At 55.1% G+C, this 57,671-nt stretch carries 48 protein-coding genes (2 of these 48 cut by a window edge); 20 read left to right on the plus strand and 28 right to left on the minus strand.

Annotation, left to right across the window (positions count from 1 at the left end; all coding sequences use genetic code 11):
* Together lptG and lptF are read right to left on the minus strand one after the other, a co-directional pair.
* Positions 1-467 carry the 5' portion of an LPS export ABC transporter permease LptG gene (lptG, locus tag ACQG2G_RS19800; RefSeq protein ID WP_013098949.1) on the minus strand. Its footprint begins 616 nt before the window's first position, so the window shows 467 of its 1,083 coding nt (coding positions 1-467); it begins with the start codon at positions 465-467; its stop codon lies off the left edge, out of view.
* A complete protein-coding gene (gene lptF, locus ACQG2G_RS19805) occupies positions 467-1,567 on the minus strand; it encodes an LPS export ABC transporter permease LptF (protein WP_029883394.1) in 1,101 nt (366 codons plus the stop codon). Before lptF ends, lptG begins: the two co-directional genes overlap by 1 nt.
* Before the next feature lie 266 nt (positions 1,568-1,833).
* Between lptF and pepA the strand changes: the two genes are divergently transcribed.
* The 5 genes from pepA to ahr all read left to right on the plus strand — a co-directional run bounded on the left by pepA (position 1,834) and on the right by ahr (position 8,460).
* Positions 1,834-3,345 carry a leucyl aminopeptidase gene (gene pepA / locus ACQG2G_RS19810; protein ID WP_061771690.1) on the plus strand — a complete coding sequence of 504 codons (1,512 nt, stop codon included), beginning with the start codon at positions 1,834-1,836 and terminating at the stop codon, positions 3,343-3,345.
* A gap of 86 nt (positions 3,346-3,431) precedes the next feature.
* Positions 3,432-3,875, plus strand: coding sequence for a DNA polymerase III subunit chi (gene holC / locus ACQG2G_RS19815; protein WP_008502815.1), 444 nt, complete (start codon positions 3,432-3,434; stop codon positions 3,873-3,875).
* Positions 3,875-6,730: a valine--tRNA ligase gene (locus ACQG2G_RS19820; RefSeq protein WP_094084874.1), complete on the plus strand. Its 2,856-nt coding sequence runs from the start codon at positions 3,875-3,877 to the stop codon at positions 6,728-6,730. Before holC ends, ACQG2G_RS19820 begins: the two co-directional genes overlap by 1 nt.
* A 123-nt stretch (positions 6,731-6,853) precedes the next feature.
* On the plus strand, positions 6,854-7,357 hold the full coding sequence (locus ACQG2G_RS19825; protein ID WP_023619941.1) for a GNAT family N-acetyltransferase: 504 nt from the start codon (positions 6,854-6,856) through the stop codon (positions 7,355-7,357).
* 83 nt (positions 7,358-7,440) lie between these two features.
* Positions 7,441-8,460 (plus strand): NADPH-dependent aldehyde reductase Ahr, encoded by a 1,020-nt coding sequence (ahr, locus tag ACQG2G_RS19830; RefSeq protein WP_013098954.1) that lies wholly within the window; start codon positions 7,441-7,443, stop codon positions 8,458-8,460.
* Positions 8,461-8,508: 48 nt separating this feature from the next.
* On the opposite strand, the gene ACQG2G_RS19835 is transcribed toward ahr, so the two are convergent.
* Both ACQG2G_RS19835 and ACQG2G_RS19840 read right to left on the minus strand, forming a co-directional pair.
* Positions 8,509-9,684, minus strand: coding sequence for an IS4 family transposase (locus ACQG2G_RS19835; protein WP_038418736.1), 1,176 nt, complete (start codon positions 9,682-9,684; stop codon positions 8,509-8,511).
* A 122-nt stretch (positions 9,685-9,806) separates the two neighbouring features.
* Positions 9,807-11,453, minus strand: coding sequence for a dihydroxyacetone kinase subunit DhaK (locus ACQG2G_RS19840; RefSeq protein WP_061772663.1), 1,647 nt, complete (start codon positions 11,451-11,453; stop codon positions 9,807-9,809).
* A 137-nt stretch (positions 11,454-11,590) separates the two neighbouring features.
* On the opposite strand from ACQG2G_RS19840, the gene ACQG2G_RS19845 reads away from it, so the two are divergent.
* Positions 11,591-13,093 carry a helicase HerA-like C-terminal domain-containing protein gene (locus ACQG2G_RS19845; protein ID WP_061772664.1) on the plus strand — a complete coding sequence of 501 codons (1,503 nt, stop codon included), beginning with the start codon at positions 11,591-11,593 and terminating at the stop codon, positions 13,091-13,093.
* Here the strand turns inward: ACQG2G_RS19845 and ACQG2G_RS19850 are convergent.
* The gene (locus ACQG2G_RS19850; protein ID WP_097533874.1) at positions 13,073-14,014 is read right to left on the minus strand and encodes a TIGR01212 family radical SAM protein; all 942 of its coding nucleotides are present in this window, start codon (positions 14,012-14,014) and stop codon (positions 13,073-13,075) included. The genes ACQG2G_RS19845 and ACQG2G_RS19850 overlap by 21 nt on opposite strands.
* A gap of 681 nt (positions 14,015-14,695) precedes the next feature.
* Between ACQG2G_RS19850 and gltB the strand changes: the two genes are divergently transcribed.
* The gene (gene gltB / locus ACQG2G_RS19855; RefSeq protein ID WP_248078681.1) at positions 14,696-19,156 is read left to right on the plus strand and encodes a glutamate synthase large subunit; all 4,461 of its coding nucleotides are present in this window, start codon (positions 14,696-14,698) and stop codon (positions 19,154-19,156) included.
* Positions 19,157-19,165: 9 nt separating this feature from the next.
* Positions 19,166-20,584 carry a glutamate synthase subunit GltD gene (gene gltD / locus ACQG2G_RS19860; RefSeq protein ID WP_013098959.1) on the plus strand — a complete coding sequence of 473 codons (1,419 nt, stop codon included), beginning with the start codon at positions 19,166-19,168 and terminating at the stop codon, positions 20,582-20,584.
* Positions 20,585-20,614: 30 nt separating this feature from the next.
* On the opposite strand, the gene ACQG2G_RS19865 is transcribed toward gltD, so the two are convergent.
* The 9 genes from ACQG2G_RS19865 to zapE all read right to left on the minus strand — a co-directional run bounded on the left by ACQG2G_RS19865 (position 20,615) and on the right by zapE (position 29,207).
* Positions 20,615-21,166 (minus strand): membrane protein, encoded by a 552-nt coding sequence (locus ACQG2G_RS19865; protein ID WP_013098960.1) that lies wholly within the window; start codon positions 21,164-21,166, stop codon positions 20,615-20,617.
* The gene (locus ACQG2G_RS19870; RefSeq protein ID WP_248078678.1) at positions 21,163-23,589 is read right to left on the minus strand and encodes a fimbrial biogenesis outer membrane usher protein; all 2,427 of its coding nucleotides are present in this window, start codon (positions 23,587-23,589) and stop codon (positions 21,163-21,165) included. Before ACQG2G_RS19870 ends, ACQG2G_RS19865 begins: the two co-directional genes overlap by 4 nt.
* Before the next feature lie 6 nt (positions 23,590-23,595).
* A complete protein-coding gene (locus ACQG2G_RS19875; protein WP_058679450.1) occupies positions 23,596-24,303 on the minus strand; it encodes a fimbria/pilus chaperone family protein in 708 nt (235 codons plus the stop codon).
* A 110-nt stretch (positions 24,304-24,413) separates the two neighbouring features.
* Positions 24,414-25,085, minus strand: coding sequence for a DUF1120 domain-containing protein (locus ACQG2G_RS19880; protein WP_023619954.1), 672 nt, complete (start codon positions 25,083-25,085; stop codon positions 24,414-24,416).
* 421 nt (positions 25,086-25,506) lie between these two features.
* On the minus strand, positions 25,507-26,004 hold the full coding sequence (sspB, locus tag ACQG2G_RS19885; RefSeq protein WP_013098964.1) for a ClpXP protease specificity-enhancing factor: 498 nt from the start codon (positions 26,002-26,004) through the stop codon (positions 25,507-25,509).
* Between the two features lie 5 nt (positions 26,005-26,009).
* Positions 26,010-26,648 carry a stringent starvation protein SspA gene (gene sspA, locus ACQG2G_RS19890; RefSeq protein ID WP_013098965.1) on the minus strand — a complete coding sequence of 213 codons (639 nt, stop codon included), beginning with the start codon at positions 26,646-26,648 and terminating at the stop codon, positions 26,010-26,012.
* Positions 26,649-26,956: 308 nt separating this feature from the next.
* The gene (rpsI, locus tag ACQG2G_RS19895; RefSeq protein WP_000829818.1) at positions 26,957-27,349 is read right to left on the minus strand and encodes a 30S ribosomal protein S9; all 393 of its coding nucleotides are present in this window, start codon (positions 27,347-27,349) and stop codon (positions 26,957-26,959) included.
* Between the two features lie 15 nt (positions 27,350-27,364).
* Complete coding sequence (gene rplM / locus ACQG2G_RS19900) at positions 27,365-27,793, minus strand: 50S ribosomal protein L13 (RefSeq protein ID WP_013098967.1); 429 nt, start codon at positions 27,791-27,793, stop codon at positions 27,365-27,367.
* Between the two features lie 289 nt (positions 27,794-28,082).
* Positions 28,083-29,207, minus strand: coding sequence for a cell division protein ZapE (gene zapE, locus ACQG2G_RS19905; RefSeq protein ID WP_020687372.1), 1,125 nt, complete (start codon positions 29,205-29,207; stop codon positions 28,083-28,085).
* Between the two features lie 189 nt (positions 29,208-29,396).
* On the opposite strand from zapE, the gene zapG reads away from it, so the two are divergent.
* From zapG to degS, 3 genes are all read left to right on the plus strand, one after another.
* A complete protein-coding gene (gene zapG / locus ACQG2G_RS19910; protein WP_008502832.1) occupies positions 29,397-29,795 on the plus strand; it encodes a Z-ring associated protein ZapG in 399 nt (132 codons plus the stop codon).
* A gap of 172 nt (positions 29,796-29,967) precedes the next feature.
* Positions 29,968-31,335, plus strand: a complete 1,368-nt coding sequence (gene degQ, locus ACQG2G_RS19915) for a serine endoprotease DegQ (RefSeq protein ID WP_061771675.1) — start codon at positions 29,968-29,970, stop codon at positions 31,333-31,335.
* Between the two features lie 93 nt (positions 31,336-31,428).
* Entirely contained in the window at positions 31,429-32,496 is a 1,068-nt protein-coding gene (gene degS, locus ACQG2G_RS19920) for an outer membrane-stress sensor serine endopeptidase DegS (protein WP_013098970.1), read from the plus strand.
* A 50-nt stretch (positions 32,497-32,546) separates the two neighbouring features.
* On the opposite strand, the gene mdh is transcribed toward degS, so the two are convergent.
* Positions 32,547-33,485 carry a malate dehydrogenase gene (mdh, locus tag ACQG2G_RS19925; protein ID WP_020687375.1) on the minus strand — a complete coding sequence of 313 codons (939 nt, stop codon included), beginning with the start codon at positions 33,483-33,485 and terminating at the stop codon, positions 32,547-32,549.
* Positions 33,486-33,882: 397 nt separating this feature from the next.
* On the opposite strand from mdh, the gene argR reads away from it, so the two are divergent.
* The 3 genes from argR (at position 33,883) to yhcN (ACQG2G_RS19940) (ending at position 35,368) form a co-directional block, all read left to right on the plus strand.
* Positions 33,883-34,353: a transcriptional regulator ArgR gene (gene argR, locus ACQG2G_RS19930; RefSeq protein WP_013098972.1), complete on the plus strand. Its 471-nt coding sequence runs from the start codon at positions 33,883-33,885 to the stop codon at positions 34,351-34,353.
* A 375-nt stretch (positions 34,354-34,728) separates the two neighbouring features.
* Positions 34,729-34,992, plus strand: coding sequence for a peroxide/acid stress response protein YhcN (yhcN, locus tag ACQG2G_RS19935; protein WP_013098973.1), 264 nt, complete (start codon positions 34,729-34,731; stop codon positions 34,990-34,992).
* Positions 34,993-35,101: 109 nt separating this feature from the next.
* Entirely contained in the window at positions 35,102-35,368 is a 267-nt protein-coding gene (gene yhcN / locus ACQG2G_RS19940) for a peroxide/acid stress response protein YhcN (protein WP_013098974.1), read from the plus strand.
* A gap of 67 nt (positions 35,369-35,435) precedes the next feature.
* Here the strand turns inward: yhcN (ACQG2G_RS19940) and ACQG2G_RS19945 are convergent, their stop codons facing one another.
* From ACQG2G_RS19945 to aaeX, 5 genes are all read right to left on the minus strand, one after another.
* Positions 35,436-35,708 (minus strand): barstar family protein, encoded by a 273-nt coding sequence (locus ACQG2G_RS19945; RefSeq protein WP_013098975.1) that lies wholly within the window; start codon positions 35,706-35,708, stop codon positions 35,436-35,438.
* 45 nt (positions 35,709-35,753) lie between these two features.
* Entirely contained in the window at positions 35,754-37,208 is a 1,455-nt protein-coding gene (locus ACQG2G_RS19950) for an NAD-dependent succinate-semialdehyde dehydrogenase (protein ID WP_023620890.1), read from the minus strand.
* 88 nt (positions 37,209-37,296) lie between these two features.
* Complete coding sequence (gene aaeB / locus ACQG2G_RS19955) at positions 37,297-39,264, minus strand: p-hydroxybenzoic acid efflux pump subunit AaeB (protein ID WP_013098977.1); 1,968 nt, start codon at positions 39,262-39,264, stop codon at positions 37,297-37,299.
* 5 nt (positions 39,265-39,269) lie between these two features.
* Positions 39,270-40,202 carry a p-hydroxybenzoic acid efflux pump subunit AaeA gene (gene aaeA / locus ACQG2G_RS19960; RefSeq protein WP_013098978.1) on the minus strand — a complete coding sequence of 311 codons (933 nt, stop codon included), beginning with the start codon at positions 40,200-40,202 and terminating at the stop codon, positions 39,270-39,272.
* 7 nt (positions 40,203-40,209) lie between these two features.
* Positions 40,210-40,413: a p-hydroxybenzoic acid efflux pump operon protein AaeX gene (gene aaeX, locus ACQG2G_RS19965; RefSeq protein ID WP_003860416.1), complete on the minus strand. Its 204-nt coding sequence runs from the start codon at positions 40,411-40,413 to the stop codon at positions 40,210-40,212.
* A gap of 178 nt (positions 40,414-40,591) precedes the next feature.
* On the opposite strand from aaeX, the gene aaeR reads away from it, so the two are divergent.
* Entirely contained in the window at positions 40,592-41,518 is a 927-nt protein-coding gene (aaeR, locus tag ACQG2G_RS19970) for an HTH-type transcriptional activator AaeR (protein WP_013098979.1), read from the plus strand.
* A 49-nt stretch (positions 41,519-41,567) separates the two neighbouring features.
* Here aaeR and tldD read toward each other — a convergent pair whose 3' ends face one another.
* The 8 genes from tldD to csrD all read right to left on the minus strand — a co-directional run bounded on the left by tldD (position 41,568) and on the right by csrD (position 53,822).
* Positions 41,568-43,013, minus strand: a complete 1,446-nt coding sequence (tldD, locus tag ACQG2G_RS19975; protein ID WP_020687383.1) for a metalloprotease TldD — start codon at positions 43,011-43,013, stop codon at positions 41,568-41,570.
* Between the two features lie 84 nt (positions 43,014-43,097).
* Positions 43,098-46,898: an AsmA2 domain-containing protein YhdP gene (yhdP, locus tag ACQG2G_RS19980; protein WP_061772772.1), complete on the minus strand. Its 3,801-nt coding sequence runs from the start codon at positions 46,896-46,898 to the stop codon at positions 43,098-43,100.
* 41 nt (positions 46,899-46,939) lie between these two features.
* The gene (rng, locus tag ACQG2G_RS19985; protein ID WP_014833490.1) at positions 46,940-48,409 is read right to left on the minus strand and encodes a ribonuclease G; all 1,470 of its coding nucleotides are present in this window, start codon (positions 48,407-48,409) and stop codon (positions 46,940-46,942) included.
* Positions 48,399-48,992, minus strand: a complete 594-nt coding sequence (locus ACQG2G_RS19990; RefSeq protein ID WP_038420713.1) for a Maf family protein — start codon at positions 48,990-48,992, stop codon at positions 48,399-48,401. Before ACQG2G_RS19990 ends, rng begins: the two co-directional genes overlap by 11 nt.
* A gap of 9 nt (positions 48,993-49,001) precedes the next feature.
* Complete coding sequence (gene mreD, locus ACQG2G_RS19995; RefSeq protein WP_013098985.1) at positions 49,002-49,490, minus strand: rod shape-determining protein MreD; 489 nt, start codon at positions 49,488-49,490, stop codon at positions 49,002-49,004.
* Positions 49,490-50,494: a rod shape-determining protein MreC gene (gene mreC / locus ACQG2G_RS20000; protein WP_013098986.1), complete on the minus strand. Its 1,005-nt coding sequence runs from the start codon at positions 50,492-50,494 to the stop codon at positions 49,490-49,492. Before mreC ends, mreD begins: the two co-directional genes overlap by 1 nt.
* A gap of 61 nt (positions 50,495-50,555) precedes the next feature.
* Positions 50,556-51,599: a rod shape-determining protein MreB gene (gene mreB / locus ACQG2G_RS20005; RefSeq protein ID WP_000913396.1), complete on the minus strand. Its 1,044-nt coding sequence runs from the start codon at positions 51,597-51,599 to the stop codon at positions 50,556-50,558.
* 282 nt (positions 51,600-51,881) lie between these two features.
* Positions 51,882-53,822: an RNase E specificity factor CsrD gene (csrD, locus tag ACQG2G_RS20010; RefSeq protein WP_013098987.1), complete on the minus strand. Its 1,941-nt coding sequence runs from the start codon at positions 53,820-53,822 to the stop codon at positions 51,882-51,884.
* A gap of 181 nt (positions 53,823-54,003) precedes the next feature.
* On the opposite strand from csrD, the gene ACQG2G_RS20015 reads away from it, so the two are divergent.
* The 5 genes from ACQG2G_RS20015 to accB all read left to right on the plus strand — a co-directional run.
* Positions 54,004-54,978, plus strand: coding sequence for an MDR family oxidoreductase (locus ACQG2G_RS20015; protein ID WP_347482109.1), 975 nt, complete (start codon positions 54,004-54,006; stop codon positions 54,976-54,978).
* A gap of 77 nt (positions 54,979-55,055) precedes the next feature.
* A complete protein-coding gene (gene msrP / locus ACQG2G_RS20020; protein ID WP_013098989.1) occupies positions 55,056-56,057 on the plus strand; it encodes a protein-methionine-sulfoxide reductase catalytic subunit MsrP in 1,002 nt (333 codons plus the stop codon).
* On the plus strand, positions 56,058-56,657 hold the full coding sequence (gene msrQ / locus ACQG2G_RS20025; protein ID WP_013098990.1) for a protein-methionine-sulfoxide reductase heme-binding subunit MsrQ: 600 nt from the start codon (positions 56,058-56,060) through the stop codon (positions 56,655-56,657). It begins immediately after the preceding gene.
* A 233-nt stretch (positions 56,658-56,890) separates the two neighbouring features.
* The gene (gene aroQ / locus ACQG2G_RS20030) at positions 56,891-57,343 is read left to right on the plus strand and encodes a type II 3-dehydroquinate dehydratase (protein ID WP_013098991.1); all 453 of its coding nucleotides are present in this window, start codon (positions 56,891-56,893) and stop codon (positions 57,341-57,343) included.
* 21 nt (positions 57,344-57,364) lie between these two features.
* Positions 57,365-57,671 carry the 5' portion of an acetyl-CoA carboxylase biotin carboxyl carrier protein gene (gene accB, locus ACQG2G_RS20035; protein WP_013098992.1) on the plus strand. The gene runs 158 nt beyond the window's last position, so only the first 307 of its 465 coding nucleotides appear in the window; it begins with the start codon at positions 57,365-57,367; its stop codon lies off the right edge, out of view.

Here is a 57,671-nt window from a genome sequence, read left to right on the forward strand (position 1 = left end):
TCTTTCGCCCATAACCCTTGCTGTGTAGAGAGCAGTGAACCGCCGTACATCGCCTGGGCACGATAGTTACGCGCCATCTGTTCGCCCTGCGGTGCCACCCACTCGCCAATCGCCATGGTCAGCAGCACCAGTGGGATCGCGGTTTTCATGACCGACAGCGCCACCTGCAAACGGGTAAAGCCCGATGCCTGCATCACAACCAGTTCGCTGCGCTGTGCCAGCATCCCCAGCCCCAGCAGCGCGCCCAGCAGGGCTGCCATCGGGAAGAAGATCTGCACATCTTTTGGCACGCTGAGCAGGGTATACATCCCTGCACCCAGCGCGTCGTAGCTCCCTTGCCCGGCTTTTTTCAGCTGATCGACAAATTTAATAATGCCGGAGAGCGACACCAGCATGAACAACGTCATCATGATGGTGGTAAAAATGGTTTTACCGATATAGCGATCAAGAACGCCAAACGCCTGCATTAGATGGCTCCTTTACGCGAAAATCGGGCACGTATGCGGCGCACTGGCACCGTATCCCACAGGTTTAATCCCAGCGCCAGTAAGATGTACAGGCTGTTGACGAACCACGTCCAGACCATCGGGTCCAGCTTACCCTTCGCGCCGTTAGAACGAATCGAGGTTTGCAGCAGGAAGTAGATCAGGTACAGCAGCATCGCCGGCAGCATTGAGAGCACGCGCCCCTGACGCGGGTTCACCACGCTCAGCGGCACGACAATCAATGCCATCATAAACACGGTGAAGACGAGCGTAATACGCCAGTGGAACTCCGCACGCGCTCTGTCGGTATCGGTGTTCCACAGCGTACGCATATCCATTTGCTCGGTATCCGTTGGATCGAGCGCCACCGCCTGATGACCAATAATGGCCTGATAGTTCTGGAAATCCGTAATACGGAAGTCACGAAGCATCGCGGTGCCTTCAAAGCGGGTGCCTTTATTCAGCGTCACGACCTGGGAACCATCTTTGCGCTGCGCAAGCTGACCGGAGTCTGCCACCACCACCGATGGACGGGCGTTTCCTTTGGTTCGCAGCTGCGCCAGGAAGACGTCGTTGAATTTACTGCCGTCGACGCTCTCAATAAACAGCACTGAGTTTCCGTCGGTCGCCTGCTGGAACTGCCCCTGCGCTAATGCCGCCATACCGGGGTTCGCTTTTGCTTCAGCCAGCACTTCATCCTGATGACGAGAGGACATTGGGCCCGCCCACATCACATTCACCGCGGCGACGATACCCGTGAACAGCGCCAGTATCATGGCGGCTTTCACCAGAACAGCTTTGCTCAAGCCACAGGCATGCATCACCGTGATTTCACTCTCGGTATAAAGCTTACCGAGCGTCATGAGCAGACCGAGGAAAAGACTTAGCGGCAGAATAAGCTGCGCCATTTCCGGGATCCCTAAACCAAGCAGGGAAAGCACCAGATTCGTTGGAATTTCGCCGTCAACGGCCGCACCGAGGATCTTGACCAGCTTCTGACAGAAAAAAATCAGCAGCAGGATGAAGAGGATCGCCAGTTGGCTTTTGAGCGTCTCCCGCACCAGATATCTTATGATTATCACTTTAAATACGCCCGTAAAAACCCGTCTCTTTGCTGGAAAATCGCTTGTTTCATGGCTTAAACGTCATTTATTCTCTTGAGTCGTCGAAATCATCGCTAAGATTAAAACACCCGGCGGATTCACGCTTCAGGACTTTTTCTGACGTGTCGAAACCGTAATAACGTAAGATTAACACGAAGTCACCACAACAGCGGACTTGAGTTACGAAAGGTTTCAATTCTATCCGTAGCAGCCGCTGTTGTCTTTAAGATTCAGGAGCGTAGTGCATGGAGTTCAGTGTAAAAAGCGGTAGCCCGGAGAAACAGCGGAGTGCCTGCATCGTTGTGGGCGTCTTTGAACCACGCCGACTCTCCCCAATCGCCGAGCAACTCGATAAAATCAGTGACGGCTACATTAGCGCCCTGCTGCGCCGTGGCGAACTGGAAGGCAAACCTGGGCAGACGCTGTTGCTGCACCATGTTCCGAACGTGCTGTCCGAACGTATTCTGCTAATTGGCTGCGGCAAAGAACGCGAGCTGGATGAACGTCAGTATAAGCAGGTGATTCAGAAAACAATTAATACGCTGAATGATACCGGCTCTATGGAAGCCGTTTGCTTCCTGACTGAACTGCACGTCAAAAGCCGTAACACCTACTGGAAAGTGCGTCAGGCTGTCGAAACCGCAAAAGAGAGTCTGTACAGCTTCGATCAGCTCAAGACCAATAAAAGCGAGCCGCGTCGTCCGTTACGTAAAATGGTCTTTAACGTGCCAACCCGTCGCGAACTCACCAGCGGCGAGCGCGCTATCCAGCATGGTCTGGCGATTGCCGCCGGGATTAAAGCCGCAAAAGATTTAGGCAACATGCCGCCTAATATCTGTAACGCCGCCTATCTGGCCTCTCAGGCGCGCCAGCTGGCTGACTCCTATAGCAAGAATGTCATCACCCGCGTTATCGGCGAACAGCAGATGAAAGAGCTGGGTATGCACTCTTACCTGGCGGTGGGCAACGGCTCGCAGAACGAATCCCTGATGTCGGTTATCGAATACAAGGGCAATCCGTCAGAAGACGCGCGTCCAATTGTGCTGGTTGGTAAAGGCCTGACCTTCGATTCCGGTGGTATCTCCATCAAGCCTTCTGAAGGCATGGATGAGATGAAGTACGACATGTGTGGTGCAGCGGCGGTGTATGGCGTGATGCGTATGGTGGCTGAACTTCAGTTACCGATTAACGTTATCGGCGTGCTGGCGGGCTGCGAAAACATGCCGGGTGGACGCGCTTATCGTCCGGGTGATGTCCTGACCACCATGTCCGGCCAGACCGTTGAGGTGCTGAACACCGATGCCGAGGGCCGTCTGGTGCTGTGCGACGTATTAACCTACGTTGAACGCTTCGAACCTGACGTGGTGATCGACGTGGCCACCCTGACCGGTGCCTGCGTGATCGCGCTGGGCCACCACATCACCGGCCTGATGTCGAACCACAATCCGCTGGCGCACGAACTTATCGGCGCGTCCGAACAAGCCGGCGACCGCGCATGGCGTCTGCCATTGGGTGACGAATACCAGGAACAGCTGGAGTCTAACTTTGCGGACATGGCAAACATCGGCGGCCGTCCTGGTGGTGCCATCACCGCGGGCTGCTTCCTGGCACGCTTCACCCGCAAGTACAACTGGGCGCACCTGGATATTGCCGGCACCGCATGGCGCTCCGGAAAAGCCAAAGGCGCGACCGGTCGTCCGGTTGCGTTGCTGTCGCAGTTCCTGCTCAATCGCGCCGGATTTAATGGCGACGAGTAAGTCAAAACGGCAGTAAATCGTAGGCCGGGTAAGGCGAAGCCGCCACCCGGCTTAAGCATTTAAAGTGAGCACAAGAAGCCCCATATATGAAGAATGCAACGTTCTACCTTCTGGACAATGACACCCATCAGGATGGCCTCAGCGCCGTAGAACAGCTGGTGTGTGAAATTGCCGCAGAACGTTGGCGCGCAGGTAAACGGGTTCTGATTGCCTGTGAAGATGAACAGCAGGCGATTCGTCTTGACGAAGCGCTGTGGGCGCGCCCGCCGGAGAGTTTTGTACCGCATAACCTGTCTGGCGAAGGGCCGCGCGGCGGCGCACCGGTCGAGATAGCCTGGCCGCAAAAGCGCAACAGCAGCGCGCGCGATATTCTGATTAGCCTGCGGATAGATTTTGCAGATTTTGCCACCGCTTTCACAGAAGTGGTAGACTTTGTCCCTTACGAAGAATCCTTGAAACAACTGGCGCGCGAACGCTACAAAGCGTACCGCCTGGCTGGTTTTAACCTGAATACGGCAACCTGGAAATAATGGAAAAGACATATAACCCACGCGATATCGAACAGCCGCTTTACGAGCACTGGGAACAGCAGGGCTATTTCAAGCCTAACGGCGATGAAAGCAAAGAGTCCTTCTGCATCATGATCCCGCCGCCGAACGTCACCGGCAGTTTGCATATGGGTCATGCCTTCCAGCAGACCATCATGGATACCATGATCCGCTACCAGCGCATGCAGGGCAAAAACACCCTGTGGCAGGCGGGGACTGACCACGCGGGTATCGCGACCCAGATGGTGGTTGAGCGTAAGATTGCCGCTGAAGAGGGTAAAACCCGTCACGATTACGGTCGCGACGCCTTTATCGACAAAATCTGGCAGTGGAAAGCAGAATCTGGCGGCACCATTACCCGTCAGATGCGCCGTCTCGGTAACTCCGTAGACTGGGAGCGCGAGCGTTTCACCATGGACGAAGGCCTTTCCAACGCCGTAAAAGAAGTGTTCGTCCGTCTGTACAAAGAAGACCTGATTTACCGTGGCAAACGCCTGGTTAACTGGGACCCGAAACTGCGCACCGCGATCTCTGACCTGGAAGTGGAAAACCGCGAGTCTAAAGGCTCCATGTGGCACATCCGCTATCCGCTGGCAGACGGCGCGAAAACCGCAGACGGTAAAGATTACTTAGTGGTGGCGACCACCCGTCCGGAAACCCTGCTGGGCGATACCGGCGTGGCCGTTAACCCGGAAGATCCGCGTTATAAAGATCTGATTGGCAAATTCGTGGTGCTGCCGCTGGTGAACCGCCGCATTCCGATTGTGGGCGACGAACACGCCGACATGGAAAAAGGCACCGGCTGCGTGAAAATCACCCCGGCGCATGACTTCAACGACTACGAAGTGGGTCGTCGTCACGCCCTGCCGATGATCAACATTCTGACCTTCGACGGTGACATCCGTGAAAGCGCAGAAGTGTATGACACCAAAGGCAACGAATCCGACGTTTACTCAAGCGACATTCCGGCGGAGTTCCAGAAGCTGGAACGCTTTGCCGCGCGTAAAGCGATTGTGGCTGCCGTTGACGCACTCGGCCTGCTGGAAGAGATTAAACCTCACGATCTGACCGTGCCGTACGGCGACCGTGGTGGCGTGGTTATCGAGCCAATGCTGACCGACCAGTGGTATGTGCGTGCCGACGTGCTGGCAAAACCGGCTGTTGAAGCGGTTGAAAACGGCAGCATTCAGTTCGTGCCGAAGCAGTACGAAAACATGTACTTCTCCTGGATGCGCGATATTCAGGACTGGTGTATCTCCCGTCAGCTGTGGTGGGGTCACCGTATCCCGGCATGGTACGACAACGAAGGCAACGTATACGTTGGCCGCAGCGAAGATGAAGTGCGTCAGGAAAACAACCTGAGCGCGGATGTCGCCCTGCGTCAGGACGAAGACGTGCTGGATACCTGGTTCTCCTCCGCGCTGTGGACCTTCTCCACCCTCGGCTGGCCAGAGAACACCGACGCGCTGCGTCAGTTCCACCCAACCAGCGTGATGGTATCTGGCTTCGATATCATCTTCTTCTGGATTGCCCGCATGATCATGATGACCATGCACTTCATTAAAGATGAAAACGGCAAGCCGCAGGTTCCGTTCCATACCGTCTATATGACCGGTCTTATCCGTGACGATGAAGGCCAGAAGATGTCCAAATCCAAGGGCAACGTCATTGACCCGCTGGATATGGTGGACGGGATCTCCCTGGAAGAGCTGCTGGAAAAACGCACCGGCAACATGATGCAGCCACAGCTGGCAGAGAAGATCCGCAAGCGCACCGAGAAGCAGTTCCCGAACGGGATTGAATCTCACGGTACTGACGCCCTGCGTTTCACTCTGGCGGCGTTGGCCTCCACCGGTCGCGACATCAACTGGGACATGAAGCGTCTGGAAGGTTACCGTAACTTCTGTAACAAACTGTGGAACGCCAGCCGCTTCGTGCTGATGAACACCGAAGATCAAGATTGCGGCTTCAACGGCGGCGAGATGATCCTCTCTCTGGCCGACCGCTGGATCCTGGCGGAATTCAACCAGACGGTGAAAGCGTTCCGCGAGGCGCTGGACAGCTACCGCTTCGACATCGCGGCGGGCATTCTGTACGAATTCACCTGGAACCAGTTCTGTGACTGGTACCTGGAGCTGGCGAAGCCGGTCATGAACGGCGGAACGGAGGCAGAACTGCGCGGCACGCGTAACACGCTGATCACTGTGCTGGAAGGCCTGCTGCGTCTGGCGCACCCGATCATTCCATTTATCACCGAAACCATCTGGCAGCGTGTGAAAGCGATCGCGGGCATCAACGCCGACACCATCATGCTGCAGCCGTTCCCGGAATTTGATGCCGCTAAAGTGGATGAAGCTGCCTCAGCGGATACCGAGTGGCTGAAGCAGGCGATCGTTGCTGTACGTAACATCCGTGCAGAAATGAACATCGCCCCGGGCAAACCGCTGGAGCTGCTCCTGCGCGGTTGCAGCGAGGCGGCTGTTCGTCGTGTCACCGAGAACAATACCTTCCTGAAAACCATGGCGCGTCTGGAAAGCATCACCGTGCTGCCAGCCGATGACAAAGGTCCGGTCTCCGTGACGAAAATCATCGACGGCGCTGAGCTGCTGATCCCAATGGCGGGTCTCGTCGACAAAGACGCTGAGCTGGCACGTCTGGCGAAAGAAGTGGCGAAAGTCGACGTGGAAATTGGCAAAATCGAAAGCAAACTGGCGAACGAAGGCTTTGTCGCCCGCGCGCCGGAAGCGGTCATCGCCAAAGAGCGTGAACGCTTGGTTGCTTTCGCCGATGCGAAGACCAAGCTGATTGAGCAGCAGGCGGTGATTGCGGCCCTGTAATGCTTTTACCCCTTACGCTTCAGGGCGTAAGGGGTATTCTTCCTGAAAACTCCTCGCTTGCACTCCCCTTTCTGCGGTGCTATTAACAGCAATTGTGTGTCAATTTTTGTAATGAGTAATGCTATGAGCGTGATTACCCCCGTCGCGACGACGATGCGTCGGATCGCTGTGCAGGACAACCCGGCTATCGCCGCCGTTATCCGTACGGTTTCTGCCGAATATGGCCTGACGGCTGATAAAGGCTACACGGTTGCTGATCCAAATCTGGACGAGCTGTTCCAGCTTTACAGCCAGCCGGGCCACGCCTACTGGGTTATTGAGCAGAATGGCCAGGTGGTGGGCGGCGGCGGCGTTGCTCCGCTCAGCTGCAGCGAGCCGGATATCTGCGAGCTGCAGAAAATGTATTTCCTGCCATCTGTTCGCGGACAAGGCCTGGCGAAGAAACTGGCGCTGGTCGCACTCGACTATGCCCGCAATCAGGGTTTTACACGTTGTTACCTCGAAACAACCGCCTTCCTCAAAGAGGCCATCGGCCTGTATGAACATCTGGGCTTTGAGCATATTGATGCACCGCTGGGCTGCACCGGCCACGTCGATTGCGAAGTCAGGATGCTGAAAACGTTGTAAATACTTTTGCTGCCCTCTTCTGTTAAGCGGTGGTTAACTGAATGCTCTACACTCTCAGTTCACACCATAACGGGGGAAACACGATGTCGAAGATAAAAAGCTACGCCGCACCGCAGGCGGGTGCAGAACTTGAACTGTACGAGTACGATGCGGGCGAACTAAAAGCAGAAGACGTCGAAGTACAGGTTGATTACTGCGGGATCTGCCACTCGGATCTCTCCATGATCGACAACGAATGGGGCTTTTCAAGCTATCCACTGGTCGCCGGACACGAAGTGATTGGCCGCGTCGTAGCGCTCGGCAGCGCTGCGCAGGACAAAGGCCTGAAAGTGGGCCAGCGCGTGGGTATTGGCTGGACGGCACGCAGCTGCGGTCATTGCGACGCCTGTATCAGCGGCAACCAGATCAACTGCCTTGAAGGCGCCGTTCCAACCATCCTCAACAAGGGCGGTTTTGCCGATAAACTGCGCGCCGACTGGCAGTGGGTCATTCCGCTGCCGGACAGCATTGATATCGAATCCGCAGGCCCGCTGCTGTGCGGCGGCATTACCGTCTTTAAACCGCTGCTGATGCACCATATCACCGCCACCAGCCGTGTGGGTGTGATTGGTATCGGGGGGCTCGGTCATATTGCCATCAAACTGCTGCACGCGATGGGCTGCGAAGTGACGGCATTCAGTTCTAACCCGGCGAAAGAGCAAGAAGTGCTGGCGATGGGAGCGGATAAAGTGGTGAACAGCCGCGATCCAGACGCGCTGAAAGCACTGGCGGGTCAATTCGATCTGATCATCAACACCGTTAATGTCGATCTCGACTGGCAACCGTACTTTGAAGCACTGGCCTACGGCGGTAACTTCCATACGGTGGGTGCCGTGCTGAAGCCGCTGCCGGTTCCGGCGTTTACCCTGATCGGCGGGGATCGCAGCGTGTCCGGCTCTGCAACCGGCACGCCGTTCGAGTTGCGCAAACTGATGAAGTTCGCCGGGCGCACGAAAGTATCGCCAACCACCGAACTCTATCCGATGTCGAAAATCAACGAAGCGATCCAGCACGTGCGTGACGGCAAAGCCCGTTACCGTGTGGTGTTGAAAGCAGATTTTTAATGTGACACACCCCTCTCCCACCGGGCTGAGGGATCCCCAGTAATATGGTCATGCCACCATGACCATATTACTGTACTCTTTTCCCAGCTTTTTCATCTCGTTAACTATATTCAGCCGTCTTACTTTCCCGGGCTCATGCCGGATGACTTCTTCCGCCAGACTCAGGTATGACAGAACCCGTCTGTGCCTGATGCTGCTTGCCTGATAGTGCCAGTGTAAACACTGCCTTTCTGCCCTGTAACCTGCCAGCCACATCACCAGGCTTGCCATTGCCGCGACCATATTCAGCACTTCCAGTCGCCCTTTTCCCTGACTCCGGCTCAGCCTCAGACCGAACCCGAAGCGTGGACTTTTGTCGTCCCGGAAGTTTTGTTCTATCTGCATTCTGCGGCTGTACAGGGCCATTATCTGGTGCGGCTCCAGTCCCTCTGCATTACTGAACAGCAGCCAGGGCTCCCGCGCGCTACTGCGGTGTTCCCGCTGTGTTTTCGGCATCCCCCCTTTTCCCTGACGCCCTGCGTCAGGGCGCTTATGCAGATAGAACCGGCCGTAACAGGGCGTTCGTGGTTTACGGGACAGGACACCGTAACCCACGCAGACCGGTTGTCCGGTAGCCTCAAGCTCACTGATTTTCATCCACTTTTTATCTCCATCCAGCCGGAAGCTGATGCAGCCCCTGACCCTGCCGGTGAAGCTCCAGCCCAGCTGGCTGACATGCCGGAACCAGTCTGTCCGGAAGCCTGCATCCGTAATGATGGTGACGGCTTTATCTTTCGGGATGGCATCATGCAGGCGGTCAAGGAAGCGGCACTGTACATCGCTGTTCTGCGCCAGCTCTGCGGGGACAACCTCACTCATAAGCGGCAGTGAGCGACCATTACAGACCAGGCTTGCCCGCAGAAGATACCAGTTCCTGTCATGCCAGCCTGTCCAGTCGACAGCAATCACACAGAAGGGCATCAGGGAGGTGATGGTATGTGTGAGCAGGTGCTGAATACGGGGAATATCCCGGTGAAGGGCGGTATTACCCAGGGCACGGTCAACACGTTTAATTTTATTTTTGACGTGCGCTCTGCCGGGAAGAGTGCGACCAAGGCTGGTCAGGGTCAGATCCGCACCGTGCGTGAGGGCAACGGCCATGGAAACAAGGACATTAATCCGGAAGCTGTGAACGTCCGGTAAAGACGCGGAGAAAAATTTCTGGCAGACTGTCTGTAAAGGCACGATGAGGTCTCTTCTGATTTGTTAGCGCAACCAGTAGATCACACTTCATCGTGCTTTTCATTTTTCTGGGGAACCCTCAGCCCACCGGGAGAGGTCGCAAACACTAAAAACGGTAACGGTTGTTACCGTTTTGCTTCTACCATGGCCTTAAACACCTCTGCCACCGCGACCGCTCCCGGATCCATTACCCCATCCAGATTCTCTTTATTCACATATGACGAACGTCCCGCGCCCGCTTTGCCCATTCTGGCCGTTGCCTCTGCGCCCTGCTGTGCCGCCTGCGCCGCCGCCTGAAGATCGTTTTTCTGCAACGTCTCCAGCGCCGGCTGTAGCGCATCAATCAGCGTGCGATCGCCGAGATCGGCCCCGCCATACTGCTTCATTTGTGCCAGCCCGCTCAGCAATGCATCCGCAAGCGATTGTCCGTCATGCAGCTTTTGTCCGGCTGCCGTGAAAAAGATCGACATTAATACGCCACTCGATCCGCCCATCACCGTTGCCAGCCGCTCGCCCACCAGCAGAAGTAATGTCGACACGTCGTCAAGAGGAAGGTTATTCTCCTCCAGACGCTGCGCAATCTCCCGCGCCCCTTGCGCAAAGGTAGATCCGGTATCACCATCCCCCACTTTCGCATCCAGCGCGTTCAGACGGTTTTCCAGCTGAATCAACGTCTTTGTCACCACAGAGACATATTCGCCCACCTGCGGATTTGCGGACGGGGTAAACTCCACGCGGTCATGGATCGCGCTATGCTCCTGGGTACGCAGCGGGGCAAACGCCACCGGCTTCTGCCAGCCCAGCGTCTCAACCTCTTCATGAAGGGCTTTTTCGAACAGATCGTTTAGCTTCAGCAGCGTCAGCGAAAAGCCCTTCATATCCAGGGCGCTCACCAGCGGTGCCGGGCCAATCAGGTACGCCAGGTTATCTTTCAGTGCCGAGTGGGCCAGCTCTTTGGTGAGCAGAGCCATCTCAAGCGCTGATACGCCCCCCAGGTTATTGATCAACACTGCGAAGCGCCCGTCACCCGCCTTCGCCTTGAGCGGCGTCACCAGCGTGTCGATAATCGCTTTACTGTTCTGCGTATCCACGACGGAAGCCCCCGGCTCACCATGAATGCCCAGACCCAGCTCGACATGACCTTGCTTAATGCGCCCTTCTTCCTCGTCGCTTCCCGGCAGATTACACGTTTGCATCGCAACGCCCAGGCTCCAGAGGTTATCGCAGGCCTGTTGCGCAATATCACGCACTTCACTCAGCGATTTTCCGTGCTCTGCGGCATAACCCGCGATCTTATGAACCAGCGCCGTACCGGCAATGCCGCGCGGCTGTTTGTTGTCCGGCAGCGCAATATCGTCTGCCACAATGACCATCTCCACCTTCAGGCCGTAGCGTTTCGCCTTTTCTGCCGCCAGACCAAAATTCAGGCGGTCACCGGTGTAGTTTTTAACGATCAGCAGGCAGCCACGGTCACCCGTCACCGCCACAATGGCATTCAGCACCGCATCCACGCTCGGCGAGGCGAACAGATCGCCGCACACTGCTGCCGTCAACATACCTTTGCCGACAAACCCGGCGTGTGCAGGCTCGTGGCCGGAACCGCCACCAGAGATCACCGCCACGCGGCTCTTGTCCCAGTCGCTGCGGGCCACAATGCGAATGGCAGGATCAACATCAAGCTTGACGAGGTTACCGTGCGGAGCAGAAATCAGAATGCCTTCAATAGCATCGTTGACCAGTTGTTTGCGATTATTAAAAAAGAATCTGGACATACATTCTCAACTTGTTGTGAACCGTATGCAAAAGCATAGTCCGCGCTGGGTAATACGCCGCAAAGTAAGGAATTTTTAACGCCATTTTGCCGTCAGGTTGCCTATACTCCACCCAGGACTAAGAGAGGATGAGTATCATGAGTACACCATTGTTAATTGCCAGGACGCTGGAGAAAGAGCTGTTTTTACTGCCTGCGATGGCGAACCGTCACGGCCTGATCACCGGCGCCACCGGGACGGGGAAAACCGTTACCCTGCAGAAGCTGGCCGAATCGCTCTCTGAGGTTGGCGTGCCGGTCTTTATGGCCGATGTAAAAGGTGATTTAACCGGTGTGGCTCAGGAGGGGGCCCCCTCAGAAAAACTCCTTGAGCGTCTGAAAAATATCGGCGTCAATGACTGGACGCCGCACAACAACCCGGTAGTTGTCTGGGATATCTTTGGTGAGAAAGGTCATCCGGTACGTGCCACCGTCTCCGATCTTGGCCCGCTGCTGCTGGCCCGTCTTCTGAATCTCAACGATGTCCAGTCCGGGGTGTTGAACATCATCTTCCGTATTGCCGACGATCAGGGGCTGCTGCTGCTCGATTTCAAAGATCTGCGCGCCATTACCCAATACATCGGCGATAACGCTAAATCCTTCCAGAACCAGTACGGCAACATCAGCAGTGCCTCCGTGGGGGCCATTCAGCGCGGGTTACTGACGCTGGAGCAACAGGGTGCAGAGCATTTCTTCGGCGAGCCGATGCTGGATATCAAAGACTGGATGCGCACTGACAGCAACGGCAAAGGCATCATCAACATTCTGAGCTCAGAGAAGCTCTATCAGATGCCGAAACTCTACGCCGCCAGCCTGCTGTGGATGCTCTCTGAACTTTACGAACAGCTGCCGGAGGCGGGCGACCTTGAGAAGCCGAAGCTGGTGTTCTTCTTCGACGAAGCGCACCTGCTGTTCAACGATGCGCCGCAGGTGCTGCTCGACAAGATCGAGCAGGTTATCCGGCTGATCCGCTCCAAAGGCGTCGGCGTGTGGTTTGTTTCGCAAAACCCGTCGGATATCCCCGATAACGTGCTGGGGCAGCTCGGTAATCGCGTCCAGCACGCCCTGCGCGCCTTTACGCCAAAAGATCAGAAAGCCGTCAAAGCTGCCGCACAAACCATGCGCGCGAACCCGGCCTTTGATACCGAAGCGGCGATTCAGGCGCTGGGTACCGGTGAGGCGCTGATCTCCTTCCTGGATGCCAAAGGCAGCCCGTCCATTGTGGAACGCGCCATGGTGATTGCCCCTTGCTCGCGAATGGGGCCGGTAACGGACGATGAGCGCAACGGACTGATTAACCACTCCCCGGTTTACGGGAAATACGAAGATGAAGTGGATCGCGAATCTGCCTTCGAGATGCTGCAAAAAGGGGTACAGGCCACCACCGACTCGCAGGACGCCCCACCCGCCAAGGGGCAGTCAGTCGCGGTGGATGACGGCATTCTGGGTGGGCTGAAAGACATTTTGTTTGGCAGTACCGGGCCGCGCGGCGGCAAGCGCGATGGCGTTGTACAGACGATGGCGAAAAGCGCCGCGCGGCAGGTCACGAATCAGATAGTGCGCGGCATGCTGGGGAGTCTGTTAGGCGGTCGCCGCCGGTAGCGGAGCGACCCACGGCCGTCCCAGCGCCGAGCCCTGCACACCGTGCTCATGCAGATAGCGGTCAATCTCCACCATCCCCGTCCAGCGGTTCTCACACCATAGCGGTGCCAGAAGCGTTGGACGGCGGGCGCTGGCGGAGATACGATGATAGACAATCTCGGGCGGCGTATGACGGATCATCTCCCCTGCCGTTACCGTATACTCGTCGAGTGCGATGCCGTTTAACCGCCCGGCTTGCCAGGCTTTGGCCATAATGCTGCCCTGCACAATATGCAGCGGGTGCAGCTTGATCCCGTCCACGCCTGTCTCAACGACTTTTTCCAGCGTCTCCAGGCCATGCTGAAGCCCTTCTCCCGGCAGGCCGACAATCAGATGCGTGCAGACTTTCAGGCCACGTTCGCGGGCCAGGCGGGTGGTGCGCTGATAGCAGGCAAAATCATGGCCGCGATTAATACGGTGCAGGGTTTTGTCATGCGCGCTCTGCAGGCCTAGTTCCAGCCAGATCTCATAGCCCTGCTCTTTATACTCGCTGAGTAAATCCAGCACCGCGTCGGGCACGCAGTCCGGACGCGTACCGACACACAGCCCGACAATGTTCGCCTGAGCGACCGCCTGTTGATACATCGAACGCAGCACCTGCACTTCCGCCCATGTGCTGGTGTAGGCCTGGAAATAGGCCAGATACTGCTTTGCCCGGTTCACAAGACGGGCCTGATGCGCGAGCTGTTCCGCGATAGATTTATGCTGCTGCGCCTCGTCCGCAAAGGAGGCCACGTTACAGAAGGTGCAGCCGCCGCGCCCGAGCGTACCATCGCGATTCGGGCAGCTAAAACCGCCATGCAGCGTCAGCTTGTGAACCTTTTGCCCGTAGCGCTGCAAAAGATCCCCACCAAACATATTGACTAATTTCTGTAACTGCATAATCTGATAGACCGTCCCGAAGAAAGGGGACAAGCCTGCCATTTTTAGCCACCATCGGCGATGACCTGGATCAATCGCCCTGGCTGGCCTTTATCTATTTGAATAACTACTCAAGATTACTGCAATTTCATTCACCCCAAATGTGATTACTTTTCCTTATGTTCTGATTGTTTTTTTTATTTATAACGCCAGCACTGAAAAACAGTGACTTTATGCGGGTTTAAACCGCACAGCAGTTTATTATCCTGCCATAAAACCGCTATTCAGCATGCTGCATCAATAATACCGCTTTCATATAGTGAGTCAGATCACACTCCGCTGCGACTTCGCAGGGCGCTTAGTGGTTGTAAAAATAGTTAAATATCTTTTAAATACAATGCATTATCTTCTCTATAGCACATTTTTGTATAAATAAGATTGCCATTTGACCTGTGTACCAATTCCCGATAAGTTGGAAATCCGCTGGAAGCTTTCTGGATGAGCGGCCTGCTCATCATATTTATGCAGTAATTGAGATTCCCTCTGAAGCAAGTCCTCAAACTTGTTTACCTGCGCGAAAGGATGAAAAGAGGGCGAATGCGAGGTCCGCGTATGAAACGCAAACCCCGTCGCCATGCTCTTTCTGTGCCTGTGCGCCACGGTTCAGTGGGAAGCCCGACGAGCCTGGGGAGGTTCACTGATATGTTGTACGATAAATCCCTTGAGAAGGATAACTGTGGTTTCGGCCTGATCGCCCACATAGAAGGCGAACCTAGCCACAAGGTAGTGCGTACTGCTATTCACGCACTGGCCCGTATGCAGCACCGTGGTGCCATCCTTGCCGATGGTAAAACCGGCGACGGTTGCGGCCTGCTGCTGCAAAAACCGGATCGTTTCTTCCGTATCGTGGCGGAAGAGCGCGGCTGGCGTTTAGCCAAAAACTACGCTGTCGGTATGCTGTTCCTGAATCAGGATCCTGAAAAAGCTGCCGCCTCACGCCGCATCGTTGAAGAAGAACTTCAGCGTGAAACCCTGTCTATTGTCGGCTGGCGCGATGTGCCAACCAACGAAGGGGTGCTCGGTGAAATCGCCCTCTCCTCGCTGCCTCGTATTGAACAGATTTTTGTTAATGCGCCTGCGGGCTGGCGTCCACGTGATATGGAACGCCGTCTGTTTATCGCCCGCCGCCGCATTGAAAAACGTCTCCAGGACGATAAAGAGTTCTACGTCTGTAGCCTCTCGAACCTAGTGAACATCTATAAAGGTCTGTGTATGCCGGCTGACCTGCCGCGCTTCTACCTGGACCTGGCGGACCTGCGTCTGGAATCGGCCATTTGCCTGTTCCACCAGCGCTTCTCCACCAACACCGTTCCACGCTGGCCACTGGCACAGCCGTTCCGCTATCTGGCGCACAACGGCGAGATCAACACCATCACCGGTAACCGCCAGTGGGCGCGCGCCCGTACCTATAAGTTCCAGACCCCACTGATCCCGGACCTGCATGATGCTGCGCCGTTCGTTAACGAAACCGGCTCTGACTCCAGCTCCATGGATAACATGCTGGAACTGCTGCTGGCAGGCGGCATGGATATCGTGCGTGCCATGCGTCTGCTCGTGCCACCGGCCTGGCAGAACAACCCGGACATGGATCCGGAGCTGCGCGCATTCTTTGACTTTAACTCCATGCATATGGAGCCATGGGATGGCCCGGCGGGCATCGTCATGTCCGACGGTCGTTTCGCCGCCTGTAACCTGGACCGTAACGGTCTGCGTCCGGCGCGCTACGTCATCACCAAAGACAAGCTCATCACCTGCGCCTCAGAAGTCGGTATCTGGGATTACCAGCCTGACGAAGTGGTTGAGAAAGGCCGCGTAGGGCCGGGCGAGCTGATGGTTATCGATACCCGCGGTGGGCGTATTCTGCACTCCGCCGAAACCGATAACGATCTGAAGAGCCGCCATCCCTATAAAGAGTGGATGGAGAAAAACGTGCGCCGTCTGGTGCCGTTCGAAGATCTGCCGGACGAAGAAGTGGGCAGCCGCGAGCTGGACGACGATACGCTGGCAAGCTTCCAGAAACAGTTTAACTACAGTGCGGAAGAGCTGGATTCCGTCATCCGCGTGCTTGGTGAAAACGGCCAGGAGGCTGTCGGCTCCATGGGTGACGATACCCCGTTTGCCGTGCTCTCCAGCCAGCCGCGTGTAATTTATGACTACTTCCGTCAACAGTTTGCACAGGTGACCAACCCGCCAATCGACCCGCTGCGTGAAGCCCACGTCATGTCATTGGCAACAAGCATTGGTCGCGAGATGAACGTCTTCTGCGAGGCAGAAGGCCAGGCTCACCGCCTGACCTTTAAATCTCCGATCCTGCTTTACTCCGATTTCAAACAGCTCACCACGCTGAAAGAGGATCACTACCGTGCAGACACGCTCGATATTACCTTCGACGTGACCGAAGCGACCCTCGAAGAGACGGTGAACGCGCTGTGTGACAAAGCGGAACAGATGGTGCGTAACGGCACCGTTCTGCTGGTGCTGTCTGACCGTAATATCGCGAAGAACCGCCTGCCGGTGCCTGCGCCAATGGCGGTGGGGGCTATCCAGACGCGTCTGGTCGATAAGAGCCTGCGCTGCGACGCCAACATCATTGTTGAAACCGCAAGCGCGCGCGATCCGCACCACTTTGCTGTGCTGTTAGGCTTTGGTGCGACGGCGATCTATCCATACCTGGCCTACGAAACGCTGGCTCGTCTGGTGGACACCCGCGCGATCGACAAAGATTACCGTACCGTGATGCTGAACTACCGTAACGGCATCAACAAAGGCCTTTACAAGATCATGTCCAAAATGGGCATCTCGACCATCGCCTCTTACCGCTGCTCGAAGCTGTTTGAAGCGGTTGGCCTGCATAACGACGTGGCAAACCTCTGCTTCCAGGGCGTGGTCAGCCGCATCGGTGGAGCCGGTTTTGCCGACTTCCAGCAGGATCTGGTGAACCTTTCTAAGCGCGCCTGGCTGGCACGTAAGCCGCTGGAGCAGGGTGGTCTGCTGAAGTACGTTCACGGTGGTGAGTATCACGCCTACAACCCGGACGTGGTGCGCACGCTGCAGCAGGCCGTCCAGAGCGGCGAGTACAGCGATTATCAGCAGTATGCTGAGCTGGTGAACAACCGCCCGGCAGCCACGCTGCGCGATCTGCTGGCGCTGAACCCAGGTGATGAAGCGGTCAGCATCGACGACGTAGAGCCTGCGTCTGAGCTGTTTAAACGCTTCGACACCGCTGCTATGTCCATCGGCGCATTAAGCCCGGAAGCCCACGAGGCGCTGGCCGAAGCGATGAACAGCATCGGCGGTAACTCTAACTCCGGTGAAGGCGGTGAAGATCCTGCCCGCTACGGCACCAATAAAGTGTCCCGTATCAAGCAGGTGGCATCCGGTCGCTTTGGCGTAACGCCAGCGTACCTGGTCAACGCCGACGTCATTCAGATTAAAGTCGCTCAGGGGGCAAAACCGGGCGAAGGCGGTCAGTTACCGGGTGATAAAGTCACCCCGTACATCGCCAAACTGCGTTACTCGGTACCGGGCGTGACGCTGATCTCCCCGCCGCCGCACCACGATATCTACTCTATCGAGGATCTGGCGCAGCTGATTTTCGACCTGAAACAGGTCAACCCGAAAGCGATGATTTCCGTGAAGCTGGTTTCCGAACCGGGCGTCGGCACCATCGCGACCGGTGTGGCGAAAGCCTATGCGGATCTCATAACCATCGCCGGTTATGACGGTGGTACTGGTGCAAGCCCGCTCTCTTCCGTGAAATACGCGGGTTGTCCGTGGGAGCTGGGCCTGGTGGAAACCCAACAGGCGCTGGTGGCAAACGGTCTGCGTCATAAGATCCGTCTGCAGGTGGACGGCGGTCTGAAAACCGGCCTCGACATCATCAAAGCGGCGATTCTGGGTGCGGAAAGCTTCGGCTTTGGTACCGGCCCGATGGTTGCGCTGGGCTGTAAATACCTGCGTATTTGCCACCTGAACAACTGTGCGACCGGCGTTGCAACCCAGGACGAGAAGCTGCGTAAGAACCACTATCACGGCCTGCCGTTCAAAGTGACGAACTACTTTGACTTCATCGCCCGTGAAACCCGCGAGCTGATGGCGCAGCTGGGTGTAAAACGTCTGGTGGATCTGATTGGCCGTACGGACCTGCTGAAAGAGCTGGACGGTTTCACTGCCAAACAGCAGAAACTGGATCTGGGCAAGCTGCTGGAAACGGCCGAGCCGCATCCAGGTAAGGCGGTCTACTGCAGCGAGAACAACCCGCCGTTCGACAATGGCGTGCTGAACGCGCAGCTGCTGCAGCAGGCGAAGCCATATGTGGATGAGAAGCAGAGTAAAACGTTCTGGTTTGATATCCGCAACACCGACCGCTCTGTGGGCGCGTCGCTCTCTGGTTACATCGCGCAAAAGCACGGCGATCAGGGGCTGGCAGCGGATCCGATCACCGCGCACTTCAGCGGTACGGCGGGTCAGAGCTTCGGCGTGTGGAATGCCGGCGGCGTTGAGCTGTACCTGACCGGCGATGCTAACGACTACGTCGGTAAAGGCATGGCGGGTGGTCTGCTGGCGGTGCGTCCTCCGGTGGGCTCTGCCTTCCGCAGTCACGAAGCCAGCATCATCGGTAACACCTGCCTGTACGGCGCGACCGGTGGCCGTCTGTTTGCCGCGGGCCGTGCGGGTGAGCGTTTTGCGGTGCGTAACTCCGGTGCTATCACCGTGGTGGAAGGCATTGGCGATAACGGCTGTGAATACATGACGGGCGGGATTGTTTGCGTGCTGGGGAAAACCGGCGTGAACTTTGGCGCAGGCATGACGGGCGGTTTTGCATACGTCCTGGATGAAGATGGTGAGTTCCGCAAACGCGTGAACCCGGAGCTGGTGGAAGTGCTGGACGTTGATACGCTGGCGATCCACGAAGAACACCTGCGCGGTTTGATTACCGAACACGTGCAGCATACCGGTTCTTCGCGCGGCGAAGAGATCCTGGCGAACTGGCCGGCGTTCTCTGCGAAATTCGCGCTGGTTAAACCGAAGTCCAGCGATGTTAAAGCCCTGTTGGGTCACCGTAGTCGTAGCGCAGCAGAGCTGCGTGTGCAGGCGCAGTAAGGAATTCAGATGAGCCAGAACGTATACCAGTTTATCGACCTGCAGCGTGTTGATCCGCCAAAGAAACCGCTGAAGATCCGTAAAATTGAATTTGTTGAAATCTATGAGCCATTTTCAGAAGGCCAGGCCAAAGCACAGGCAGACCGCTGCCTGTCCTGCGGTAACCCTTACTGTGAGTGGAAATGTCCGGTCCATAACTACATCCCTAACTGGCTGAAGCTGGCCAACGAAGGGCGTATCTTTGAAGCCGCCGAGCTTTCTCACCAGACCAACACCCTGCCAGAAGTGTGCGGCCGCGTGTGTCCGCAGGACCGTCTGTGTGAAGGCTCCTGTACGCTGAACGACGAGTTTGGCGCGGTGACCATCGGTAACATTGAGCGCTACATCAACGATAAAGCGTTTGAGATGGGCTGGCGTCCGGATATGACTGGCGTGAAGCAAACCGACAAGCGCGTGGCGATCATCGGCGCGGGTCCGGCGGGCCTGGCCTGTGCGGATGTCCTGACCCGTAACGGCGTGAAGGCGGTGGTCTTTGACCGTCATCCGGAGATCGGCGGCCTGCTGACCTTCGGTATCCCGGCCTTCAAGCTGGAGAAAGAGGTTATGACCCGTCGCCGTGAAATCTTCACCGGCATGGGCATTGAGTTCAAACTGAATGTAGAAGTGGGCCGCGACGTGCAGCTCGACGATCTGCTGAAGGATTACGACGCCGTGTTCCTGGGCGTGGGTACCTATCAGTCCATGCGTGGCGGACTCGAGAACGAAGACGCGCCAGGCGTGTACGACGCGCTGCCGTTCCTGATTGCCAACACCAAGCAGATCATGGGATATGGCGAAACGGCTGACGAGCCTTACGTCAGCATGGAAGGCAAACGCGTGGTGGTGCTGGGCGGTGGTGACACCGCGATGGACTGCGTGCGTACCTCCATTCGTCAGAACGCGGCGCACGTAATCTGTGCTTACCGTCGTGACGAAGAGAACATGCCGGGCTCAAAACGCGAAGTGAAAAACGCGCGTGAAGAGGGCGTGGAGTTCCAGTTCAACATCCAGCCTCTGGGTATTGAAGTGAATGCCAATGGTAAAGTGAGCGGCGTGAAGATGGCGCGCACCGAGATGGGTGCCCCGGATGCCAAAGGCCGTCGTCGCGCGGAGATCGTGGCTGGTTCTGAGCACGTGATCCCGGCTGACGCGGTCGTCATGGCGTTCGGTTTCCGTCCTCACAGCATGGAATGGCTGGCGAAGCACAGCGTTGAGCTGGATTCGCAGGGTCGTATTATCGCGCCAGAAGGCAGCGACAATGCGTTCCAGACCAGCAACCCGAAAATCTTCGCCGGTGGTGATATCGTTCGTGGTTCTGACCTGGTGGTGACGGCAATTGCCGAAGGCCGTAAGGCGGCAGACGGTATACTGAACTATCTGGAAGTGTAAAAAATGGCCCGGCGATTGCCGGGCCAACTTTTATTTTTTAAGCAGTTGCCAGGTTAAATCGGTCTCCAGCGCGGTTTGATCCGAAATATGGTTAAACGCGCTGTCATTGAGCACCGGGAAAATGGTGACGGTAAAGTTCATCTGCTGGCCGCTGGGTACCCTGCCGTTTTCAACCGCCACGACAGCCTCGTTATTGCGGATATAGAGCGATGACCCATTATCAGTATCCGGCGTAAAATTCACCTGATCCGTTGTTTTCCCTACGTTGTAGCTTTTACCATCCAGCGTCAGGTTGCTGACCTTTATCGCCACACCACCGTTCTGACCAAACTGAAAACGCCCTTTCTGACCAGAAGCCCCCTGTAACAGCGTCGCCATCTGCTGTTTTTCCGGGCAATAGACGCTGACATTTATGTCTTTTTCCGGCATTTTGTTCCAGCTCTGCTGGCTGGTGACAATGCTGTCACGCCGCATCTGGTGATAATCCACAACCGGCTGAGAGAGCGTTAGCTGACAATCGTCAGCATAAGAAAGGCACGGTAAAGCAAGCAGCAATAGCGCAGCCAGACGCTGAATGTTCATCGACATACTCCGTTAACTTCTTCGTAAAACGCGTCTTCGTCGTGCTTTTCAGGAAGCGTAAAATCAAGTTTGCACAGACGGTTATTGTCATCATCAACGGCATAAAGCGCGCTAATCTGATCGGCATCGTTCAGGAAGACATGTCCGTCATCAACCACCGTCACCACGTAGTTATTTTTATCATCCACCACCGACAGACCTTTCGTTAGCGGCTTCCCGTCGGCCTGCTTAATACGTAACATCACGCGGCGGCTGTTCAATACTTTGAAGCTCACTTCGCTTACCGAGCCATGTGCAGCAGCAATATATTTGGTCCCGTTCGCCAGGGTCATGCTCTGCGGTAGCTTGTTCGCATCCACTTCGATACGTGAGTTACGCCATTCAGTCAGGCCGGGAATGACAGCCTGGCCCCAGCGGTCGGTCCAGACGGTGCCCTGCGGCGTGGTGATCTCAACGCCCGCTTTCGGTTCGCTGAGTCTGGCGATGGCAAACGTGTCCTTGATGGAATACGGCGAGAAGGTCACACCGTCTTTGTGCATCGCAATACCGCCAGACAGGGTCGCATTGTAGTTACGCTGATGATCGCCGCTGGTACCGCCCCCGACACTAAGCTGGGTGTAGTGAAGATTAGTGTTGATGTTGCCGTTGAAGCTGTTTTCCTGTGATTCGTCATCACGATCGGCAGAAATATAGTAGTTGGTGTTCTCCCCCAGCGAGCCACTGTTCGCCAGACCATAGCTGGTGCTGTCGCCCTGCTTACGCATATACGAACTCAGGCTCTGCGAGCCGCCTAACGGAATGCTGAGGTTGATATAGAGCAGATCGTCGTCCTGGTCGTCACCCGTGCTGCCCACTGCGCTTTGCCAGTTCACGTTGATTGAAGCGTATTTGAAGGTTTTCCCCCACGACAGAAGCAAGTAGCGGGAATCTTCGCCGTCTCCTGCGGCCTGGTTGTAGCTCAGGCCCGCGCTAAATGCCCCGGCCAATTCTGTGGACCACCGTACGTTGGCTGAATAACTGTTGTCATAGCCCTGATAATCGTCATCCATGGCATCTGCGAGTTCTCGATAATCACCGCTGTAATGCGCCACGCTGGCAGACAGGCCGACATTCTCAGTCAACGAGTAATCGCTCTGGAGTTCGTTTTTGATACCGTTATCACTGTCGCCAAATTGCGCGTTGCTGGCGGCCATACTGGTAGAGACGTTCCAGCCATCGGTAACCATAAATTCTGTGCGCGCCCCCGCGGCCTGGTAATCTTCGGCCACCACGCCGGAGGCAAGCAGGTTCATCCAGGGGAAGATTCGCCAGCCATCGGATACGTTGAACACCAGCGGATCGCTGTAATCACTGTCTATACCACGCACCTGGCCCGCCGAAACGGTCAGGCCGTTTGGTTTTGAAAGATTTCGGGCTTTTACGGATGCGGCGGGAACAATGTAGCGGTTGGTCGAACCGTCGGACTCCACAACGGTGACGTCAAGATCGACGTTGTTACGGACCATCGGGACGTCATCCAGCGTGAACGGGCCCGCCGGGACTAACGTGTTGAAAATGAGTCTTCCGTTTTGACGCACTTCAACGCGCGCCTGCGAGGTTCGGGCAATACCGGATACGCTCACCCCCGAGCTGTCTTTCTGCAGACCGCTGGTCGGCATTAACTGCACACCGGTAATCGGGACGCCGCTTAACACATCTGACATGGCGTTAATTTCCCCCACCTGCATGGTCAGGCGTTGAGGAACAAACACATGCTCTGCGTAGGTATAAATACTCTCTGCGTTTCGGTTGCCGTCGTCATCCGTCAGGATATAGCGGCTGCGTAGCGACCAATCCATCGCGTTGAAGCCCGCCTCCAGGCTTGCCTGTGAGTAACGGTTACTGCTGCTGTCACTTCCGCTGTATTCGTTTTTGGTGCTGAAGAGCGAGTAGTTAAGCATCCCTGCCGTGCCGCCATGCTGGAAATTTTTGACATCAGCGCTCAGGCTGTTAAGTGCTTCCGCTGGCAGATAAAGCTCGACCGCTTCCTGGTTTGGCAAGGGATTGATCACCGCCTGAGCGTAATCGCTACGCAGATCATGGCAGGTCTCATTCGCCTTTATGGGCACCGGCATGAGACCTGCAAATTCCAGGAAGTCGTTATCAACGCACATCGTTCCGTCTTCACTGAAGCGTACGGCCGCTGTTCCGCGATCGTTACCGTTCACTTTGACAGAAACGGAATGCGTCCCCGGTAAAAAGCGCGGCGCTTGTGCAAAATAGCGGTTTAGATCGGCCCCAAGACCACGTGATTTCAGAATATCAGTATCAAACGTCACCTCCCTCGCGTGGAGGGAGGGAGCATCAAGCAACATCAGAGGTATTGCGCTATAAATCACAGCGCGCACAAAAAGTGCAAGTTGGCTTTTTTTACGCACCGCCATAATCCTTTATTTTTTATTGAGATCCGAGATAAAGCTGGGCACTTCGACCCCATAACGGCTGGCCGGGAAAAACTTCACTTTCGTGTTTCCACTGACGGATTTGCCCATAGAAACCGTCATGGTTTCACCGGGTAAAATGTAGGTTTTGGCAAGCGATCCGCTGATGCCTGAAGGCTGCAGCACCACGTTCTGTGCCAGACGCACAACATATTTGCTTGGGTTTTTTACCGTGACAGACGTGCCTGACGCGGTCCATTCGAGGAATTTCCACGCATCGGTTACCACGGCCAGCTTCGCAGGGCGAATCAGCACGGGCAGGTCCTGACGAATATTGATGCCAATTTTCACTTTATTGTCATCGCTCTTCGGCGGGATCCCTTCGAAGGTCACACGCTTGTAGTGCTCAACGTCCAGCGGTTTGCTGGTTTGCAGGATGAAGCGCAATTGCTGAGTCTGACCGGGCTCGAGACGTACCACGGGCTGAGTGGTGACAAGTTTCAGGCCTTTATCATCCGGCAGATCCACCACGTCGGTGTACAGTAGCGACGGATGGCTATCGGTATTTTTGACGTTGATGGTGCCACTGTGGGTCGCTTCATCAATCACCAGCAGACTGGTTTCTGGCACCATACCGGCTGCATGTACGCCAAACTGCACAGAGAATAAAGCTGCGGCAGCGAGTGTTTTAAATAAAACCTTTTTAGAGCATGTCATATGTATATTCCTTGAAAGCACTACTTAACATTCCGTGTTGATGGCGCTTATTTTTGAGAGAAAGCGTATTCCCTCTGCATTAAATTTAACTCACTTTAAATTTGAAAGAATTACAGATACTTTAGGCTGATCGTCAACTGACCATCCAGCCGGGTATCATCGGTAATGGCAAGCGTTGTGGTATTCTGAATAGCCAGAGACGTTACCAGCGGAAATGTTGCTGTCTGGAAAGCAAGCGGGTCAATACTTCCCGATAATGCGACGGTAATATTGCGATTATTTTCACCCTGACTTGAACCATCAGTACTCTTAGCCCAGGTCGTTGAGCCATTCTGCTGATATATTGGATCGACAGATTTTCCGTCTGCAGTAACGCTATTCACCTTCATAAACATGGCATAAGAGCCAATATTTACCGTGCCTGCTTTGCCAACGCCATAGGTCTGGTTAGTCGCACTCTGTGCCCCACCCGTAAATGTACCGGCAGAAACGGTTAATCCTGCGTTAGAGTCGGCGCGATCGTCTATCATATTCCAGGCCACTTTTGTTGCTGCCGTGCAGGTGATGGTGAGATCGATATTCCGTTGTCCTAACTGGTTCACCGCCGTAGAGGACAATTCACCTAAGCGGATATTTCCATAGTCCACCACGCCGCCATTGCTAAATTCAGGAGTACAGGCCGAGGCTGTCAGCGTCCCTTTAATTTTCAATATCGCGGTTTCAGCGGCAAACGTAGAGTTTACGCAAAGGAATAATGCTGTAGCCAATAGAATTTTTTTCACGAGTTAATCCATAACTTATGATTTAAAGAAAATAAAATTCGACTGAGTTCATCCTTGATAGTCGCTATTACCTCCATTTGCAAAATGCATGGTGCGATAATATAGAAATCATAAATGCATGCAACTTAGGTTTATTAACTTTTCTTTTTAGATTTACTCAAACAATAGGCAGGGTTTATAAAACAGAGGTTTCCAGTTCTTTTTAGACCATTTATATTCAGAATAATTATTGCTTGCGATGATTTATTTTCGCTGGCTTTGTATTCCAAAATTTCTGTCATATAGAATAAAGCATTGCACTGTCTTAATTTTGTACAAATCTATACATGGAAAAAATATTCGTTCAACAGGCGCTTAATCTTTACATCGGCAAAAAAAATCCAGCCGACTGAGGAGGGCTGGATTTTATAATGGATGACGCTTATTTTACCACTCTGAGAGCCGGACGCCCGCCGCGTGGTGGCGGATCGTCATCAGGATCGTTTTCATCCTGGCGGTCAGGTTTGTCGCCGTCAATAACCGACATCACCGTGTCGCTGTCTCGCTCCCCGGTTGCATCGTCTTCATTCAGGCTGGCAACGTCTTCATCGTAAGCCGCTTCCGGCTCGAACATCGTACCCGCGCCGTTTTCCCGCGCGTAAATAGCCAGCACCGCGGCCAGCGGCACGGAAACCTGACGTGGTACGCCGCCGAAACGCGCGTTAAAACGCACTTCGTCGTTCGCCAGTTCAAGATTACCCACCGCACGGGGGGCAATGTTCAAAACGATCTGTCCGTCACGCGCGTATTCCATCGGAACCAGCACGCCCGGCAACGTCACATCCACAACCAGGTGCGGCGTGAGCTGGTTATCCAGCAGCCATTCATAGAAGGCGCGCAGCAGATACGGACGGCGTGGTGAAAGTTGTGACATTTCCACAGTCATTAGCCTCGGCCGAGACGCATTTCACGTTCCGGTTCAGTTAAGGATGCCAGGAAGGAGTCGCGTTCAAAGACGCGGGTCATATAGCCTTTCAGCTCTTTTGCGCCCGGGCCGCTGAATTCAACGCCAAGTGTCGGCAGGCGCCACAGCAGCGGTGCCAGGTAGCAGTCCACCAGGCTGAACTCATCGCTCAGGAAGAATGGTTTCTGGCCGAACACAGGGGCAATCGCCAGCAGCTCTTCACGCAGTTGTTTACGTGCAGCGTCTGCTTCTGAAGCAGAGCCGTTTTCGATCACGTTCATCAGCGTGTACCAGTCTTTCTCGATACGCTGCATGTACAGGCGGCTTTCGCCACGCGCCACAGGGTAAACAGGCATCAGCGGTGGATGCGGGAAACGCTCATCCAGGTATTCCATAATGATACGGGATTCCCACAGGGTCAGCTCGCGATCCACCAGCGTTGGTACACTTTGGCTCGGGTTGAGATCGATCAGATCCTGAGGTGGGTTATCCTTTTCCACATGCTCGATCTCAAAACTGACACCCTTCTCGGCCAGCACGATACGAACCTGATGGCTATAAATGTCAGTAGGACCAGAAAACAGCGTCATTACCGAACGTTTGTTGGCAGCGACAGCCATGAAAACCTCCAGGTATATTCAGAATTTTTACTGCTACCGGCCCGGTGGGGCCAGCCAGATGATGTAGCGCCCATCCCAGAGAAGACACATTGTTCAAGAATCGAACAAAAATCGAGTATTCACCGATATTTGGGCAGAAAATTGGATGATAGTTTACCAGATTTTGATGGCTTTGTGGTGAGGGGATTCTGGAAATGCGGAAAAAGAGGAGATATATGCATTGATAATGTGGATAACCTGAGCATTACCCATAAAAAAACCCGCCGAAGCGGGTTTTTCGCCAATCGTTCTGCGTGAGCAGAAAATGATTAACGTTTGGAGAACTGTGGACGACGACGTGCTTTACGCAGACCCACTTTCTTACGTTCAACCTGACGAGCGTCACGAGTAACGAAGCCAGCTTTACGCAGTTCAGAACGCAGGGATTCGTCGTACTCCATCAGAGCGCGGGTGATACCGTGACGGATCGCACCTGCCTGACCGGAGATACCACCACCTTTAACGGTGATGTACAGATCCAGTTTTTCTACCATATCAACCAGTTCCAGCGGCTGGCGAACTACCATGCGGGCAGTTTCGCGACCGAAGTACTGTTCCAGAGAACGCTGGTTGATTACGATTTTACCGTTGCCCGGTTTGATGAACACGCGAGCTGCGGAACTTTTGCGGCGACCAGTGCCGTAGTATTGATTTTCAGCCATTGCCTATAATCCCGATTAGATGTCAAGAACTTGCGGTTGCTGTGCCGCGTGGTTGTGCTCGTTACCTGCGTAAACTTTCAGTTTACGGAACATAGCACGACCCAGCGGGCCTTTTGGCAGCATGCCTTTAACCGCGATTTCAATCACACGCTCAGGACGGCGAGCAATCATCTCTTCAAAGGTCGCTTCTTTGATACCACCGATGTGGCCAGTGTGGTGGTAGTACATTTTGTCTTCGCGCTTGTTGCCGGTTACAGCAACTTTTTCTGCGTTCAGAACGATGATGTAGTCACCAGTATCAACGTGCGGAGTGTATTCCGCTTTGTGCTTACCGCGCAGGCGACGAGCCAGTTCAGTAGCCAGACGGCCCAGAGTTTTACCGGTCGCGTCAACAACATACCAGTCGCGTTGTACGGTTTCTGGTTTAGCTGTAAAAGTTTTCATTAAAAGCTTACCCAAATAATAAGTTACACGTTGGTGAACACCCAAACGTTTAGTCAGTTGAGGTTCACACGACAAAGTCCGGCAAACCTACCCCTTCGAATAGCTCATGCCGACACATAGAAAGTTTCGGGAAAAAAACCTTCTCGTAACGTGGGGTCGCAAGATTATAGAGAAGTTGAGGTCAAAGATCGACCCTTAAATGTGATTTGGAATGGGTTTTTCGGGGGGCGAGTTTTTGCGGTCCGGTACCCTCACCCCCAGCCCCTTTCCCACGGGGAGAGGGTAGCATTTAAGGCATATGCTCCAGCTTCAGATACTCCTCGCTCTGCATCTCCTGCAGGCGCGACAGGCAGCGCTGGAACTCAAACTTCAAACGTTCCCCCTGATACACCTCATATAAAGGCACCTCGGCGCTCACCACCAGCTTGACGTGGCGTTCGTAAAACTCGTCCACCAGCGCAATGAAGCGTCGCGCCTCGCTTTCCATCAGCCGTGTCATGACGGGTACATCCAGCAGCATCACCGTGTGGAACAGGCGCGATAGAGCGATGTAGTCGTGCTGACTGCGGGCATCCACGCACAGCGTCGCAAAAGAGACCGCCAGCGTTTGGTTTTCAACACCGAGCGTAGGCAACGGACGATGGTTAATCTCCAGCGTCGGGGCGTTTTCGCGCTTTGCCCCCGCCAGCGCCAGCCACAGTTTATCCATCTGGCGGGTGGTCTCGGCATTCAGCGGTGAGAGCCACAGGTGCGCCTGAGTCAGCGTGCGCAAACGGTAATCCACGCCCGCATCAACATTCATAATGTCACAATGCTGTTTGATGGCATCAATGGCAGGCAGGAAACGCGCCCGCTGGAGGCCGTTACGATACAGCTCATCCGGCGGAATATTCGAGGTGGCGACCAGCGTGATGCCGCGGGCAAACAGCGCTTTCATCAGGCCGCCCAACAGCATGGCATCGGTGATATCCGAAACAAAAAACTCATCGAAACAGAGGACGTCCGTTTCAGCTTTAAACCTGTCAGCCACAATCTCCAGCGGATCGCTTTTGCCCTGCAGCGCCGTTAACTCTTCATGTACCCGCAGCATAAAGCGGTGGAAGTGCAGGCGTTGTTTACGCTCACCCGGCAGGCTCTGATAAAACAGATCCATCAACCAGGTTTTCCCGCGACCGACACCGCCCCACATATATAAACCGCGTGCCGGAGCGTTAGCCTGTGGCTCTTTTTTTCCGAGCAGCCGGCTCAATGCCGCCTTCAGCCCACCGCTCTGCCCTGCTTCCGCAGGTTTTGCCGTAAGCTCATGGAAAAGGGTATCCAGACGGTTAACCGCTTCACGTTGAACGTCATCCGGCTGATGTGAGCCCTCGTCCAGGGCCAGTTGATATCGCGATGCGGGGGACAGGTTTTGCATAATCTTGTTGTTATTCCTTCAATTAAACCTCATCAGCAGGCGTGACTGATGAAAAAAAGGCCGTTCTACACTACGCGATGATACGTCAGGATTCCACTTCTGCAGAAATAGCGGTTATAGTGGCAATATCAGGCACAGGCAGGAGCCGAGCCAACACCCTACGGAACAACAAGACAACGGGAGAAGTTCATGACCTGGGAATATGCGCTAATCGGTTTAGTCGTCGGCATCGTGATCGGTGCTGTGGCAATGCGTTTCGGTAATCGCAAATTGCGTCAGCAGCAGTCACTGCAATACGAACTGGAAAAGAACAAAGCCGAGCTGGAAGAGTACCGCGAAGAGCTGGTCAGCCACTTTGCCCGTAGCGCTGAGCTGCTGGACAACATGGCGACCGACTACCGCCAGCTGTATCAGCACATGGCAAAAAGCTCCAGCAGCCTGCTGCCGGAAATGACCGCGGAAACCAACCCGTTCCGCAACCGTCTGGCAGACTCTGAGGCCGGTAACGATCAGGCCCCTGTTCAGATGCCTCGCGACTATTCTGATGGCGCGTCCGGCCTGCTGCGCGGCGGTGTTAAGCGCGATTAATCACACAACCTGAAATTATTTTACGGGCGCAGCGATTGCGCCCGTCTTTTCTTCCTGACCCCAGCTATTATTTAGTTAAACACCTCATTGTTCAGCGGTTTAAAATTCAATAACATCAACGTGTTTTTGGGCCCGTTTTTTCCTTTACTCCAGGTTACGAGAGTCAGCATCGATGAAGAAAAAGAACCAGCTGTTGAGCGCGTTAGCGTTAAGTGTCGGGTTATCTCTCTCGGCGTCCTTCCCTGCCTTTGCCGCCCTTCCCTCGCAGGTGCCGGGCCAGACGGCGATTCCGAGCCTCGCACCCATGCTGGAAAAAGTGTTGCCTGCGGTAGTCAGCGTGCAGGTAGAAGGCACTGCCGTGCAAAGCCAGCGCGTACCTGAAGAACTGAAAAAATATTTTGGCGATGAGTCGCCCGACCAGCAGGCTCAGCCTTTTGAAGGGCTGGGCTCAGGCGTCATCATTGATGCGGCCAAAGGCTATATTCTGACCAACAACCACGTTATCAGCCAGGCCGATAAAATTAGCGTACAGTTGAATGATGGTCGGGAATTTGATGCCAAACTGATCGGCGGCGATGACCAGAGCGACATCGCGCTGTTGCAGGTGCAAAACCCAAGTAATCTGACCCAGATTGCCATCGCGGACTCCGACAAACTGCGCGTCGGCGACTTTGCTGTTGCCGTGGGCAACCCCTTTGGTTTAGGACAAACGGCGACCTCCGGGATCATTTCCGCGCTGGGGCGCAGCGGCCTGAATCTTGAAGGCCTGGAAAACTTTATCCAGACCGATGCCTCCATTAACCGCGGGAACTCCGGCGGGGCGCTGCTGAACCTTAACGGCGAGCTGATTGGTATTAACACAGCAATCCTCGCGCCAGGTGGCGGCAGTATCGGGATCGGGTTTGCCATTCCCAGCAATATGGCCAAAACGCTGGCACAGCAGCTTATCCAGTTTGGTGAAGTCAAACGCGGCCTGTTGGGCATCAAAGGGATGGAGATGAGCGCCGATATCGCAAAAGCGTTCAACATCAACGTGCAGCGCGGTGCGTTCGTCAGTGAAGTGCTGTCCAATTCCGGCTCGGCAAAAGCGGGCATTAAATCAGGTGATGTGATCGTCAGCCTGAATGATAAGCCGCTGAGCAGCTTTGCAGAACTGCGCTCACGTATTGCCACCACCGAACCGGGCGCCAAAGTGAAGCTGGGCCTGATTCGTGACGGCAAACCGCTGAATGTGGAAGTGACGCTGGACAAGAGCACCTCTTCCTCCGCCAGTGCGGAGCTTATCGCCCCGGCACTGCAGGGCGCGACCCTAAGCGACGGGCAGCTGAAAGACGGCACCAAAGGCATCAGCATCGATACCGTAGAGAAGAGCAGCCCTGCCGCGCAGGCGGGATTGCATCAGGATGATGTGATCATCGGCGTGAATCGCACCCGCGTGCAGTCTATCGCTGAGCTGCGCAAGGTGCTGGAAAGTAAACCAACGGTCATTGCCCTGCAAATTATGCGCGGCAACGAATCTATCTATCTTCTGTTGCGCTAAGCATTTGCTATCCCGGGTATCACCGCCGCGTGTGATGTCCGGGATAACTCATGTTATGCTGCAAACCGTTCCTTTTTTAACGACACGCGCATCATGCTTTTAAAGCTCTTTCGTTCCATTGCCATCGGTTTGATTGTTGCGGGCCTGCTGTTAGCGGCCATGCCGTCTTTACGCCAGTTCAACAAGCTGTCGGCTCCCCAGTTTGACAGCGCGGATGAAACGCCTGCCACCTATAATCAGGCCGTTCGCCGTGCCGCACCCGCAGTGGTGAACGTCTACAACCGTGGTCTTAACAGTTCAGCCCATAACCAGCTGGAGATCCGTACCCTCGGCTCCGGCGTGATTATGGACGATCGCGGATACATCATTACCAACAAGCACGTGATCAACGATGCTGACCAGATCATCGTCGCACTTCAGGATGGCCGCGTGTTTGAGGCCTTACTTGTCGGCTCTGACAGCCTGACCGATCTGGCCGTGCTGAAAATCAACGCCACCGGCGGGCTGCCCGTGATTCCGATCAACCGTAAACGCACTCCGCACATTGGCGATGTGGTTCTGGCTATCGGTAACCCATACAACCTGGGGCAGACCATCACCCAGGGGATCATCAGCGCCACGGGTCGCATCGGTCTGAACCCATCGGGACGGCAGAACTTCCTGCAAACCGATGCCTCCATCAACCACGGGAACTCCGGCGGCGCGCTGGTCAACTCGCTGGGCGAGCTTATGGGTATCAACACCCTCTCCTTCGATAAAAGCAACGATGGCGAGACGCCGGAAGGGATCGGCTTTGCCATTCCGTTCCAGCTGGCAACCAAAATTATGGACAAGCTGATCCGGGACGGTCGCGTGATCCGCGGTTACATCGGGATTGGTGGTCGCGAAATTGCCCCTATGCATACGCAGGGTGGCGGGATCGATCAGATTCAGGGGATTGTGGTTAACGAAGTGGCGCCTGGTGGACCGGCTGCCAATGCGGGCATTCAGGTTAATGATGTCATTCTGTCGGTCAACGGCACACCGGCGGTCTCTGCGCTTGAGACGATGGACCAGGTGGCAGAAATTCGCCCGGGTTCCATCATCCCGGTTGAAGTCATGCGCAACGATAAGAAACTGACGCTACATGTGACCATCCAGGAATACCCGGCCACCAACTGACGGGCATAAAAAACGGAGCGTAGCGCTCCGTTTTTTTTACCGGGACAAGATCACTTGTTAACGAACTCTTCGCCCAGCGTGATATCTTTCTTCAGCGTGTCCAGCATGCCTTCCATCGCGTTTTGTTCAAACGCGCTCAGCGTACCAATTGGCTTACGCTCTTCGATACCGTTTTTACCGAGCAGCAGCGGCTGGGAGAAGAAGCGCGCGTGTTCGCCATCGCCTTCAACATAAGCGCATTCAACCACGCCCTTCTCGCCCTGCAGCGCGCGAACCAGTGACAGACCGAAACGTGCAGCCGCCTGACCCATAGACAGCGTTGCAGAACCGCCGCCCGCCTTCGCTTCCACCACTTCGGTGCCTGCGTTCTGGATGCGTTTGGTCAGGTCAGCCACTTCCTGCTCGGTGAAGCTCACGCCTGGGATCTGCGAGAGCAGAGGCAGAATTGTCACACCAGAGTGACCACCGATGACCGGCACTTCAACTTCCGTAGGCTGCTTGCCTTTCAGCTCAGCCACAAAGGTGTTAGAACGGATGATATCCAGCGTGGTCACGCCGAACAGTTTGTTCTTGTCGTAAACGCCTGCTTTCTTCAGCACTTCTGCCGCAATAGCGACCGTGGTGTTCACCGGGTTAGTGATGATACCGATGCACGCTTTCGGACACACTTCAGCGATCTGCTGCACCAGGTTTTTCACGATGCCTGCGTTGACGTTGAACAGGTCGGAACGATCCATACCAGGCTTACGCGCCACACCGGCGGAGATCAGCACAACGTCAGCACCCTGCAGCGCAGGACGCGCGTCTTCGCCGGAGAAGCCTTTGATGTTAACAGCGGTCGGGATGTGGCTCAGGTCAACCGCCACACCTGGGGTTACCGGAGCAATGTCGTACAGGGAGAGTTCTGAGCCTGAAGGCAGTTGGGTTTTCAGTAGTAGGGCAAGCGCCTGGCCGATACCACCAGCAGCGCCGAGGACTGCGACTTTCATCCTAAACTCCTTATTATGGTTAACTTAAGTATCTGTAAATCCGTTGCGGCGACCTTAATTCAGCAGGTAATTAATTACAATTTTCGTAGCTAAAGAATTTGAGGTCACGCGACTTTCTCTCTTCCCAGAAGACTTTCTGACAACAGACGGCAACGAATTAAGAGGTGGTTACAATACACCCTGCCACGCCACCAAAACAACATCATTTTGATAACATTTAATTTACTTTTAAGCTTATTTGCGTGGCGTGACCCAGGCATGTTTTCCGATAACGAAATCTGATAATATCACTCCCTTTCATAACATTATTTCAGGCTACTGCCTGGTAGATAATTTGCATAAAAATTCATCCACATGCATAATAATGTTGTTTCTATCGTCATATTCCGGGTGACTTATGCGAAGCTCGTCTAAGCAAGAAGAATTAGTAAAGGCGTTTAAAGCGCTACTCAAAGAAGAGAAATTCAGTTCTCAGGGAGAAATTGTTCAGGCGCTGCAGGAACAAGGCTTCGACAATATCAACCAGTCGAAAGTCTCCCGTATGTTGACCAAATTTGGCGCGGTGCGTACCCGTAACGCCAAAATGGAGATGGTCTATTGCCTGCCAGCTGAACTTGGCGTGCCGACAACCTCCAGCCCGCTGAAGAATCTGGTTCTGGATATCGACCACAACGATGCCGTTGTGGTGATCCACACAAGCCCTGGTGCCGCACAGCTGATTGCCCGCATGCTGGACTCTCTGGGTAAAACGGAAGGGATTCTCGGTACCATCGCCGGTGATGACACCATCTTTACCACGCCAGCCAACGGCTTCTCGGTGAAAGATCTCCACGAGGCGATCCTGGTTCTGTTCGAACAGGAGCTGTAATCCTCTCTCCCCGTAGCGTCGCTACGGGGTTCATTCTGCCCCCGCTGCGTTTTCCCCTGTTTTCTCCTGCCCTCAATTTAACAAATAGTGCTTTTTACCACTCATTAACATTCAGCCAGTGAATGATAAATCAAAGAATCGCACAAAATATCAAAATCATTTATCCATATGATTTACTTAGATATAACACGCCAACGTGAACAGAAAATGACCAACATTATGCCATTAGGTTATAAAAATTGCGCTGTTTAACACGTAATTACCCATGAAACAATTAGTCTGGTATTAATTTTTACCGTTATTAGTGTATACTTGATTTTGTGATGAGGGTCACGAAACAAAGACCCCACTAAAAAATTCGACGAGGTAAAAATCATGAAAATCAAAACAACTGTAGCGGCGCTGAGCGTCCTGTCTGTCCTGTCATTCGGTGCTTTCGCAGCAGACTCCATTAATGCCGATCAGGCGCAATCCCGTGAGGCTATCGGTACGGTTTCTGTCGGCGCAATCGGCACGTCTCCAATGGACATGCATGAGATGCTGAACAAAAAAGCGGAAGAACAAGGTGCATCATCCTATCGCATCATTGAAGCGCGTTCCGGTGACCACTGGCACGCTACCGCTGAGCTGTATAAATAAGTTTTAGTAATAACAGAAGACGACTATCTCCACTCAACGGCACCAGGCATAAAAATAGCAGTTCAACCCTTCTCGCCGTTGAGCAAAAACCTCTTCAGGAGCAAAGACTATGAAAACCAAATTAATCATCGCAACCCTCGGTCTGGCATCGGTTCTCTCTTTCGGCGCAAGCGCAGCCGTCCAGCAGGTGAATACCGAGCAGGCGCAAAATCTGCAGTCTATGGGTAGTGTTTCCGTAACGTCCGTCACTGGCTCTCCGATGGATATCCGTCAGGAGCTGGCCGCAAAAGCTGAAAAAGCAGGCGCCAGCAGCTACCGCGTCACCGAACTGAATCAGGGTGACCACTGGCACGCTACGGCAGAACTGTATAAATAAACCCTCGTCGTATCTCATCATACGACTTGCCCCTGGCCTCGCTGGTCAGGGGCTTTTTTTCGCGTAATCAATGGCGCGCGTTGAAACGCAACTGCCCTTCCAGCTCTTCTTCTGCTTCATCAAACAATAAAATCAGCGCCCCAAATCGTCTGCGCAGCTTATCGGGCAGATGAATAAACTCTATCTCCAGCGGTAACGGCAGCTGACTGCCGGTCACCACATCCCACAGCATATCCAGATTCGTGACGCTTTCCCGTTCCAGATCAAACGCCCGGATAAATTCACGATAGAAGTCTTCCTGACTGTCGATCTCGTCAAAATCAAAGGTATAGGTTTTCATTGCCAGCCACCCAGTCCAGGCGAGCGGCAGATGCCGCCCTGTCTATTATAATCCCCCGATGTGCAGGGTTTTGACTTCCAGATACTCTTCCAGCCCCAGCACGGACCCTTCTCGACCCAGGCCAGACTCTTTTACCCCACCAAAAGGTCCAAGCTCCGTGGAAACGGCGCACTCATTAATCCCAATCATCCCGCTTTCGATTGCCTGCGAGACGCGGAAAACGCGCGACAGATTCTGAGTATAGAAGTAAGCCGCCAGACCATAAGGCGTGTTGTTGGCGCGCTGGATGACTTCATCTTCAGAAGTGAAACGGAAGCAGGCGGCAACGGGACCAAACGTCTCTTCCTCCGCCAGTTTCATGCCTTCATGACAGTCGCCCAGCACGGTAGGCATCCAGAAATTGCCACCAAGCGGATGTGGTTTACCGCCCGCCAGGACCGTCGCCCCACGGGCCACAGCGTCTTCCACATGCTCGCGCACTTTGTTCACCGCGGAGGGTTCAATCAGCGGGCCTACGACCACACCGTCTTCCAGACCATTTCCCACCTTCAGCGCGTTCACCGCATCGGCCAGTTTGTTCACAAACTTGTCGTAGACGGTTTCCTGAATATAGAAGCGGTTAACGCTGACGCAGACCTGTCCGGCATTACGGAATTTGTTGGCGATTGCCCCTTTGACGGCAGCATCGATGTCCGCATCTTCAAACACGATATACGGGGCATTCCCCCCCAGCTCCATCGAAACTTTTTTCATGGTGTCCGCGGCGTTACGCACCAGCGTTTTGCCGACGGAAGTGGAGCCGGTAAACGAGATTTTCCGCACCTCGTGACTCGCCATAATCGCGTCGCTGATCTCATGCGTATTACCGGCCACGGCGTTGAGGACGCCATCCGGCACACCGGCCTGTTTCGCCAGCGTGAGCAGCGCAAACGCGCTGAGCGGGGTGTTGTTTGCCGGTTTGATGACCCCGGTACACCCCGCGGCCAGCGCCGGGCCGAGCTTACGGGTGAGCATCGCCATCGGGAAGTTCCACGGCGTAATTGCCGCCACCACCCCCACAGGCTCACGGGTAGCCAGAATGCGGGAGCCCGGTTTGATCGGCGGAATAATTTCACCGTTAGCGCGCTTGGCCTCTTCGGCAAACCACTGAATAAAACTGGCGGCGTACTCCACCTCGCCTTCAGCTTCTTTCAGGGGTTTGCCCTGTTCGGTGGTCATTAACCGACCAAGCCAGCTTTTATTCTCAATAATCAGTTCATACCAGCGATAGAGAATGGTCGAGCGCTCTTTCGCGGTTTTGGCCCGCCAGGCCGGGAAGGCTTTCGCGGCGGCGGCAATCGCCTCTTCGGTTTCTGCTTTACCGGCTTTCGCCACTTTGGCGATAACATCACCGGTGGCCGGGTTCAACACATCAAACGTCGTGTCCAGCGTTTTCCATATGCCGTTAACCAGATAACCGGTCTGAAAAAGAATGTGGTCCTGAAGCGCCTGGGTAGTCATGTGTCCTCCCTTTCTGAATGTAAGAGCCTGCAGAAATAAGTATAGCCACAAAAAAACCGACGCTTTTAGCGTCGGTTTTTTACTTCAGTCAGTTATCCGTCAGGACATTCTGGTAGCGGTGCAGCATAAACACCAGCCGCGCTACCGGCTCTGTCACCTGAGGAGGTGCTTCCCAGACCCTGAGCTTCTCCTGGTAGACATCCAGCTCTTCCAGCAACTGCTTAAAGTAACGGCGTCGTTTGTCATCACTGGAGGCGGAAAGCACATGGTCCGCGGTACGGCGCAACTGGCGGTGGAATGCCGACAGATCGTCGTTGATGGGCACCGGTGCGTTACGCAGACGCTGATGCGCAATGATCATGGTTAACGCCAGACGAAAGCGGGCAATGTCGCCAGGGAACTTATTCAACAGTAAAAACAGCTGCTGATAGAGCGCAGGCAGATGGTTCTCTTTACGGCGCGCAGTGTTGGTGGTCATGGAGGAGACCGCCGCCGAAACGAACTGGTTCAACAGCACGCGACCTGTTCGCGCCTGCGAATTGTCGCGCACCAGCAGAATCACCATCATCGCCAGGAAACAGCCCACCAGCTGACCCAGGGCACTGTCGAGGAACTGGCTGAAATGGAACGTCATGGGGTTATCCAGCACCAGAATGTTAATAGTACTGGCGAGGGCACCGAGCGATCCCAGACGGCGCTTCTGCACTTCTATCCCGATAAAGAATGCCATCACCGCGAGACTGATACAGAGCAGCAACATGCTCTGCTGCGTGGACGGGAGGATCACCAGGAAATAGAGCGCGCCAAGCGGTAACGCGGCAATCGTGCCGTACAGGAAATCGATAGCGACCATACGCGGGTTGGGCAGACGCATTGCCAGCGCCGTGACGACGGCAATCATGACCATCGCGCCGCTGCCGGAGGTCCAGCCAGTCCACAGCCAGAACAGCGTGCCGAGCATACAGGCAAGCGTCGTACGCCAGAAGTTGACCATCGCGTGGTGGCGCTCAGCCGATTCCGCCTTGATCACCACTTCGCCCTGCAGGACTTCCTCTTCCGCCGCGCTGATTTTCGTATTGCCGATCACGCCCCGTTTCAGCAGCAGGTAGCGCGTCGCGGCGCCAACCCACGTATAAATGGTCACCGGTGTGTCGCGCTCTCCGGTCCAGGCAATGACCCGCCGCATGCGTTTGAGCTGCTTATGTACGTCCTGCACCGTTTCCACCGGCTCGGCAAACAGTTCGCGGAAGGTATCGGTAACCGATTCCGGGCGGGTGTTCTGAATAAGGTAGGTTTCGCACGCCTGGGTAATCAGCGTTAAGGAGACGGTATTGATCGCTTTAAGACGACGGTTGGCACGCGCCCAGCGCGAGGACTCCATATTAAGGTTACTGCGCATCCCTTCCAGCGCCTGCGTGCGGCGAACCAGTCCACTCCAGGCTTTGTCCACCTCTTCGCTGTCACCGTGCTTGATGCAGAGCTGCATCAGCTGATACTGGGAGACGATCAGCGCATCCAGTTCGCGATCCACCTCCTGTTTGATGGAGCGAGGGGAGAAAAGCAGGTCAGCAACAATTGCGCAGACGATACCAATCACGATCTCACTGCAGCGTTCCACGGCAAACTGCGGCGCGAGCAGCGGTTCGGTTTGAATGGTGATGACAATAATCAGTGCGGTATAACCCGCCAGCCCCCAGGCGTAAGAGTTTTCGACCTTCACCAGAGAGGAGAGCCAGGTGCAGAAGCCCGCCCAGATACAGCACACCAATACCATCAACAGTGGCGTGCGGATCATCAAAATGATAATGGTGAGCGCGGCGATACAGCCGATAAACGTCCCGATGATACGCAGCATCCCGCGATAGCGGATCGCCCCGGAATAAGGCTCCCCACCTGCCGCGAATGCCGGGCCAGCCGCGACAATCGCCGCCGTTAACACCGCCCAGCGGGGGGTTTCCAGCTGGAAGTGAAAGCCGACAAACAGCGCCAGCACAATGGCACTCGCCAGCTTCACGGCGAAGCGAATGTGCTGGCTGGCGATAGTAAAGATCCCCATAGCGATTAACCAAACTCGCGCAGACGATGGGCGATTTTACGGAAAATAGAGTCCTGGCTGGCGTCCCGGTCTTTCTCACCGGTGATCACCACCGTCGCGGTTGTGCCCGCAGGCCACAGGTTGCCCTGCTGTTCGTCCAGATGAATACGTACCGGCACACGCTGGGCCAGGCGCACCCATTCCAGGTTGGAATCAACCGTCGCCATCCCTTTCGCATCATTGGAGCTGCTGGAGTTGGTGACGCCAGCCGCAACGCTATCTACGGTACCTTTAAAGACGCGGTTGCTGCCAAGCGGCGTGATCTCTGCGCGGTAGCCCGGACGAACGCCTTCCAGTTTGGTCTCTTCCATATAGGCAAGCACATAGAATGAGTTTTGTTTCACCAGCGCCACGGCGGTTGAACCGCGGGTGATAAACTCCCCGGCATAGACATTCAGGTTGGTGACCCAGCCATCGGCAGGTGCGCGGATCACGGTACGCTCCAGATCGAGCTTCGCCAGGTCGCGCGTCGCCTGCGCCTTTGCCAGCTGATGCAGCACGGTTTGCAGCACGTTGTTAGACTGATCGATCTCTTCCCGGGACATCGCCTGAACCCCCAGCTGGTTACGGCGGCCCGCCTCGCGGCGTTTCTCCGCAGCCAGCGCCTGGTAATAGGCGACATCCGCTTCCGCTTCTTCCAGTGCTTTCTGGTAACGCGGCTGGTCAATGGTGAACAGCACCTGGTCTTTCTTCACCAGCTGGTTATCGTGGACGTTAACCGCCGTGATAAGACCGGCCACGTCGGGGGCGATCGCCACAACATCGGCGCTAAAACGCGCGTCACGCGTCCACGGTGATTCGGTGTAATAGACCCAGGCGCGAAAAATAGCGATGAACGCGAGGATAACCAGCGCCATGGTGATGGCGGTGCGGGAGATTTTTCTTGTTAGCGTTTTCACATCAACCTCAGACAAACATGCGCGATATCAGGTAGAACAGGCAGCAATACAGCGCGGTATTGAACAATGCAGGGTGCCAGACGAAATCGTAGATCCCGGTAGGAACCAGCACCTTGCGCACCAGCCAGAAGATCGCCAGTGATAAAAGAAGCTCGAAAAATATCGGTGGGAACGACAGACCGAACACCACGATAACGGGAAACAGACTCATGTTGACCTTGATAAGAGAGAGTGCAGGCTTCAGAATTTTTAGCGCACGCCACCGCGGGAGAGCAAGAAACGCCGGGCGAGAATGGCGCAGCCGTTATGTAATTAATAATATATTAACGTAACTGTTATGCTGTTATCTATAATATGTGATCTAAATCACTTTTAAGCCAGAGTGAACAATGGAACGTTTAAAACGCATGTCGGTCTTCGCCAAAGTGGTTGAACTTGGCTCATTTACTGCTGCTGCCCGGCAGTTGCAGATGAGCGTCTCCTCCATCAGTCAGACGGTGTCAAAACTGGAAGATGAACTGCAGGTGAAGCTGCTCAACCGCAGCACCCGCAGTATTGGTCTGACGGAGGCGGGTAAAATTTACTATCAGGGCTGTCGCCGCATGATGCATGAAGTGCAGGATGTTCACGAGCAGCTCTATGCCTTTAACAACACGCCCATCGGGACACTACGGATTGGCTGTTCTTCAACTATGGCACAAAATGTTCTCGCCGCCATGACCGCAGAGATGCTGAAAGAATATCCGGGATTAACCGTGAATCTGGTTACCGGTATTCCCGCCCCGGACCTGATCGCAGACGGGCTGGATGTGGTGATCCGCGTTGGCGCGCTGCAGGACTCCAGCCTCTTCTCCCGTCGACTCGGGAGTATGCCGATGGTGGTCTGTGCCTCGAAGAGCTATCTGGCGCAGTACGGCGTGCCGGAGAAACCAGCCGATCTCGCCAACCACTCCTGGCTGGAGTACAGCGTCCGCCCCGATAATGAATTTGAACTGATTGCCCCGGAAGGCATTTCTACCCGACTGCTGCCGGAAGGACGGTTTGTCACCAACGATCCGATGACCATCTCGCGCTGGCTGGTGGCGGGCGCCGGGATCGCTTACGTCCCGTTAATGTGGGTGATCAATGAGATCAACAGCGGAGTGCTGGAGATCCTGTTCCCTCGCTACCAGTCCGATCCGCGTCCGGTGTATGCCCTGTATACCGAAAAAGACAAACTGCCGCTTAAGGTGCAGGTGTGTATTAACTATCTGACCGAGTATTTTGTGGAGGTCGCGGAACTGTTTCAGGGCATGCGGGGAAGAAGGAAAGAGTAAGTATTTCCCCTCTCCCCGTTGGGGAGAGGGTTAGGGTGAGGGGAGAAAATTACGCCGTGCCGCCCACCGTGAGGTTATCGACCTTCAGTGTCGGCTGGCCCACGCCCACTGGCAGGCTCTGGCCCTCTTTACCGCAGACGCCCACGCCGTTGTCCAGCTTGAGATCGTTACCGACCATGGAGATCTGCTGCATGGCTTCGATACCGGAACCAATCAGCGTCGCGCCTTTCACCGCTTTGGTCACTTTGCCTTTTTCGATCAGATACGCTTCTGACGTAGAGAAGACGAATTTACCGGAGGTGATATCCACCTGACCACCGCCAAAGTTTGGCGCGAAGATCCCGTAATCAACAGACTCAATGATCTCCTGCGGCGTGGACTGGCCTGGCAGCATGTAGGTGTTGGTCATACGCGGCATCGGCAGATGTGCATAAGATTCACGACGGCCGTTACCCGTTGGCGCCACGCCCATCAGGCGCGCGTTCAGTTTGTCCTGCATATAGCCTTTCAGCACACCGTTTTCGATCAGCACGTTGTACTGACCCGGCGTACCTTCATCATCGATGGAGATAGAGCCACGGCGATCAACCATGGTACCGTCATCCACCACCGTGCACAGTTCAGAGGAGACAAGCTGCCCTATCTGACCGCTAAATACCGAGGTGCCGCGGCGGTTAAAGTCCCCTTCCAGACCATGCCCCACGGCTTCATGCAGCAGCACGCCCGGCCAGCCAGCGCCCAGTACCACCGGGAATGTCCCCGCAGGTGCCGCCACGGCAGAAAGATTGACCATCGCCATACGCACGGCTTCTTTTGCCCACGCGTCGGCACGGGCTTCACCGTCGACGTCACCCAGGAACCAGTCATAACCAAAACGACCACCGCCGCCGCTTGAGCCACGCTCGCGCTTGCCGTCCTCTTCCACCTGCACGCTGATGGAGAGACGCACCAGCGGACGGACATCCGCCGCCAGGGTGCCGTCCGTCGCCGCGACCAGAATCAGTTCATAGACACCGCTCAGGCTGGCAGACACTTCCTGCACGCGTTTATCGGCAGCACGCGCCACTTTGTCCACGCGGCGCAGGATATCCAGCTTCTCTTCACGGCTCATGCTCTGCAGCGGGTCGATGCTGGTGTAGAGCGCAGAATGCTGCACCTCACCCAGCGTTTTAACACGGCCATCGCCTGCGTCACGCACGATGGTACGTGCCGCCTGTGCGCTCTGCTCCAGCGCAGCCAGGCTTATCTGGTCCGCATAGGCAAAACCGGTTTTCTCACCGCTGATGGCGCGCACGCCAACGCCCTGGTCAATGTTGTAAGAACCATCTTTGATGATGCTGTCTTCTAAAACCCAGGATTCGTGATAGCTCGACTGGAAATAGAGATCGCCGTAGTCGAGACGGCGTTCGGTCAGTTGACCAAGAATGGAGAACAGGTCCTGATGGCTCAGGCCGTTCGCTGCGAGCAAATGTTCACTTACCAGGTTCAGACTCATCGTATTGCTACTCGTTCGTTGCCGCCTGTGGCGGTATAAAGATCGTATTTATTGAGAGTGAGGCAATTACCTGCCCACGTCAAATCATTGCTGTGCATCTTTGCGCGGCTGGCGCAGCACTTCATTAATCTGCGGTTTATCCACCGGACCGGTGATGCGGTAGCGCAGAATAGAGACTTTGCTCCACAGCGGCCCCAGCACTTTACTGGCGGCAAACACCGCGGCACCAACAATCGGATTCACCACAAAGGCGGCTGCCACCCCCACACTCGCGGAGATTTCTGGCGCCACCACGGCTTCCATATCAAGCTCGCGACGTACAAGGTTAACCGAGCCCTTCATGGCGATATCCGCTTCCAGGCCGTCCACCAGCGTGTCGTCCGTATGCATAACGCCGTCCTTGATCCATGCCGTACTGCGGATGGAATCGTAGTAGAACCCTTCGCTGAAGGTATCGCTGAAATCAAAACGCAGCTTACGCAGCAGTGCATCAAAGCTCAGGAGACGCAGGATCTGCCCGGCGCGTCCCGTGCTCACATCGGCAATTTCACCTTTTCCGAAGCGGGTTTTCAGTATGCCGTTAAGCGAGGCTTCATCCGGCTTCCACGGCGCGTCACGCCAGTGAAGATCGTAATCGACGTCAAATGACGAGCCGCGCAGCGGCGTGCTGATACCAAAGAAATTGGCTGCTGCATCCAGTTTGTTACCCTTAATGTCGCCTTTCAGCGAGGTGCGCTGTTCGCCTAGGTTATTCACCCACTCGCCCGCGGCCGTCAGACGACCAAAGCCGGTATCCACCAGCCCACCCGTGAGGCTCAGCGTGTTGCCCTGAATCGCGAAGTCACCGTCAATTCGGCCATATTTTTGTCCCCACAGCCAGCACTCAGCACAGCGCAGTTGCAGATCCGGCCAGCCGCTGAAGTCCACGCGGGAAGTGTTACTCAACGGCGATGCCGGAGTCGATTGATCTTTCCCGCCCGCCGTTGCCGGGTTGTAGTAGAGATAGCGGATTGCCGCCTGCCACGGGGCGTTATCGCGCATGGTCAGGGTGGCGTTGATCTCCCTGCCCTGAGCCTCTACTTTCGAGCCGTTAGCCGTGGGCTGAGAGACGATACTCAGGTTGTTCCACTGTTGCCCACCCAGCGTGAGCGACGGTGTGCGCACGGTGACGGTTTGCGGGAACTGCGCCGCCTCATCCACGTTTTGCCCGACACCTTTCTGGAACAGCGCCAGCCACTGCGCGCCATCCATAGGCGGGAGATTCAGCTCAATGCCCTGGTGATCCGGGAGCGGAGGCGTGGTTCGGCTGTCCGTCGTCCAGATGGCTTTGTCCAGCGTCAGCTTACGGTTGAGCAGCCAGCGGCTGTTGAAATGATTCGTGCCACCCGCGCTGCCGGTTAACTCGAAGCTGTTCAGGTTGCCCACGACGTTAAGCGTCACGGGCAGCGCCTGTCCGGCCTGTTTATCCAGCGGTGCAGGCAGCTGGCTGCTGAGATTTTTCAGATCGCCAGTAAGGTCGACCTTATACTTCGTACCGGCGTGGTAGGGCAGTTCAATATCCACCTTCCCCTTCCAGGCAGCTGCACCATCAACCGACTCCTGAATGGGTTTCGGCAGTACATCCATCCGCGAGGGTTGCCAGTTACCGTCCAGATTGACAGCCACCTGGTAGGCCTTCTCCCCCTCGGTGGTCGAGAAGTCGATGTTGACGGGCTGATTGAACCAGTTGGCTGTGAGCGGCTCACTCTTCAGGCTGCCGTTCACAAAGCTGAACTGCCCGCTGAGGTTCTTCAGCGTACTTTCCAGCGGTTTGATATACAGGCTGTTGTTGTTCAGGCGGACATCACCTTTGGCGGTGGTCATTTCGCCGTCCAGCGGGATATCCAGATGTAAGCGAGCATTCACATCGCCATCAAGCTGGAGTTGCTCAAGCGTGGCAGCCAGCGAAGCTTTCAGCGGCGTCTCTGCAAAATAGGGACCGACCGCCTTGCCCGGCCCGTTGATATCGGCATCAATCAGCAGTTTCTCTTGTGAGTAATCGGGGATATTTGCCGTCAGGTTGGTGGCCGTCACGCCGCCCAGCGCGACGCTGTCTGACTTCATCCACAACCCGTCATTGAGAAAATTAAGCTCGATATCGAGGTTTTTCAGGGCAGGCCAGCCCGGCTGGAACGCAAAGGTAGCGTTGTGCAACGGCACCAGCACCTGGAACTGACCTTCGTTATGTTTGTATGGGAAAAGATGCGGATTACCGCCATAGGCCAGGGTGGCGTTATCCGCCTGACCGCCCTGGATCGCCCCGCTCAGGTAGTCCACGAGCGCTTTACCCATCAGGTTTTCCGGAAAGTAACGCCAGGCCTGAGAACCGTCGCTGGTGCTGATCCCCGCCAGAATACCCAGCCACGGCTCTTCACCTTCAGGCTTTAAATAGCGGAAATCCCCGCGGGCATGAACCGCTTTGGCTTTCACATCGATATGGCGGCCATCAAGCTGGAAGCCCTTATCGTTGCGCAGCCAGTTAAGCACCGCGTTGCCTTTTTCAATTTCCAGAGGTGCCCTGAAGACCGTTTCATAAGGCATTTTGGCGTCATGCATCTCAACGGTCAGCCTGCCGTTCTCAACGCTGCCCTCCAGCTTGCCGCTGAAGTTCTCAGCCCCCGGCAGCAGTTTCCACTGTTTCCAGGCCAGATCTTTCCACGTCGCCTGGAAGCGGGTTTTCTCGGTTGCCTGCAGCGGGATATCCAGCGCGAGGGCGTCAATTTCCCCACTTGGCTGCGTTGCCAGCCAAACGTCACCCAAATCCGGAGAGAGCTTCGCTGCCATGGAGCGCAGCCCTTCAATGGCCGCCAAATCGAGATGCGTGGCGCGGATACGCAGCTCATCGCTACGCTTATTATTCGTGCCGCCGACATCCTGCTCAGGCATCCATGCCAGCGTCAGCGCGCCGCGCGGCCAGGGTTTGCCGTCCATGGTGATGCGAGTATCCGGGATGGCAAACTGCCAGCCCCCTTTCTCTTTCGTCACATGTGCGGTGAGGTTATCTACGGAGAGTTGATGCTGCTTGCTTTCGCCTTGCCAGCTTGCACCGCCCTGCTTCAGCCAGATATCGCCGCTGGCGAAAACGCCTTTCGTCAGGGTCATCCAGCCTTCCAGGCTAAAACGGGCCGTTTCCAGCTGCATATTTTGCTGCAGCCAGTCGCCGAGCCACGGCTTCACATCCACGTCGTCAGCCTGTAGCCACACCTTGCCGTTGTTGAGCAAGCCGTCGTCGTCACGCAGATCCATACGGACCTGCATGACCCCGTGCTGGCCGTTCAGGCTGGAGAGGTTCACCTGCCCCTCAGCACGGTGTCGCTCTTTGCCGTTAAGCCAGGTCAGTTGCGGGATCTTCAGTTCGGCGCGCTGGCCGGAAAGGGTAATAAAGCTCACTTCGCTGTCTCGCAGATCGAAATGATCGAACTGACGCAGGAAGAGATCGCTCAGGCGGTTGGCTTCAAGGCTCTGCGTGTTATCCCCGCCAGAGATCGGCGTGTTGGTCAAAAACTGAAGCTGATAAAAGGTGAGATCGCGGAACTGCCAGCGCATGTGCAGCAGGCTTTGCCAGACATCCAGTGCCAGGGTCACGCGTTTGATTTTCAGATAGCCACCATCTTTCAGGCTGGCACTGATGTCCCGGGCATCCAGCGTCGGGCCAAAGTTTTGCCAGCTGGCGCTGACCTGGCTTACGTCAACCGGCACACCGGTGGCGGATTCGATCTTCGCCAGCACCTGCGGACGCCAGCTGTCCAGATGCGGTAAAACGAGGCGCAGCCCGCTCACGAGCAGCGCGACAATCACGACAAGCGTTGCCCCTGTAAGCAGTAAAATCCCCGGCAATCGCCTCACGCATCTCTCCTTGTCAGCTTTTTCACGCAGCGAACTGCGTCTTACATCATGACGACGTCAAATTGCTCCTGGTTATAGAGCGGCTCAATTTGTACTTTTACCTGTTTGCCGACAAAGATTTCCACTTCCGCCAGCGCGTGCGACTCTTCACCTTTCAGCGCTTCAGCCACCGCAGGGGAAGCATAGACCAGAAAACGATCGGAGTCGTAGGCATGATGAACGCGGACAATTTCACGCATGATCTCATAGCAGACGGTCTCCACCGTCTTTACGGTGCCGCGTCCGTGGCAGGTTGGACACTCGTTACACAGCACATGTTCCACACTTTCACGGGTCCGTTTACGCGTCATTTCCACCAGCCCCAGCTGTGAGAAGCCGTTAATGCTGGTTTTCACGCGATCTTTACTCAGCGCCTGCTCAAGCGAGTGCAGCACACGACGGCGATGGTCTTCATTATTCATATCGATAAAGTCGATGATGATAATGCCACCCAGGTTGCGCAGACGAAGCTGGCGCGCAATGGCCTGTGTCGCTTCAATGTTGGTATTGAAGATAGTGTCATCCAGGTTGCGATGACCGACAAACGCACCGGTGTTGATGTCCACGGTGGTCATTGCTTCGGTCTGATCGATGATCAGATAACCGCCGGACTTCAGTTCAACCTTGCGCTCCAGCGCACGCTGGATCTCATTTTCGACATCATAGAGATCGAAGATTGGCTGACGCCCGGTGTAATGTTCCAGCAGGCCAGGCATTTCCGGAATGTACTCAGCGGTAAATTCGAGCAGCGCTTCGTAGGTGAGGCGCGAGTCCACGCGGATTCGGTCGAGCTGAGCATCAGCAAAATCACGCAGGACGCGCTGGGCAAGCGCCAGCTCACCGTACAGCTGATAGCGGGTCTGGTTGCGTTTTTTACGCTCCATCACCTTGGTCCAGACGCGCTTCAGGTAAGCCGCATCGGATGCCAGATCCTCTTCGCTAACCCCTTCGGCAGCGGTTCGGATGATAAATCCGCCCTGTTCGTCGCAGTAGGCGCTGACCACTTTCTTAAGGCGCTCGCGCTCGCTTTCACTTTCAATACGCTGGGAAACCCCCACGTGCGACGCGCCCGGCATAAAGACCAGGTAACGGGAAGGTAATGTGATGTCGGTTGTCAGACGGGCGCCTTTGGTGCCAAGGGGGTCTTTCACCACCTGCACCATCAGATCCTGCCCCTGACGCACCAGCTCCGAAATGTCGCGTACGGCAAACTGCTTTTGCTCTTCGCCTGCGACACACTCGGTATGCGGCATGATATCGGAGGCATGTAAAAATGCCGCCTTATCCAGTCCAATATCTACAAAAGCCGCCTGCATACCCGGCAGTACGCGGCTGACACGACCTTTGTAGATATTGCCTACTATTCCGCGTCGCGCTTCACGCTCAATATGAATTTCCTGAAGAATGCCACCATCAATGTAGGCCACACGGGTTTCCGATGGCGTTACGTTTACCAACAATTCAGCCGTCATAATTATCCCTTCCCTCACGCAGTGAGTTAAAATTGCTCAGCAACTCATACGTTTCCACCAGCGGTAAGCCGACTACGGCGTGATAGCTGCCATTTATCTTCCTGACAAAACAGCCACCCAGCCCTTGAATACCGTATGCACCTGCTTTATCCATCGGTTCACCGCTGGCAATATACGCGGCGATCTCGTCGTTGGTCAGTACTCTGAAGGTCACGTCCGTCACCACCAGACAATCCAGCACGTGCTTGCTGTCCGCCAGCGCCACCGCGGTCATCACCTGATGCGTTTGCCCGGACATTTTGTGCAGCATATGTGCTGCATGCTCAGCGTCTCGCGGTTTCTCAAGCACTTCACCGTTAAGGATAACGATGGTATCCGCCCCCAATACCGGCAGGTCGCGTGGCACGCACGCAACGCCAGCCTGCGCTTTCTCACGCGCCAGGCGAGAAACATACTGCTGAGCACTTTCACCCTCAGCACGTTTTTCTTCGATGCCGGTAACGATACGTTCAAAAGCGATGCCCAACTGCGTGAGCAACTCCTGACGACGTGGAGAACCGGAGGCAAGATAGATAGACGTCATAGAAACCTTTTACTGCACAGCAAACTGCTGGCGAACCTTACGCATCAGCAGGAACAGCCACGGCCAGAGCACACCGTTGACTACACTACTCCAGAATACTTCGGGTCGGAAAGAGACGTTGATCACTAAAAACTCTGCCCAGAAAACAACGATATCCGCGGCAAGCGACAACAACATCACGACCAGCGCCTGTTGCCAGAGCGCGAGGTTACGAAAGAGCTGGAATTTGAGTGCAACGAGATATGCAATGATGCTCATGGATAACGCGCGAACACCCAGCGTTGAGCCACTAATGAGATCCAGTATGGCACCCATTACAAAGCCTGTGCCAACATTTACGCGGTGCGGCAGGGCAAGGATCCAGTAGAGCAAAATGAGCAATACCCAGTTTGGCCGGTAAACAAGAATGTCGTCCGGCCAGGGCATTATCTGCAGCAACAGCGCGATGAGAAACGAGAGCCAGATAACCCAGCGTCCCTGGCTACGATAACTGGCCACTACTGCCCTCCGGATGAGAGTTTAGGCGGTGGCGGCGCATCCGTTATCCCGGTCGCCGGCGCGGGTACTGGCGCAGGTGGTCCCATCGCATCCGGAGCAGGAAGAACCTGCGGCATCATCTGCATCAGGCGCTCATTGGCAACGCGATGCACCTCTTCAGGCGTCATTGGGTTGGCACCGTTACGATCGGCTCCCCACAGCAGCAGCAGGTAGCGAAGACGCTGTAAACCCGCCGTTGGACGCGCCTGAATCACGGTGTAGGCACGCTGCGTATCAAGCTTCACAGAAGAGACAACCGCAACCGGATACCCTTCAGGGAAACGTCCGCCCAGACCGGAGGTGACCAGCACGTCGCCCACACGGATATCCGTGTTGGCTGGCAGGTGCTCCAGCTGCAGATCGTCCGTGCAGCCGTTACCCGCCGCAATGACGCGAATATCGTTACGCAGTACCTGAATAGGCAGCGCATGGGTGGCATCACAGATCAGCAGTACACGGCTGGTCAGTTTGGCGACGGCGACCACCTGGCCCACCACACCTTTATCACTGATAACAGGCTGACCTTCATACACACCATTCACGCTACCTTTGTCGATCACCACCTGATCGCTGTAAGGATCGTTTACGGTGGAGATCACCTGCGTCACCATCTTCTGCTCATCCTGACGCAGCGGCGATCCAAGCAGCTCACGCAGACGCGCATTTTCCTGCTTATATTGCCCTAACATCAGCAGTTCGCTGTTTTTCAACAGCAGTTCCTGGCGCAATGCCCGGTTTTCAAGTTCGAGTTGGTCACGTGAGGACAGCGTTTGAGAAACGGAGTCGAGCAGTTCACGGGGACCATTGGATATAAAGTAGAAAGGACTGACGGCGGTATCCATGTACGTTCTGATCTGGCTGAACGTACCGAGGCGGCTATCGGCAATAATGACACCAAGCGCAACCAGAACCGCCAGGATCAGGCGAAACTGTAGCGAGGGGCCACGGCTAAAAATTGGCTTCATAGGCTATGCGTATTCTCGTGTCAGAGAGAAAGGGTAGCGATTCGCTACCCTTTCACCATGACTACTCTTCGCTGAACAAGTCGCCGCCGTGCATGTCGATCATTTCCAGCGCCTTGCCACCACCACGGGCGACGCAAGTCAGTGGATCTTCTGCAACTACGACAGGAATACCTGTCTCTTCCATTAACAGGCGGTCGAGGTTACGCAGCAGCGCACCACCACCGGTCAGAACCATACCGCGCTCAGAGATATCGGACGCCAGTTCAGGCGGGCACTGTTCCAGCGCAACCATCACCGCGCTCACGATCCCGGTCAGCGGCTCTTGCAGCGCTTCCAGAATTTCGTTGGAGTTCAGGGTAAAACCGCGTGGCACACCTTCCGCCAGGTTACGGCCGCGCACTTCGATTTCGCGAACTTCATCACCCGGATAAGCAGAACCGATCTCGTGCTTGATGCGCTCAGCGGTCGCTTCACCGATCAGGGAGCCGTAGTTACGGCGCACGTAGTTAATGATCGCTTCATCGAAACGGTCACCACCGATACGCACAGAAGAGGAGTAAACCACGCCGTTCAGGGAGATAACGGCCACTTCAGTGGTACCACCACCGATATCAACCACCATCGAACCGGTGGCTTCAGAAACAGGCAGGCCTGCACCGATAGCCGCAGCCATTGGCTCTTCAATCAGGAACACTTCACGCGCGCCTGCACCCTGAGCAGATTCGCGAATTGCGCGACGTTCTACCTGGGTCGCACCGACCGGCACACAAACCAGCACACGTGGGCTTGGACGCATGAAGCTGTTGCTGTGAACCTGCTTGATGAAGTGCTGAAGCATTTTTTCAGTCACGAAGAAGTCAGCGATAACGCCGTCTTTCATTGGGCGGATCGCGGCGATGTTACCTGGGGTACGACCCAGCATCTGCTTCGCGTCATGACCCACTGCGGCTACGCTTTTCGGCGAGCCGGCACGATCCTGACGAATGGCCACAACAGAAGGCTCATTCAATACGATGCCTTGTCCTTTTACATAAATAAGGGTATTCGCGGTACCCAGGTCAATGGACAGGTCATTGGAAAACATGCCACGAAATTTTTTCAACATACTAAGGGATAATCCTGAAAGCTGGGGCGGAAAACAAAATCCGCTTACTTTACCAACCACACGCAGCAGCGACAAGGCGCAAAAATCACCTGCTGCGGTGAAAATTTGTGCAGTACGTTTCCTTCTGTTACAAATTCATCCCCTGACTCCCTCAGGGCTGAGTACACAGTAGCGTTCCTCACTTTCATTTGTAACCCGCTAAAGGTCGTTCACTGGCTTTTTGCTCGTCATACTCAAAGCTACAGGCGCGATATTCTACGTGAAAACAGCGTAAACGGCAGGTCAAACAGAGTATCTTTGCAAATATTTTTTCACATTGGTGTCAAGCGGCTGAGAGGCGGCAAAAAAATCCCCCTGACCGCCCATCACACCACGCTCTGTCAACATCTGCCATTCGCCTCTGGAGCGCACGCCCGTGGCAAATACTTGTGTTCGCGTTCCCTTGCACGCTTCCACCAGACTCTGCACCAGCAGCTGGTTTTCCGTGCGCTTTTCAATATTCCTGACCAGCCCCGGATGTAGCTTTAATAATTCCACATCCAGCTCCTTGATCCAGCTGGTGCTGACCAGCGTCAGGCCCGCCTGTGTCACCGCCACACGCGCACCCAGCGCATTGATCAAACGTACCACCGGACGTAACCGGCTGATGTGTTGACCAACATCCGCCTCTGCAAGTTCAAAAATAATGTGTTTGCGTTGCGATTTTTCGCATTGCATTAATGTATCGCGCAGCCAGCGTTGAAAACGCGGGCGAATTAACGACTCGACGGTCACCTGTAATGCCAGACTTTCTTCAGGCCAAAAAGATAAAAACGGAATCAGTCGGCTAATTTGCTGACGGTCATACTCTTCGGAGAGTCCAAATTGCAGGACCATCGGCAGATATTCCGCTGAAATAACCTCTTCCGTGCCGTCGAAAATGCGACACATTAATTCACGGTGGTGAACATGGCCGTTTTTCATCACCGCTGGTTTTTGATAAAGGCGGGGGCCACCACGGCTCAACATTTGTTCAATCAGGGTACGCCAGCGCACATTGCCACGCCCTTTCTCAGGCAGGGAATCGTCATATACCGCCCAACCGTTCGCCCCTTGCAGCACCGCGTTTCGGGTTGCCGCTTCCGCATGCTCCATCACCTGTTCAGTTGACTGCCCGCCGCGCCAGGCGCAGATACCCATATGCACCATATCATCCCGGTCGAGCATTTTGCTCTGCGGTAGCGCATCCACCGCCTTCAGCAACTGGCTGGCGATGCTCTCCGATTCCTTAAGTGTGCGATGGGGTAACAACACCGCAAAGTCGCTGCGGTGATAGCGCGCCAGCAGCGCGCCGGGATAGCGCATAATAAAAGTCGACAGCAAGTTGATGAGCGTAAAGAGGTTCTCTTCCGCCACGCGGCGTCCCCAGGTATCGCGCAGGAGATCGAAATCCGGCAGACGAACCATCATGACGACCCCGTGCGTTCCTACCTTTTCCGGGTCGTCCAGCAGCGTGGCCAGTTGATTATCAAAGAACAGGCGGTTATTCAGACCGGTTTTGTTATCCTGCGCGGCATAGGAACGGATCAGCGTATCCATGCGGCTGCGTTGATCGCTGGCGAACTGAATTTCTGAAAGCAGCGTGTCCAGCGCGCTGCTGGTGCTGGACGGCCACTCATAGACCGACCCCCGCACCTGCGGGCCGCGTTCCCCGTTGAGTATTCGCACGGAGCGGTTTTCCAGCAGCTCCTGACCGGAGAGCTGACGGCGTAGCCAGCGAACCGCAAGAAAAATCAGCAGGACAATAAAGGCGACGGCAACGGTGAGTGGCGCGGTGGTCATCATCGAGCGGAAATAGCTGGCCATGGGATCGAGGTAGACCAGGCGTATTGTCATCCCCGGATTTTTAAGGGAATGGACATTCACTTCCCGATACTGGCTCACGACGCCCGCAGGCCGATAGCTGCCCTGACGCTGATGGCTTAGCACCGGATGCTTTCCCTGGGTGATGTCGACCTGCACAATATCAACCGGTACCATCAACTCATCCAGCTCGCGGGAGAGTTCCGGTAGCGGAGTGGTAATCAGACGCGTATCAATAACTGACGCAACAGACTCAACCCGGTTGACCAGCTTGTCCTGAATGGCGTTATAAAAGCTCAGGGAGCAGCCAAGGAGCGTGACAAAAATGGTTAACCCCGTCAGCAACGTGATAAAAGCTGAGAACTTCGTCGTTAATCGCATCCTTGAGATTACTCCGTGGGTTGATGGGTAGCGAGTAAGCGCTAACTTGCATTTCAAATGCGCCATACTACCAAACCTGGTGTATCTGGCAATTTATTGCGTTAAATCGGCATAGCGTTTCATTGAGCGAGTATAGTCTTCAGAACGCATTTTCCAATCATCAGAATAGTGAGGATCCTGTATGCAGGCTTTGATCTTAGAACAGCAGGACGGCAATACCGTTGCCTCGATGCAAGCCCTTGATGAGAGCCGTCTGCCCGAAGGCGACGTCACCGTCGACATCGACTGGTCCAGTCTGAATTACAAGGATGCCCTGGCCATCACCGGCAAAGGTAAAATCATCCGAAATTTCCCGATGGTGCCAGGGATTGATTTTGCAGGCCACGTTCATTCCAGCGAAGATCCGCGGTTTCATGCCGGCCAGCAGGTGCTGCTCACCGGTTGGGGCGTCGGCGAAAATCACTGGGGCGGGCTGGCAACGCAGGCGCGGGTGAAAGGTGAGTGGCTGGTGCCCATGCCTGCTGGGCTGGATGGCCGCAAAGCGATGATTATCGGCACCGCAGGCTTTACCGCCATGCTGTGCGTCATGGCCCTTGAAGATGCCGGTATCCGCCCTGAGTCAGGCGAGATAGTCGTGACCGGGGCCAGCGGTGGCGTTGGCAGCACGGCGGTGGCTTTACTGCACAAACTGGGGTATCAGGTCGTCGCGGTCTCAGGCCGTGAAAGCACCCATGACTACCTGCGTCAGCTTGGTGCCAGCCGCATTCTTGGCCGCGACGAATTTGCCGAAACCCGTCCGCTGGAAAAACAGATCTGGGCCGGAGCGGTGGATACCGTCGGAAATAACGTGCTGGCAAAAGTGCTGGCGCAGATGAACTACGGGGGCTGCGTAGCGGCCTGCGGTCTGGCGGGCGGTTTTGCGCTGCCAACCACCGTTATGCCCTTTATCCTGCGTAACGTACGCCTGCAGGGTGTGGATTCCGTCATGACTCCGGCGGCCCGTCGTGCAGAAGCCTGGGAGCGTCTGGTACGCGACCTGCCTGAGTCCTTCTTCACGCAGAGTGCAACCGAAATCGCCCTCAGCCAGGCGCCGGAATATGCCGGTAAGATCATGGATAATCAGTTCCATGGCCGCGCGCTGGTGAAAATTGCCTAATCTTCAAATTTTCGTGACATATTCGCGCTAATCCTTCTCCTCCGTCATGCTTAGAAAAACGCATGACGGAGGATGCCATGAAAACCCGAAAACTGACGGAAGCCGACGTAACGTCCGAATCTGTCTTTATGTTACAGCGCCGCCAGATCCTGAAAATGCTTGGCATCAGTGCCACCGCGTTGTCGCTCACACCTGCGGCTCACGCTGATTTGCTCGACTGGTTTAAAGGCAACGATCGGCCAAAAGCCCCTTCCGGTGCCCCGCTCACCTTTACGAAACCTGCCGAGTGGCAAAACAAACTGACGCTCACGCCGGAAGATAAAGTCACCGGTTATAACAACTTCTACGAATTCGGGCTTGATAAAGCCGATCCTGCGGCCAATGCAGGCAGCATGAAAACCGATCCGTGGACGTTGAAAATTGACGGCGAAGTGGCAAAACCCTTAACGCTGGATCACCACGATCTCACCACCCGTTTCCCGTTAGAGGAACGCATCTATCGTATGCGCTGCGTGGAAGCCTGGTCGATGGTGGTACCGTGGGTAGGTTTTCCGCTGCATAAGCTGCTGGCAATGGTTGAACCCACCAGCAATGCGAAATATGTCGCATTCCAGACGCGTTACGCCCCGGACGAGATGCCAGGCCAGAAGGACCGGTTCATCGGCGGTGGGCTTGCATATCCTTATGTCGAAGGATTACGCCTTGACGAAGCCATGCATCCTCTTACCCTTCTGACCGTCGGCGTTTACGGTAAAGCGCTCCCGCCGCAGAACGGTGCCCCCATCCGGCTGACGGTACCGTGGAAATATGGCTTCAAGGGCATTAAATCGATCGTCAGTATTAAGCTCACCCGCGAGCGTCCGCCCACAACATGGAATCTCGCCGCGCCGGACGAGTACGGTTTCTTCGCCAACGTGAACCCGCATGTCGATCACCCACGCTGGTCGCAGGCGACGGAACGGTTTATCGGTTCTGGCGGTGCGCTGGATGTGAAGCGTCAGCCCACGCTGCTCTTTAACGGCTATGCGGATGAAGTGGCGTCGCTCTACCGTGGCCTCAATTTACGGGAGAACTTCTGAGTGCGTTTAACGGCAAAACAGGTAACCTGGCTGAAAGTGCTGCTGCATTTAGCCGGGTTGCTCCCGTTTATCTGGTTGTTCTGGGCCGCCAGCCAGGGGCTCTTTAGTGCCGATCCGGCTAAAGATATCCAGCACTTTACTGGTCGGATGGCTCTGAAATTTTTACTGGCGACCTTGCTGGTTTCGCCGCTGGCGCGCTACGCTAAACAGCCATTATTGATACGCACACGTCGGCTTTTAGGGCTATGGTGTTTCGCCTGGGCCACGTTGCACCTGACCAGCTACGCGCTGCTGGAACTGGGGATTAACAACCTGGCACTGCTGGGCCGCGAACTGGTCACGCGTCCTTATCTGACGCTGGGCATTGTCAGTTGGCTGGTGTTACTGGCATTAGCGCTGACATCCACGCAATATGCGCAGCGAAAACTGGGTAAGCGCTGGCAGTTGCTGCACAACTTCGTCTATCTTGTCGCGATCCTCGCACCCATCCATTATCTGTGGTCCGTGAAGATCCTCTCGCCTCAGCCCATCCTCTACGCGCTGCTGGCTTTGGCGCTTTTAGCATGGCGTTACAAGAAGTTCCGCCAGTGGTTACGATAGTTCGCGAAACTGTGCGTTTTCCCGCAGATTACTTATCAACCGCCATTCTTTTTCGGATAGCGGTTGATAATCTTCCCTGATAAGACCAGTATTTAGCTGCCAAATGCTACGAAATCGTTATAATGTGCGACTTTGGTTTTCCTGAATGCATTTTAGGAAAGTCATCAGGTGACTTTCGCGTTTCAAAGGTATATTTTGGTTTTTACCCGAGATTCGCAGGAGATAGCGACACAATGGCAGAAAAATTCCGAATCTTAGTTTTAAACGGACCGAACCTGAACATGCTCGGCACCCGTGAGCCAGAGAAGTATGGCACGCTGACATTGAGTGAAATTGTTAACCGTTTGGGCACGGAAGCAGCGTCACTGAATGTGGATTTGGATCATTTTCAGTCAAACGCGGAGTACGCACTCATCGACCGTATTCATCAGGCTAAAGACACTGTGGACTATATCCTGATCAATCCGGCCGCGTTTACGCACACCAGTGTTGCTATCCGCGACGCACTGCTGGCGGTGAGTATCCCGTTTATCGAGATCCACCTCAGCAACGTGCACGCCCGAGAGCCGTTCCGCCACCATTCGTATCTGTCGGATATCGCCGCTGGCGTTATCTGCGGACTGGGCGCAGACGGTTATTCATACGCTTTACAGACAGCGGTAAAACGCCTGTCACAATCACACTAAACAAGAGTACGGAACCCACTCATGGATATTCGTAAGATTAAAAAACTGATCGAGCTGGTTGAAGAATCAGGCATCTCCGAACTGGAAATTTCTGAAGGCGAAGAGTCTGTACGCATCAGCCGTGCAGCCCCAGCCGCTAGCTTCCCGGTAATGCAGCAAGCTTATGCTGCGCCAGTGCAGCAGCCTGCGCTCTCTGCAGCCGTTGCACCAGCCGCAACTGAAGCCGCACCTGCCGCTGCAGCAGAAATCAGTGGTCACATCGTACGTTCCCCAATGGTTGGTACTTTCTACCGCACCCCGAGCCCGGACGCGAAGGCGTTCATCGAAG

Origin of the sequence: Enterobacter cloacae complex sp. 382A5, from assembly GCF_050031095.1 — a bacterium.
GTDB classification, from domain to species: Bacteria; Pseudomonadota; Gammaproteobacteria; order Enterobacterales; family Enterobacteriaceae; genus Enterobacter; species Enterobacter cloacae.

Coding starts and splice junctions, on each gene's coding strand:
- rpsI (WP_000829818.1), bottom strand. CDS start 27,349: ATGGCTGAAAATCAATACTACGGCACTGGTCGCCGCAAAAGTTCCGCA.
- csrD (WP_013098987.1), bottom strand. CDS start 53,822: ATGCGATTAACGACGAAGTTCTCAGCTTTTATCACGTTGCTGACGGGG.
- msrP (WP_013098989.1), top strand. CDS start 55,056: ATGAAAACCCGAAAACTGACGGAAGCCGACGTAACGTCCGAATCTGTC.
- aroQ (WP_013098991.1), top strand. CDS start 56,891: ATGGCAGAAAAATTCCGAATCTTAGTTTTAAACGGACCGAACCTGAAC.
- degQ (WP_061771675.1), top strand. CDS start 29,968: ATGAAGAAAAAGAACCAGCTGTTGAGCGCGTTAGCGTTAAGTGTCGGG.
- ahr (WP_013098954.1), top strand. CDS start 7,441: ATGTCGAAGATAAAAAGCTACGCCGCACCGCAGGCGGGTGCAGAACTT.
- argR (WP_013098972.1), top strand. CDS start 33,883: ATGCGAAGCTCGTCTAAGCAAGAAGAATTAGTAAAGGCGTTTAAAGCG.
- zapG (WP_008502832.1), top strand. CDS start 29,397: ATGACCTGGGAATATGCGCTAATCGGTTTAGTCGTCGGCATCGTGATC.
- degS (WP_013098970.1), top strand. CDS start 31,429: ATGCTTTTAAAGCTCTTTCGTTCCATTGCCATCGGTTTGATTGTTGCG.
- ACQG2G_RS19840 (WP_061772663.1), bottom strand. CDS start 11,453: ATGTCCAGATTCTTTTTTAATAATCGCAAACAACTGGTCAACGATGCT.
- aaeR (WP_013098979.1), top strand. CDS start 40,592: ATGGAACGTTTAAAACGCATGTCGGTCTTCGCCAAAGTGGTTGAACTT.
- holC (WP_008502815.1), top strand. CDS start 3,432: ATGAAGAATGCAACGTTCTACCTTCTGGACAATGACACCCATCAGGAT.
- rplM (WP_013098967.1), bottom strand. CDS start 27,793: ATGAAAACTTTTACAGCTAAACCAGAAACCGTACAACGCGACTGGTAT.
- aaeX (WP_003860416.1), bottom strand. CDS start 40,413: ATGAGTCTGTTTCCCGTTATCGTGGTGTTCGGTCTGTCGTTCCCACCG.
- ACQG2G_RS19820 (WP_094084874.1), top strand. CDS start 3,875: ATGGAAAAGACATATAACCCACGCGATATCGAACAGCCGCTTTACGAG.
- ACQG2G_RS19870 (WP_248078678.1), bottom strand. CDS start 23,589: ATGGCGGTGCGTAAAAAAAGCCAACTTGCACTTTTTGTGCGCGCTGTG.
- zapE (WP_020687372.1), bottom strand. CDS start 29,207: ATGCAAAACCTGTCCCCCGCATCGCGATATCAACTGGCCCTGGACGAG.
- ACQG2G_RS19845 (WP_061772664.1), top strand. CDS start 11,591: ATGAGTACACCATTGTTAATTGCCAGGACGCTGGAGAAAGAGCTGTTT.
- sspA (WP_013098965.1), bottom strand. CDS start 26,648: ATGGCTGTCGCTGCCAACAAACGTTCGGTAATGACGCTGTTTTCTGGT.
- mreB (WP_000913396.1), bottom strand. CDS start 51,599: ATGTTGAAAAAATTTCGTGGCATGTTTTCCAATGACCTGTCCATTGAC.
- yhcN (WP_013098973.1), top strand. CDS start 34,729: ATGAAAATCAAAACAACTGTAGCGGCGCTGAGCGTCCTGTCTGTCCTG.
- ACQG2G_RS19825 (WP_023619941.1), top strand. CDS start 6,854: ATGAGCGTGATTACCCCCGTCGCGACGACGATGCGTCGGATCGCTGTG.
- yhcN (WP_013098974.1), top strand. CDS start 35,102: ATGAAAACCAAATTAATCATCGCAACCCTCGGTCTGGCATCGGTTCTC.
- tldD (WP_020687383.1), bottom strand. CDS start 43,013: ATGAGTCTGAACCTGGTAAGTGAACATTTGCTCGCAGCGAACGGCCTG.
- ACQG2G_RS19990 (WP_038420713.1), bottom strand. CDS start 48,992: ATGACGTCTATCTATCTTGCCTCCGGTTCTCCACGTCGTCAGGAGTTG.
- aaeB (WP_013098977.1), bottom strand. CDS start 39,264: ATGGGGATCTTTACTATCGCCAGCCAGCACATTCGCTTCGCCGTGAAG.
- mdh (WP_020687375.1), bottom strand. CDS start 33,485: ATGAAAGTCGCAGTCCTCGGCGCTGCTGGTGGTATCGGCCAGGCGCTT.
- ACQG2G_RS19950 (WP_023620890.1), bottom strand. CDS start 37,208: ATGACTACCCAGGCGCTTCAGGACCACATTCTTTTTCAGACCGGTTAT.
- rng (WP_014833490.1), bottom strand. CDS start 48,409: ATGACGGCTGAATTGTTGGTAAACGTAACGCCATCGGAAACCCGTGTG.
- mreC (WP_013098986.1), bottom strand. CDS start 50,494: ATGAAGCCAATTTTTAGCCGTGGCCCCTCGCTACAGTTTCGCCTGATC.
- gltD (WP_013098959.1), top strand. CDS start 19,166: ATGAGCCAGAACGTATACCAGTTTATCGACCTGCAGCGTGTTGATCCG.
- ACQG2G_RS20015 (WP_347482109.1), top strand. CDS start 54,004: ATGCAGGCTTTGATCTTAGAACAGCAGGACGGCAATACCGTTGCCTCG.
- gltB (WP_248078681.1), top strand. CDS start 14,696: ATGTTGTACGATAAATCCCTTGAGAAGGATAACTGTGGTTTCGGCCTG.
- ACQG2G_RS19945 (WP_013098975.1), bottom strand. CDS start 35,708: ATGAAAACCTATACCTTTGATTTTGACGAGATCGACAGTCAGGAAGAC.
- ACQG2G_RS19875 (WP_058679450.1), bottom strand. CDS start 24,303: ATGACATGCTCTAAAAAGGTTTTATTTAAAACACTCGCTGCCGCAGCT.
- pepA (WP_061771690.1), top strand. CDS start 1,834: ATGGAGTTCAGTGTAAAAAGCGGTAGCCCGGAGAAACAGCGGAGTGCC.
- ACQG2G_RS19850 (WP_097533874.1), bottom strand. CDS start 14,014: ATGCAGTTACAGAAATTAGTCAATATGTTTGGTGGGGATCTTTTGCAG.
- ACQG2G_RS19865 (WP_013098960.1), bottom strand. CDS start 21,166: ATGAACATTCAGCGTCTGGCTGCGCTATTGCTGCTTGCTTTACCGTGC.